The sequence below is a fragment of the Acinetobacter sp. TYF_19 genome (assembly GCF_043105125.1).
Classification (GTDB): domain Bacteria; phylum Pseudomonadota; class Gammaproteobacteria; order Pseudomonadales; family Moraxellaceae; genus Acinetobacter; species Acinetobacter johnsonii.
The window spans coordinates 57,672-115,342 of the sequence record NZ_JBICLH010000041.1 but is presented as its reverse complement, the minus strand read 5'-3'; the positions used below and the strand labels follow the sequence as shown (position 1 = coordinate 115,342).

Genomic DNA, 57,671 nt, shown 5'->3' with positions numbered 1-57,671 from the left:
GTATAGGCTTCGACGGCATGGGTCATGGCATCCATTGCGGTCATCGCAGTTAAGTGCGGTGGCAGGGTTTGGGTCATGCGTGGATCGAGAATCGCAGCATGCGGCATTAGATAGTACGATGCGAATGGCAGTTTGACATTTTTCTCTGGATCAGACACCACGGCAACCATGGTAACTTCAGACCCTGTACCTGATGTGGTTGGAATCACAAAAAAGGGTTTGAGTGGTTTAGGTAGGTTGTGTGCCCCAGAGTATTTGAGTAAGTCATCACCACCTTCAGATACCAAAATATTGGTGGCTTTCGAGGTGTCAATCACCGATCCGCCACCGACAGCAATAATCGCATCGCACTGATGTTCACGATATAAATTGGCCGCTTTACGTACTGTCTCTAAGCTTGAATCGGGTGGAACATCATCAAAAATTGCACCAATTACCGCATCGGTAGACTCAAATGCTGCTTCAATGGGTGCAAGTAAATTGTTGGCACGAACACCTTTGTCGGTAATGATTAAAGGTCGGGTTGCCCCTAATGTTGCCAGTTCAAATGGAATGTGTTCTAAAGCAGCATGACCAGCGATCACTTTTACAGGACAGAAAAATTCGTAATAAGGCTTCGCCATGTTATGCACTCCGTTTTAAATATGATTGGGCTACTTTGAGATAAATATTTGCAGCGCCTGTGAGTTTTTCTTTTAAACCCAATTCAGTTGGGTATTCTTTGACGGCAAGTTCAGCGACCATTTTCGGTAAAATCAACGATTCCATTTTATTTAGACAGCGAACGAGGCGAATTGCATAGGAAATATCGCCATCTGCAATCATGCGGTCATGCGCAAATGCTTGTGCTGTACTTTCTTGAAAGGAAAACACCAAAAAGGCATGACTTAGATGTTTAAAAGTGATGGTTAAATCTGCCTTTAAACTTCCTGGAGTAAGTAGTTCGAGTTGATGGTTTTCGGTCACTTTGGCTAAAAAAGCCGGGCCGTTTGGAAAGACATTCATCGATAAGGTGAAATTGGCTGGAAATCTGGCAACTTCTTGTTGAATTTCACTATCGACTTGGCTGGCCATGACCAATCCTCGGCCAATCACATCCATCATAAGTTTGACATAGGTCAATTGCAGAGCGGGTTTCACTGAATTTACGTTAATCACTCGCTGTTGTCCTTTCTAAAAATAATTATTAGTTTAGAGTAAATACTCTAATTTATTTTTCCATGAAAAGCAAAGCCTTTATATATGCTGTACTTGAACTTCTTTAAAGTAACCGTTGTGCTGTAAAGTTTCAATAATGTCAGCACATAAGTTTTCAAAACGAGGGTAGTTTGATTTGAGGTCTGAGATACGCACCATTTCTAAGCCCGCATAGCCGCATGGATTAATGGTGTGAAACCCAAATAAGTCACAGTCAATATTTAAGGATAAACCATGATAACTGCGGCCTTTACGAATTTTAAAACCCAATGAGCCAATCTTGCGTCCATCGACATATACGCCAGGTGCATCAGGTTTGGCATAGGCTTCAATCTCATATTTTTTGAGTAACTCAATCATTAGGTTTTCAGCATAAGATACCAAGGTACGGACGTTCCAACCAAGTCGGTTGAGGTCAAACATAAAATAGGCAACCAACTGCCCGGGACCATGCCAAGTGACTTGGCCTCCGCGATCCGTTTGTACCACAGGAATGTTACTGCTCATGAGGATATGTTCAGGTTTTCCAGCTTGACCTTGAGTGAGAACATCATGATGTTGCAAAATCCAAAGTTCATCGGGTGTGTCTGCATCCCGTTGTTCAGTCAATGTTTTCATTTCAACAAAGCGGTCAGCATAAGAAGTTAAATTATCAAACTGACGAATAATCAGTTGTGGTTTGAGAACGGCATCTGACACGGCACTTGCATCCTTATAAAACAAAAAGTATGTCTGAAATTATAAAGAAAAGATCTAGAGCGTAGGGGGATTTCTTCAGTGAATAAGCTGAATTCAATAGATCAAAAATTTAGGCACAAAAAAACACGCTCGTAAGCGTGTCTCATTGATACATCATTTGCATTACAGCGCCGTTTTAATTAACGGACAAGCCGCAAGGTCTGCATACAGTTGATGAACTTGTTCTAATTCTTCAAAACGCAATTGGGCAGTTAAAGAATGGTATTTACCTGTGCGTGATGGTTGGACTTGGATCGATTCACCATCAAAATCAGGGAAATGTTTGACTAAAATTTCAACCACTGCAACATGTAACTCAGTGCTGGCAAAGCCTATGAGTTTGATTGGGTAGTCCATCGGGAATACCCAAAGATGTTCTTGTAATTCACGTGATGGTGTACGGTCTAACATAGTCATGAGCGTCAGTCCCCCTTATTTCAAACGCCTGCGAAACTGCAGGCGTTAGGTGTTGCTCTTAAATACATAATGGAGACTCGTGATTAAATTTCAAGTCTCCAATGTATCGGTATGAATTAGTCGTTTTCTAGGAATGAACGTAAATGTTCAGAACGAGAAGGGTGACGTAATTTACGCAGTGCTTTCGCTTCAATCTGACGAATACGTTCGCGCGTCACGTCAAACTGTTTACCTACTTCTTCCAAAGTATGGTCCGTTGGCATGTCGATACCAAAACGCATTTTCAAAACTTTCGCTTCACGTTCAGTCAAGTTTTCAAGCACTTCACGTGTTGCTTCTTTTAAGCCTTCAGACGTTGCAGCATCGACAGGAGAAGTGATGTTGCTGTCTTCAATGAAGTCACCCAAATGCGAATCTTCATCATCGCCAATCGGTGTTTCCATCGAAATTGGTTCTTTGGCGATTTTCAGCACTTTACGTACTTTAACTTCATCCATTTCCAAACGTTCACCGAGTTCTTCAGGTGTTGGTTCACGGCCCATTTCTTGCAGAAGTTGGCGTGATACACGGTTGATCTTATTAATGGTTTCGATCATGTGTACTGGAATACGAATAGTACGCGCTTGGTCGGCAATCGAACGAGTAATGGCCTGACGAATCCACCACGTTGCATAAGTCGAGAACTTATAACCACGACGGTATTCAAACTTATCTACAGCTTTCATCAAACCAATGTTACCTTCTTGGATCAAGTCCAAGAATTGTAAGCCACGGTTGGTGTATTTTTTCGCAATCGAAATGACCAAACGTAAGTTTGCTTCAACCATTTCTTTTTTCGCGCGGCGTGCTTTCGCCTCACCTACAGCCATACGTTTTGAAATCTCTTTGATGCCTTTAACATCAAGGCCCAAATCTTTTTCAATGTCTGCAATTTTTTGTTGGAACGCTAAAACGTCAGGGCGTACTTTTTCAAGATAACCTTTTTGGTCTGGCGACGCTTTAGCAATTTGTTCATCTAACCAAGCAAAGTTTGACTCTTGACCTGGGAAAGAGGTACGGAATTGAGTCCGATCCATACGACCACGACGTACTGCATAGCGCATTACTTCACGTTCAGAGGTACGGATTTGTTCATGAGTACCGCGGATCATTTCCGAAATGATGTCAAATAAACGTGGTGTAAATTTGAACATCATAAACACAGTTGCAAGTGACTCTAAAGCGTCTTCTGCTTCTTTGCTTGAACGACCATGTTTCTCGATGATGGTTTGGGTGTTTTTCCAAGCCGCAGTCAGTTCGTCAAAACGCGCTTTGGCAATTTCAGGATCTGGGCCAGATTCACCTTCAGAATCATCATCACTTTCAGACTCTTCTTCTTCCTCGTCATCATCCAATTTCACATCTTTGGTAGACTTGGTTGAAGAGTCTTCTTCATCAATTTCAGACTCTTCTTCAAGGACTTCTGGAATCGCTTCATCAGTTTCAGGGTCTAAATAACCTGAAAGGATGTCCGCAAGGCGACGTTCGCCTGCTTCATAATCTTTGTATTCTTGTAATACCACTTCAACCGCATTTGGCCAGTAAGCAATCGAGTGAAGAACGTCACGAATCCCTTCTTCAATACGTTTTGCAATACTGATTTCGCCTTCGCGCGTCAACAGTTCAACAGTACCCATTTCACGCATATACATGCGGACAGGGTCAGTGGTACGACCAGGCTCATTTTCTACAGAGGCAAGAACAGCAGCGGCTTCTTCTTCAGCAACTTCATCGGCAGCTTCATTACCACCCTCAAACATTGCATCATCAGATTCAGGTGCACGTTCGTGTACAGGAATACCGACGTCTTGAAGCATTTGAATGATGTCTTCAATCTGTTCGCTTTCAGTGATCGAGTCTGGGAGATGATCGTTAACCTCAGCGTAAGTTAGGTAACCTTGCTCTTTGCCTCGGCTAATCAGAGCCGCTACTTGTGAAGTAGGGGAAGTCATATCGCTCATCTTTGCTTACTCTTCGTTGAATCTGTGGCAGTGGAAAACTGTGCATCTGGGCACAATTCGCTTCATAAACTTATTTGTAAATAACTGCGTATTCCATCAGGGATAGTCAGCCAAAAGCTGCCCGATAAAATATTAAAAATATAAATTCAGTGATTTAGATGGGGGTGAATTTGTTGTTTTCAAGTTCATCCCTAGCGTGCTCAAGTTTAAAACCCAAATTTGAAATCTGAACAATTTGGATTTTATGTGACCATTTAAAGTCGTAAACTACAAAGACGCAGGGTGGATTATATCATGCCATAAAAATTGGTTAGAAATAAAGACTAAAAATCAAATTAATTGCTCTAAATGCAAATAAAACTTGACAAGGTTCTGTAACCCATATAAATAGCGGCTAAGACCCTTCACATTTTTTCACTATGAGGTAGTTTTAGTGTCTTCTACAGATTTTGAACTAGATGATAACTACGCTGATGATGATGTTAATTTTGATGAGTCATCAAGTAAAATTAGTGCGAAAGAATCATTAGAAAAACGTCGCCTGATTGATGACCTTCTTGCACAGCGCCGTTTGGAACGTGAGCTTAAAGATTTTGATTACGACATCGACGATGACGACGATTTTGACGACGAAGAAGACTAAAATCAGATGTAGCATCGTGTCTGAAAATGCTATGCTAATGCCCTAATCAGTTTCTGAATTTGGATTTGAAATGAGTGCTTTAGATTTAGACTTATTGAGTGAATATCTAGATGGTGACCAAAATGAGTATGGTCTAGATTTTGCAGCGACTCATGGTTTCTTGTGTGCAATTGCAGTTGGTCCTACTTTTGCAAAATGGTTGGATGAACTTTTTGATAATAATCAAAAGAAAGTGCCTGCCGAGATCATCGCGCAAGTGAAAGCTTGGCTTGAGTCTATTCGTCAAAACCTTGCCAATGAAGAAGGGATTGAATTTCCTTTTGAAATTGAAGAGGCAGATGTTGAGTCAAGTTTAGGGGATTGGAGCGTTGGTTTTGTCGATGCAATGTTCCTCAATGAAGATGCATGGTTTACGCCTGAGTTTGAAGAGCAACTGGTCGATCTTACTTTACCAATTATGGTATTTAGTGGGATTGATGAAGAAGATCCGCAAATGGAAACTTTCCGTCGTAACGGTCAGTTAATGGATGAGCTTGCAGAAGAAATTCCAGAGAACTTAAACGAACTTTATCTCATGTATCATACGCCAGCATAATTGTTCTTGCGTTGTGGCATCAGCGATGCAGGCATTAGCAAGCAAATAAAAAAACGTCCATAGAGGACGTTTTTTTATGCCCAAATTTTAGTGTTTAAACGCAGGTACCACTCATGCTTAATTTGTGAGAAATAAGCAAAGTCCTAAAGTTGCGAGTATGGTACCGATGACACGGTTAATACTCACTTGTTTGCGTAAAATTTTATTTCGGATCACTGGGGTTGAACAGAATAGTGAAATGAGCAAAAACCATAGCAGATGACTAACCGAGATAAACATGCCATAACCGATTAAATGCGTTAGACCATGATTGCCTCGCAGTAACTGTGCAAAGATGCTCATCACAAATAGTGTAGTTTTGGGATTCAAACTGTTGCCCAGAAAACCTTGTATAAATGCTTGCCGTGGGCGCAGCAAGGTATGAGTGGCATGGTCACTAATTTGCTGTTGGGTAAATGTTTTGTACCCGATATACATCAGGTACAGTGCGCCAATATATTGAATGATATGCAATAGTTTTGGAATGTAGTGCTTTAAGAAGCTGAGCCCCAGTACACTATAGCTAATGTGGATCCATACAGCACAAGCAATACCATATGCGGTATAGATTCCTTGTTTACGCCCATATAGATATCTATTTCGGCTGACCAAAGCGAAGTCAGCATCGGGACTGATGACTGCAAGTAGGGTGATAACTGCAATTGCTATAATTTCATTCACTCATTGATCCTTTTTCGGATTGAATTAAAGGATTTATATATTTTTCATATATTTGCTATAGCGAAAATGGATTTTAATTATTGCTATTGATGAGTTTTTGGAATGATTGAGCGCTTATCGCTGAATTCTCTTAAGTTTTTTTATTATGTCGCCCATTATGACAGTGTCACCATCGCTGCTGAAAAACTTTTTTGACTCAAGGGGCGGTCAGTAAGGAGTTAAAAAATTTGGAAGAGGCACTGGGGCGTTGTTTATATATTCGTGACGGCAAAAAGTTACAGCTGACGGGTGATGGCCTAAAACTGTTTGATTGTTGTGAGCAGGTGTTTCCTTAGATTGACCAGTGCCTCGTGCAGATAACAAGAGAAAAGAAGAATGAGAAGAAGAGCTTAATCTTATCCTGTGAACCGACCATGCCATGAAATGGCTGATTCCGCGCTTGGTTCAATTTAAGCTGCGTTATCTTGAGATTGATATCAGTTTGTTAACAGGTGGTGAAGAAGCGGATTTTAAAGTACAAAACATCGACTTGGCCCTAAGGCGCAATGATTTTGACTGGAGCAAGGCCATTTATATCGAAAAAATGGCGGATGAGTATATGGTTTGTGTGTCGCGTCATAATCATTTAGCCCCGATGTCTCAGCTGTATATTTCCAGTTCGAGACCTAAAATTTGGACACAATTTAAGGATGCATATAAAACGCAGTTTAAGCACTTTCAAAAAGTAGCATTGGAACATTTTTATTTGTGTATAGAGGCATCTTTAGCAGGGTTGGGGGCAACAGTGGTGTCAGCCTATATGGTTGAAAAAGAGCTCGATTTTCAAATGTTAGATATGCTTACCCCGATTGTGCAAGACGGCTCCGGTTATTATCTACTTTCCGCATCTCCTTTTGAGGATGATCAGCATAAAGTCATTTTTAAAGGTTGGTTGATTGAAGAAATGAGAGCCAGCCAAACAAAGTTAATGGCACTTTCCGCTCAAAAGCACTAATGACGTGCGGCATTTGATTGTTATCTATCAAGCATAAAAAAAACACCTCAAACGAGGTGCTTTTTTTATGGCAACTTTTTAAAACAATAGTCTGCGTACCAACCATAGGCAATATGAAAAATAGCACCATGAATCGCGACCATACACAGCATAACGACAGCGGTGAGTTCAATGCCGGCATTATCGACGGATTTCATAATCGCTTCAGCATTGGGATTCATCAGTACTAAAAACAGCACAAAGAAACTACCGACGATAATTGCGACTGCACTTGAACCCCAAACCAGTTGAATTTTTTCATGATTATTTGGAACACGCTGTTCCTTCTTCACAAAGTGTCCGACACTAATCAGTGCACAAGCCACTAAGGTCGGAATTAAGACTAAACCGCTAAGGTTTAAACCAAAGACCAGTACGGTGATTAACAGCACCAAAGCAATGCTATATACCGCCGCAAAATGCAGTAAATAGTGTTTCATGTATTTCCCCAAAATAAATAAATTAGCCGCGTGTTTTACCTAAATTTCTGCGATATAAAAACCAAAGGATAATCACAGCGACAATGGCAATAATGACATAACCGACTTTGCTAAAAATTTGATGCATCAGTGCTTGGTTTTCACCAAAGTAATAGCCGACTGTTGCTAAAAATGTTGTCCAGATAATTGTACCGAGTCCACTATAAAACATGAACTTCCAAAAGGGCATACGGCTCATCCCCGCAGGGATGCTAATCAGTGAACGCACTGCAGGAATCATACGACCAAAAAATACAATACGGTGACCATACTGCTCAAACCAATCTAAGGATTTTTTCACATCGGCGGATTTGATAAATAGATATTTACCATAGCGGTCGACCCATCTGAAAATATGCTCTTGTTTAAATTGATAGCCGATCCAATACAGCACTGCTGCGGCAAAGAGTGAACCAATACATCCTGCAATAATGACCCCAACTAAAACCAACTCGCCTTGTGAGGCGGCATAACCTGCAGAAGGCATGATAATTTCAGAAGGAATAGGCGGAAAAACATTATCAAGAAACATCAGTAAGGCTATTCCCCAATAACCCAGTTGTTCCATGACAGAGATGATCCATGCAGTGAGGTTCATATAGACCATAAAAATAAATGCGATAAGTTATCTTAAGGACTTATCGCATGTGGGTAAAGAATTGAAATGTATTGTTTTCTATTCATCGAAACGGGTATGGGTCAGGGTGTGAATATAGACTTTACGTAAGCTATAGGCCAACGCAATCGGGATTAAACTAAGCAGCGTATAATTTAAGAGATTTGAACTTAAATGGTAACCAATGCCGAGGGCAATACTTGAACCAATCAACATGCCCAAAACTACGATAAATAAATGCGTGCGTTGTTCAAGCTTGGCTTTGATTTGGTTGAAGCTGGTATTGTGATATTGTTCGATACGGCTTGCTGCGGCATTGCGAATCAGTGTGCGATGGCGTGGCATGATTATTTTATGCATGGCAATCATCCTATTTTCGTCGTTTAGGCATGTCATTTTTATTGTTATGTGGAGACCTTCAGGGCACCGCTTTAGCTTATTATTTATACAGTATGACTCAGATTGAGTTCAATGTTGTGACAAAATTGTTAAATATTTTTAAAAAATGCGAACTGCATAAAAGAATAAGCCCTCAAATGAGGGCTTATTCTTGACTTAAATCATCTGAATGATTTTAAAGGCGTTTACGTTTAGCCGCAGCAATTTGTGACTGGCGCATACGGAAGCCTTCTTTTTGTTTTTCTGTGGTGTTGTCGATACAGTATTTGCATGACACACCATGTTCATAGCTAGGTTCTTCTGCTTCAGCAGGAAGAAGTGGCCAACCACAAGCATGACACTTAATGTTAAGGCCTTCTTCAACACCATGAGTGACAGCAGTACGACCATCAAAAACGAAACATTCGCCTTCCCACATGCTTTGTTCAGCAGGGGTTTCTTCTAAGTATTTTAAGATGCCGCCTTTTAAGTGATAAACCTCGTTGAAACCTTCTTGAAGAAGAAGGGAGGTCGATTTTTCACAGCGGATACCACCTGTACAGAACATCGCAATTTTTTTATCTTTGTGCTGTTCAAGGTTTTGTTTAACGTATTCTGGAAATTCTCGGAAACTTTCTGTTTTCGGGTCAATAGCACCCTTAAATGTTCCAGCTTTGTATTCATAGTCATTACGTGTATCAATCAAAATGACGTCATCACGAGCAATCAGGTCATTCCATTCTTTCGGATCAAGGTAGTGACCGACTAAATCACGTGGTTTTACTTCAACGCCTAAAGTCACGATTTCTTTTTTAAGTTTAATCTTCATTTTACGAAATGGTTTGTCTGCACTATCAGACTCTTTGTATTCCATTTCGTTAAAACCTTCATTCAGAAGGAATTGATGAATTATATCGATCGCGTCACGGTCGCCTGCAACTGTACCATTAATGCCTTCGCCCGCTACAATCAGAGTACCACATAGGTTGATGGTTTTTACCAAGTCTAAAAGACGTTGTTGAAGATCAGCAGGATCTTGAACTTCTTTGAATTGATAAAGTGCGGCAACAACCCAACCAGTCGTCGCTTGCTGTTCTACAGGTGCAAGCTGTTCTACAGTAGCGTTCATGGAGTACTCCAATGTATTTTGATAGATAATTTTAAGGCGCACATTTTACATGGAATTGAATCAAGATGCGAGATAAGTAAACATTTTAAATGGCTTCTCAAGTGGTAGGTGAGCGTGTATATTCAGTTGCCAAAGACAAAATCCGTTTTGTTTTGGTGCGTTTATTAACAGGAGTATGTTTTGAGTACAGATCGTCGAATTGCCTCTTTGACCCCATGTGCAGGGCGTTGTTCAACGGTATTTGGTGATTCTGTGTGTCGTGGTTGTCGTCGTTTTAATCATGAAGTGATTCAGTGGAATACCTACACTTCGGAGCAGCATCGTTCAGTTTGGCAACGCTTAGATGCGCAACTCGATCAAATTTTAGTGCCAATGTTGCCTTTTGCTGATGTGCAGCAGGTCGAAGCTTTTGTTTTATCTAAACGCGTTCGTTTGCGTCCCGATGCATCAAAAGGGCGAAAGCTTTATCATGCGTTAAAAGTATGTGAAAAAAATAAGAACTTTACCGAAGAAAGTGGTTTAGGCATTCAAGCGCAGCAAGTGAAATCGATTTGGCAAGAGTTTGAGCGCCGTGTTCTTGCACTTGCTACAGCCAGTTATGATTTGGCTTTTTTGCGTGCTGACGCAATTCGGCAACATCTCATCCATATGGAAGAGGACGAATAAGTCCTCTTGGTTTGATATAGAAAAAGAATACTCCGCATACCTAAGTTATTTGCGAGAGTGACTGGGGGAAAGGGTTTTTCCGATGGTGAATGTATTTGAGCTGGTGTTGTACTGTACGGCTGTGGTGGTTATGATTGCAACACCTGGCCCAGTGATGTTGTTGGTTGCCAGTGCAGGTCTAAAAGGTGGGTATAAACAAGCCTTAAAAACCATTTTTGGGACGAATTTAGCCTCTTTGGTTCTTATTATATTGTCTGTACTCATCTTAAAAGGCTTTTTAAACATTGCAGAGCATTGGTTAAATGCGATCAAGATTTTAGGCTGTGTATATATTGCCTATCTTGGTTTTCAAATTTTAAAAGAAGCCATTGCACAAGAAACAGAAACATCGCCTGTGCAACTAAAGCCGGTGCAGGGGGGCTTTAAGCAAGGTTTCTTAGTGGGTATTTCGAATCCGAAGGATATTATTTTCTTTGCCTCATTTTTTCCACAGTTCATTGGGGTAACCAGTGATGTCGATATCAGCCTTGTACTATTGACCATTCTCTGGATTATTCTAGACTTCAGCACGTTGTCTTTGGTTTATTTGGGTTTTAATAAACTTTCGCAGTCCGCTTTGTATAATAAGTTGTTAGGCGTTTGTGGTGCGATATTGGTCAGCATTGCGCTCTATGGTATTTATACTGTGTTTGTTTGATGCTGATGGTATTGCATAAAAAAAGCCTCCAACATAGAGGCTTTTTGATGGGGAGCCTAAAAATTAGACTCCGTGTTTAATGCGATATTGCACCAATTCTTCAATGGTGATCACAGTCAATTGATGCGTTTGCGCATATGCCAACACTTGAATACCAGAGGCCATAGTTCCATCGGCATTGGTCAGTTCACACAAGACACCTGCTGGTTTTAAGCCTGCTAAACGTGCTAAATCGATGGTCCCTTCGGTATGACCGCGACGGGTGAGCACACCGCCCTGGCGTGCACGAAGCGGGAATACATGACCAGGGCGGTTTAAGTCGCTGGCAACAGCCCCATCTTTAATTGCTGCTTTGACTGTGGTGGTGCGATCTTGCGCAGACACACCTGTGGTTACGCCAGTTGAAGCTTCAATGGTCACAGTGAATGCTGTTTTAAACTGACTTGAGTTATCTGACACCATAGGCACAAGGTCTAAGTGATCGGCCAATTCATCGGTCAGACATAAACAGACAATGCCAGAACCATCACGAATCATGCGTGCCATCGTTTCGACGGTGAGAGTTTCGGCAGCCACAATGAGGTCGGCTTCGTTTTCACGGTCAAAGTCATCCATCACCAAAACAGGTTTGCCTTGGCGGATATCTTCTAAAGCTTGCTGGATACGTTGCTCAGCTGGAGAAAGGGCTGAAAAGAAAATTTCGGGTTGAATCAAACTAGACATTGAAACGCTCGCGTAAAATTGAAGTACGGTTGAACATTTCAGGACTTTGAAAAATTGGCGTAGCAATAAATCCTCACAGGTTTGTACCTGAGATTCTATTGGTCACGTCGTCTTCTTTCATCCGGACTATACCGTCGGCTTTGGAATTGAACCAAATCTGCGAGCCAAATAGATGATTTCTGCTTGGCTGGCTCGTGGGCTGATTCAGTCTGAGTCATTCAACTGAACTTACCACCGGTGGGGAATTACACCCCGCCCTGAAGCGATGTAACTCTATTATAGTGCTAAATATTTAGAAAAACAGGGGAAGTTTTAGAATGATCAGTTTTATACATAGAACAATTTTTGCTATAGCTTTGCTAAAGACCAACACTCTCTGCGCATGATTTCATTTAGTATAAGTTTAATGTTCAAAAATGAATACTTTAGAAGAATCATAAAACATGAATAAGAAGTTTTTCTATAGGTTGAATGGTTTGAAATGATCAAGATAAAAATAAGAGAGGGCGGAGTGATTAAAATTCGTGAGTCTGAATATCCTTGGAATGGTGAATCCTTCATAAAGCATCTTCAAGTTTTTGGTTTTACACTCATTGCGGTCAGTATGTTGTATTTGGTTGCCGCCAATTGGTTTATGTTGCCACACAATATTCAGCTGGCTATTCCCCAGTTGTTATTATTCCTCAGTGCGGTTTGCAGTTTGTGGCTGACAAAACATGATTTTCTAGTGCAGTGTTTACATAGTATCTGTGGTTTGATGATTGGTTTAAGTCTGGCTGTGATTGGTCAAATTTATCAAACGGGTGCTGACAGCTATTTATTATTTCTACTTTGGTCTGTGCTGCTTTTACCGTGGTTATATCGTCCGAATATCGGTGTATTTTTCCTTTTATGTATTATCAGCCAATTGGCGCTGTTTCTGTTTTTTATACAAACCTTTTGGGGAGATCAATATCCAGATCTCTTTTTAATCAGTATTCATGTATTTGCACTGATTCAATTCTATTTCTGCAATAAATATTATTCGAAACTTCGTTATTTATTCTTACTATGGTTTGCCATTCTCTCTGTTTGGCATATGGCGATGTATCTCTATGCGGATAAAAGCATTCTTTATTTCACAGTGTCTTTTCTCTTGTTGGGCATTTCACTGGCTTACTATTATCAAAATAAAGATCAGCTATGTAGCGCACTTTCAGCCGTTGGCTTAGGCATTAGCTTTACCTTGATCATTGTGAAGGCGGTGACGGAGTGGTTTGGTCAGAATGAAATTTTTGAATTATTTTTTATCGCACTGATTATTTTTGCGTGGTTTGCTTTCATCACTTACATGTTGATTAAATTTATTCCACATAGTCGGTTCAATGCTATTCCCCTTGCTGTGGGAGCTTGGATTGCGGGCATCGTCTTTGCTACGTTGATGCTGACCTTTTGGGGGAATTTCTCTTTGATTATGGGTGTTGTCTTTGTGGCTTTGGCGGCTTATCTGTTAAAAGCCAAACAAAGTTTGTTTTTAAGACAATTTGCTTACTGTCTCTGGGTTGCAGGACAAATTGCGGTGATTTTTTACACCGTTGATTTGGTGAATCAAATTATACCTATTCTATTTTTACAATTAGTGATGCTTGCACTCGCCTATTTTATGCGTACACATTGGTTCTTTGTTTTTGTTCAAATTTTGGGTTTATATGCAGCAGGTGTGGCGTGTATTTGGGATATTAATGCACATCTCAGTTGGCGTAATATTGTTGAAAATTTTGTTTATCTAGCACTTTGGAATTATGTTTTTTATCTGGGAATTTTGGCTATAAAATTCATACAGCCAACTGAATATCAACGCAGTTTATTACTTTCTGCACTTGGGATTATTCTATTTTCCATGGGCTTTTATACTTTATTTGGAAAATATGAATTAGCGAAAATTGAGCACATTCCTATATTGGCTTTTGGCTTACCGATTTTATGGTTTGTACTTTTTGTCTTTTTACATATTCAAAAGCAGTTTCATTTATTTGCGCATTTTATTTTGACTGCTTTTGCAGTAGGGCTGTTTTTTTATGGTTATTTCGATATTTTTATTTGTTTGGCCATCATTTCATGGGCATTAAAAACACAAGATAAAGTGATCTATGGATTTGCGCTGGCAACTTTCGCTGTAATTTTAGGTTTTTTATATTATTCCCTTGATGTGACCTTTCTGATTAAAAGTTTAAGCATGTTCTTGTCAGGTCTGATGTTGCTCTTGCTGACATTGAGCTTGATGCTATTTAAGCAAAAAGAGGAGTTCGGTATATGAAGAAAATGATTCCTCTTGCTTTGGCATTACTCTGCATCGCGGTATTTTTAGGCTTAATTTTTAAAAATGAATGGCACTTAAACCATAGTCAAACCATGTATGTCCGTTTGCAACCTGTAGACCCGCGTTCGATTATTCAGGGGGATTATATGGCGCTGAATTATCAACTTTATTTTGCGCCTCAGCATTTGAGTCCAGAAAGTACTAACCAAGCCAACATCAATCAAGAAGACCAGATTTTTTCAGGTCATTATTTTGATGAAGTGATTAAGAACAAATCTTCGGTGCTCACTTATGTTGAACTCGATTCACAGAGGCGCGTGATACATAGCTATTTTGAGTTGCCGAAAAATGTTCGTACAGCTCGACTGATTTTACAAAACCCGAATAATCGTTATAACGGCCTTTATCCTGCATCGAGAAGTTTTTTGTTTGCAGAAGGTTTAGCGGATTGTTATCAGCAGGCAGAATATGCTGAGTTTAAAGTCGATGAGCAGGGCAATGCGATACTCACGGCATTGAAAGGTGATCAGCTACAAGATTTAGGCTGTGAGAGCAAACGAGATTGGTTGAGCGGGTTTCGTGCTACTCAGAATTGATCCAATTGCATTATTCTGCTCATAAAAAAATCCGCACGCAGCGGATTTTTTTAATCTATTGGGCTTAAGCCACTTGTACTGGAATACAGTTTGCCATGTGACTTACAGTATTGTCTGGATTTGCATAAACTAAACGTGGTTTATGTGCATTTGCTTCAGCTTCTGTAAAATCACCAAAGGTAGCAATAATCATTAAATCGCCTACATCGGCCTGATGTGCTGCACCACCATTGACTGAAATGATGCCAGAACCTTCTTCACCACGAATTGCATAGGTACTGAAACGCTTACCATTAGTCACGTTCCACATATGAATTTCTTCATATTCGCGGATACCGGCTAAATCCAATAAAAGACCATCGATTGCACATGAACCTTCATAATGGAGTTCAGCTTGAGTAACAACACAACGGTGGATTTTTGCTTTTAATAAACGAGATAGCATGGCTAGCGTCTCCTGAGTGGACCTAAGATCGTTATCTTATGGTTGAATCAATCTGAACTTGCTGGATAAGCAATCAGGCAAGCGCATTTTGCCTTTAAAATGACAGTATGGCAAGCAGCATGGTTCAACATTTTTTTGACTTATCAGTTTGGTTTGTAAGCATTGATTTGATTCATGGCAGGCTGAATCTCACCATTCACCAGCATTTTAGTGCGAGCCAGTGCGTGATGGATTGCGTCATCCATTAAATTTTGTTCATTGCTTGGTGCTTTGCTTAAGACATGTCCTGAAACACGTTCTTTTGAACCGGGGTGACCAATACCAATGCGTAAGCGATGGAAGTTTGGACCGATATGAGGAACTATGTCACGTAAACCATTATGACCGCCATGACCACCACCTGTTTTTAGGCGAATGACACCAGGGTTCATATCCAGTTCATCGTGAGCAATCAGTATTGCTTCTGGAGCAATATTGTAGAATTTTGCGAAGGGAACAACACTTTTACCAACAAGGTTCATAAAGGTTGTGGGTAATAACAGACGGACGTCTTGACCTTCGATATTACCACGCCCACTCATTCCATTGAATTTTGGGTCTTTTTTTAGCGTAATGCCATATTGTTCTGCAAGGCGTTCAACAAACCAAAAGCCTGCATTATGGCGGGTTTGGGCATACTCAGAACCTGGGTTGCCCAAACCAACAATCAGTGAAATATTTGACACTAATTACACCAATAACACTTATGCGCGAACGAAGTCAGCGTGCATAGGTGTGTTTTTAGCTGGGTGACGTTGTAACGCTTTGATTTTAACGCTTTCAACTTTGTCGCCAACTTTGATTTCAACAACTTCTTCGAAGAAAGCATTGCTTTCTAAAGCTTTAACAAGCTCACGAAGTTCTAAAGTAACAGCTACAGGTTCAGCAGCACCACCGTAGATGATTGCTGGAACTTGAGCAGCATGACGAAGGCGGCGGCTCGCACCTTTCCCTTGGTTAGCTGCTTCACGCGCTTGAGCGTTTAATACGAAGTTTGCCATGATAGACATCCTTAATTTAAGTTTTAAATAAACTAGATCTGCGACCGACCTAGTGAGACAAAGCCCTGCACAGAGCAGGGCTTTTAAAATTCAGCGCTATATTATAGATAAGAATCAAACATTGCGCTAATAGATTCTTCGTTGTTAATACGACGAATTGTTTCAGCAACCATACTCGCAACTGAAACTTGGCGAATCTTACCAAGAGCTTGAGCTTCTTCAGAAAGAGGAATGGTGTCTGTAACAACCAATTCATCAATCACAGAATTTTTCAAGTTTTCGATAGCCTTACCTGATAAAACAGGGTGAGTTGCATAAGCAACCACTTTGCGCGCACCAAATGTTTTCAATGCATCAGCAGCTTTACATAACGTACCAGCAGTATCCACCATGTCATCTACGATGACGCAGTCACGGCCTTTAACATCACCAATCAAGTGCATGACTTGTGATTCGTTTGCCTTTTGACGACGTTTGTCGATGATAGCAAGGTCAATATCGCCCATTTGTTTAGCAACAGCACGGGCACGAACGACACCGCCAACGTCAGGAGAAACCACCATGAGGTTATCATGTGATTGTTGACGAAGGTCAGCTAAAAGCGCTGGTGTACCGTAGATGTTGTCTACAGGGATATCGAAGAAACCTTGGATTTGGTCAGCGTGAAGGTCGATCATTACCACACGGTCAATTCCTACAGTTGTCAGCATATCTGCGACAACTTTTGCAGTAATTGGAACACGTGATGAACGAGGACGACGGTCTTGACGCGCATAACCGAAATAAGGAATCACTGCGGTAATACGACCAGCACTTGCACGACGCAAAGCATCAGCCATAACGAGGATTTCCATCAGGTTATCATTCGTTGGGGCACAAGTAGGTTGTACGATAAATACGTCTTTACCACGAACATTTTCAGTAATTTCGACAGCAATTTCACCGTCAGAAAATTGACCAATAGATGCAGCACCTAAAGGGATGTGCAAGTGGCTTACGACTTTTTGGGCGAATTGTGGATGTGCAGATCCACTAAAAACGACAAGATTGGGCATGAAGCACCCTTGGCGGTTGGCAATTTAGGAATTAGATGGCAGGGGTAGCTGGATTCGAACCAACGGATGCCGATATCAAAAACCGGTGCCTTACCACTTGGCGATACCCCTAATGCGGCAGAACTTTAATATTTTTGCGTCATTCTGTCAAGGTAAATTAACAGTAGAGCAGCAAAGTGTTGTTCTGTCTTTTTTGGAAAATGGCAGGGGTAGCTGGATTCGAACCAACGGATGCCGATATCAAAAACCGGTGCCTTACCACTTGGCGATACCCCTAAATTTGATTACTGTAAAATGGCAGGGGTAGCTGGATTCGAACCAACGGATGCCGATATCAAAAACCGGTGCCTTACCACTTGGCGATACCCCTAGTACAGTCATCTACAGGTGAAATAAAATGGCAGGGGTAGCTGGATTCGAACCAACGGATGCCGATATCAAAAACCGGTGCCTTACCACTTGGCGATACCCCTATCAGGTAACGTGGAAATGTCTTATTGGTGATTCATTCAAGCTGTTGACCAAGTAAGCTTTACATGGTGCATTTGCAAGAACATCATCAATGTTCATATCACTTGTTACTTCAGCAAAAACACAAGCACCTGTACCTGTAAGTTTTGCAACACCGAACTGGTCGAGATATTGCATCGCTTCATCTACTTCTGGATATAAACTTCTTGCCAAAGGCTCAAAATTATTTCCAAAATCAGATGGCTTTAACTGATAGGCGCAAAATTTAGAGCTCTTCGTGTTTCTTGTCAATGTTTTTTGTGAAAAAAGCAATTGAGTGCTGATAAAACAATCAGGTTTTAGCACAATGTATTGTTTTTGATCTAAGTCTATGAATGTTAAGTGCTCACCTATACCTTCAGCCCATGCATTGCGACCATGGACAAAGATGGGAACGTCTGCGCCTAACTGAACACCCAAGTCTGCTAATTGCTCAGTATTTAGCCCGCATTGCCACAGTTGATTGACTACGATTAATGTCGTCGCGGCATCCGATGAACCGCCACCTAAGCCTGCACCCATCGGAATATTTTTTTCAAGACGAATGGATAAACCGGTGGCTGTTTGTGCATACGGCTTAAGTATCTGTGTCGCTTTATAAATCAAATTTTGACTCAAATCGACACTGTTTAAGCCTTCAATATGAATCTCTTGATCCGTACGAGGCTCAAATTCCAACCAATCACACAGATCGATCAACTGGAAAATACTTTGCAGTTCATGGTAGCCGTTTTCACGACGACCCGTAATGTGTAAAAACAAATTCAGTTTTGATGGGGCAGGGACACGGATCATAAAGAAACAAACTAGCGGTTTTGAATGACCATTGTAATACGGTTTTCTGCACCATTTTCAAGTGCTTGTTTTAAAATCAACCGATTTGGCATATGGGCTTGCTCGTTATAGCTCAGCTCAACGCTCCAACCATCTTCAATGATCTGTACTGCTCGTTTGGCACTGTCACGTTGGATTTGTGCTTGAACTGTTGCGGGTTTGGCTTGAACCCAATTGACTAAATGGGTGATGGGTGCTTGCCACCCTGTTGCTGTTTTTAAAAGTTCTTCAGGAGTTTCAGCTTGGATGAGGCCAGTTTTAGCACTATTCAGGCTAACTTCACCTGGACGACCACTAATTTGCGTTTTACCAACGCCTAAAATTCCACTGAGTTCAATATCAAATTCTTGTTGCTGTTGTACCCATGTAAAAAAAGCACTGCCTGTTTGTTCAGGCGTACGTACCCCAATTTTACCCTGTAAGCTAAAGTGTTGATCAGATTCGGTTTGTATGGTGTTTGGGTCAAGCTGTGGTTTGGTAAATTGTTGACAGCCTGTAAGTGCCAAGCTACTTGCAGCAAGTAAGCTTAAGCTCAGATTTGAGAAAATACGCATAAAACTATGAGCTCTTTTTCAGTTGTTGGGGTAACAATAAAGTATTAAGTTGATCCAATTGAGGATCATTTGGGTGTTTTTGTTTGAGTTGTTGTAACACAGTGGAGAATTTTTGCAGATCACCGAGCATATAAACTGAACGCGCATAACGCACGCCAATATTGACACTACCACTGATGAGGTAGGCTTTTTCTAAGACTTTGGCTGACGTGCTAAAGTCATTTTGTAAGTAACAAATAAAGCCTAAGGTATCTAAGATGGAGGCCTGTTCAGGGGCATATTCTAAAGCATGTTCAACAAATCTACGTGCATCATCTAAGCGTCTGTTTTGCAAGGCTAAAGTGTATGCATAAGCATTGAGATAGGTTGGGCTATTGGGCTCGATACTTAACAGTTGATTCAGCAACTTTTCAAGTTTGTCCTTATCCGTATGTGGATCCAACATTAGCACTTCAGAATAGATCAGTTCAGGATCATCTGGTAAGTTTTTAATCGCCTCATCTAACAGTCGCATGGCTGCGGCTTTGTTATTCATGCGCTTTAAAATATCGGCTTGTGCCTGATACAAAAAACTTGCATGTTGTGGGTAGTTCACGCGTTCTTGGGTTAGGAAGCGTAAAGCATCATTGGGTTTGTTTTGCAGGGTATAGATACTGATGAGGCTACGACGTGATACGGTATACAGACTACCATCGACTAGACGGTAGTAGGCCTTGGCTGTTTCAAAATGCTGTTTTCGTTCAGCATTCACTGCTAGATAGTAATAGGCTTCATTTTGATATTCAGCCGAATTACGTAGTTCAACCAGATATTTTTCAGCTTTTTCGTACTTCTTTAAATCAATACTGGTTAACCCCGCAATAAACAAGGCTTCTTCTTGGTTAGGCCATTTTTTAATCAGGCTCTCAAGCTTGGTTAAGGCCTCATTCGACGCATTAATTTTAATCAGATATTTGGCTTCTGCTAAACGGATATCGACATTGTCGCGGTGTTTACGACTCGATTTCGCATACCAATTACGGGTTTCTTCCTCTTGACCGAGTGCGCTGAGTAAGTTGGCTTTCATCAGGATGTAGCCTGTGACTTTTCCGCGCTTTTTTAGGGCTTTATTAATGGTGGTCAGGGCTTGTTCAAGCTGGCCATTTTGAGCCTCTAAACCTGCAATCAGAGCTAAAATAGAGGGATTGTTCCGCTCCTTACTCGAACGTAACGCTTGAATGAGAATTTCTTGATCTTCAGGTTCTTCAGGGGCAATTCCGGCAAGGATTTGCTCTAAATCGGCATTTGCATCAATATTGAGAATTTTATCGAGCGTTTCAGCCGCAAGTTCATATTCATGTGCTTTGAGTGCAATGTGCGACAAATAAAATAAGGCTGGAACATCGGTGGGCTCTTGCACCACCCAATGCGTTGCAATGTCGAGTGCGGCATGCAAATCATTTTGCTCAAGGGCAATATTTAAAGCGCGCTGTTTAATGGTGGTGGAATTACTTTTAATCGCCAGCACAGTATAGTTGTGCAGGGCCGTCGCGCTGTCTTGGTAAGCCAGTGCAAATTCGGCAATCATACTTTGTTGAATTGCATCATAATTAGATAGCGAAAAATCTCCAGCTGCTCTAAGATGAGCACTAGATGCCATGCTACCGACGAGTAAGAATGTGGTAGAATATTGCTTAATTCTCGCGCCGCTCAGTCGGCAATGTGTTTGACGCAATTTTTCTTGATCCAAGTAATGCTTTTTATGACACCGTTATTGCACAATAGCATAAATTTAGCGAAATGATGATCTGATATGTCTTTCTTTGCATTGGGTGTCAACCATCAAACCGCCTCCGTAGAATTGCGTGAGCAAATTGCCTTTAACCCTGAAAAGTTAACGCAACTGCTTGAGCAACAAGGCCAAAACCAAGACTTAAATGAAATGGTGGTGGTGTCTACGTGTAACAGAACAGAAGTGTATGCCATGTCTGAAAACTCAGATATGGTATTGAACTGGCTCGCCCAAGCAAATGGCATAGATGTTAAACAATTGTTGAATCATGTATACCGTTATGAAAATGCGCAGGCTGTCACTCACTTGATGCGTGTTGCAAGCGGTTTAGATTCACTCATGCTCGGTGAACCGCAAATTTTGGGACAGGTTAAATCTGCACTATCTTTGGCGAAGACGGCTCATACTGTTTCTCCTCATTTAAACCGAATTTTTGAATATGCCTTCTATGCGGCGAAACGCGTACGCTCTGAAACGGCTGTGGGTAGTCATGCCGTATCGATGGGCTACGCGGTGGCTCAGTTGGCATTACAAGTGTTTAGTAAGCCTGAAAAGTTGACGGTCATGGTGGTCGCTGCGGGCGAAATGAATAGCTTAGTGGCGAAGCATTTGGCTGAAATGGGAGTCGCAAAAATCCTCATTTGTAACCGTACCCGTGAACGGGCTGAAACTTTGGCTCAAGAAATAGCCCATCGTGTAGATGTTGAAATCATTGAGTTTGATCAGTTGGCCAATAACTTAGCACGTGCAGATGTCATTTCCAGTTGTACGGGAAGTTTACATCAAGTGATTCATTATCCAGATGTCAAAGCGGCCTTAAAAAAGCGTCGTTATCAACAAATGTTGATGGTGGATTTGGCTGTTCCGCGTGATATAGACCCGAAAGTGGAAAGCTTAGATGGCGTCTATTTATATGGCGTGGATGACTTGCAGTCGGTGATTGATGAAAACCTTGCTCAGCGTCGTCAGGCGGCGGTTGAAGCAGAGGTGATGGTTAACCAACTAGCAACGGAGTTAGTGACCCAGCAGAAGGTCAATCTCGCAGGTGAAACCATCCATGCTTACCGTCAGCAAGGTGAACAGTTAAGACAAGAAGAATTAGAACTGGCATTGGCACGAATTGAGAAAGGGGAAAAGGCAGAACGGGTGATGCAAGAGTTTGCGCATCGTTTGACGCAGAAGTTGCTACATCCGACCTCGATTATGCTGCGTGAAGCAGCCAAATCTGAAGATCCGAGTCATTTTGAACAAATGCAAACGTGTTTAAATGAGACTTTTGCTAAACGTCGTAAAACTAAAAAGTAAATCTAAATATAAAAATGTAATAGGTTTAAGTAATCAGTCTTAAGCCTATTTTTTTGGTCAATTCATTCAGTTTTTGACGTAGATTGCGCGATTCGAGCAGGCTTAAAGGCGCTTTTAGTTTTTGGCGCAAATATTTTTCTTCAAGCGAGAGAGCATATTCACTGGCCAGTTTGTCGGCCATTTCAGGTGTTTTGGTCAGAACTTCAATATTGGTGCGCTGCATAATATCGGCAATCGCGTTGGCATAACGGCTACATGCACCCAAAACATAATAGGTTGCCAGTTCTTGGTCATCAGGTAAATCATCAAAGATACCATCTAAGACTTGTAGCACATGCGCTAAAAGTTCATCTTCAGGTAAATAGGCGCGTAGAGTTTCAAAGTGAATATACAAAAACGGATGATGGATCAGAACGGCGAGCGCGAAGTCTTCGTCTTTGGTGCGAATATTAAAAGACAAAGAGGCATCGTTGCTGACTTGAGGTGTCCAGCGACGACCAAAACCGAGTTTTTCTTTGAAGGATTGATTTAGCAAATAACGGAAAGAGCCTGTTTTTGGCAATAAGTCCGTAAGTTGACGTAACTCACTCATGACCTGACTTTTACCTTCAGGGCTGCTGATGTCATGGTTCTGCGTCAGATGTGCAAATACAAAGTCTGACAACAGTGGGGCCTGTTGGAGCAGTTTATTAAAGTTTTCAATACCTTCGCGACGAATCAGTGAGTCAGGGTCATGATCATTTGGCAGCACAAAGAACTTCAGCTCACGACCATCATTGAGTAACGGTAACGCAATCTCTAAAGTACGGCGAGCCGCTTTTTGTCCAGCCACGTCACCATCAAAGGCAATGGTAATACGGTTGTTTTGTTTAAACAGAATATTTAAGTGTTCGGTGTTACTGGCCGTTCCTAGGGTCGCCACAGCACCTGCAATCCCATACTGCTGTAGTGCAATCACATCCATATAGCCTTCGACCATCAGCCAGTCTTGGGCTTTTTGTTTACGGCCTTCATATAAACCATAAAGCAATTGGTTTTTATGAAATACCTCAGAGTCTGGTGAGTTGATGTATTTGGGCTTAATTTCGTCATTTAGAGCACGACCACCGAAGCCCACGACACGACCTTTGGCATCACGAATCGGAAATATGACGCGATCCCGTAACAAGTCAAAGTCACGACCATTGTCACTGGTACGAATCAGTCCGAGTAGCTTTAAGCCTTCGATATCTTGCGGAAAGGCTTTTTCTAAGTGTTGCCAGTCCTCAGGTGCATAGCCTAAACGCCAATATGCAATGGTATCTCGGCTGAGTCCACGCTGTTTAAAGTACTGCTGAGCAGCACGACTATGCGGTAGTTGTTGCTCATAATATTGCGCAATATTTTCTAACAGGTCGTATAAGTTACCTTCCTGAACGGGGGCAGTGTTGAAGCCCTCGAAGGTATCAAAATCAGCATAACCTTCTTGGTAGTCCATGGACTGAAATTCAGCAAAAGGATCATGCTCAATCTGAAACTCAGGTTGTGCTAGAGTTGGCTCAGTTTTCTTGGCTTCTGCGACATCGACCTGTGGTTTTTGGACAGGTTTAGCTTCACGCTTATACACCAGTTTTTTCGAGTCGCGGTTGTCTTTTGGAAGTTCGATGCCTGTTTGACTCGACAAATCCTTCATCACATCAATAAAGCTACGACTGTCGATGTCCATTAAAAAACGAATGGCATTACCATTGGCCTGACAACCAAAACAGTGGAAATACTGTTTGTCACGATACACGTGAAAAGATGGTGATTTTTCTTGATGGAACGGACAACAGCCTGAATAGGTGCGACCTGACTTTTTAAGTTTCACACGTTGACCAATCAGGTCGACAATGTCGGTCCGATCTAAAATTTGGTCAATGGTGTGTTGAGGAATAGCCATGTCGAATCGTCAGTCGCTGATGTTTTGAACCGTGAAAAGAAGCAGAGATGGAGGTTTTAAAATGCAAAAACCATCGAATCTAGATTGTTTTGTATACCTTTTAGGCGTTTTGATCAAGCGGAAATCGCACAAAACAAAAGGGCAAGTATGATAACTTGCCCTTTCTAAAATAGCGAATATTTCAGAAGAATTATTCGGTTTCAGTAGTGATGTTTTGCTGTGTTTCAGGACGATCCAGTAAACCGAAGCTGACACGATTGGTAAAGCTGCGCTCTGTTGTTTGTTTCGGCTGTTCGATTTTTTCTTCAGAACTGTTTTGTTCTTCACGACCAAACACACCTAAAGTCGCACGGTTGACCCAACTTGCTTCTTTACGTGCAGCACGTAAGTTCACTTCACCATTCGATTTCACTAAATTTGGATAATTTAGTTTCAATACATCGGTATATTGTTGCGCAGTTTGCTTGTCGCCCAATTGGTCATACGAATAAGCAACAGTTGCTAAAGCTTCAGGCACTTGAGGGCTTTGTGGATAATGTTCAATCACCCATTGCGCACGCTCTAGTGCTGCGACCCATGCTTTACGTTTGATATTAAAACGTGCCGCATTCATTTCGCTTTCAGCCAACTCATTGCTGATAAACTTCATGCGCTGTGCGGCATCAACCGCATAAGTGCTTGAAGGGTAACGACGAATAAAGTCTACGAAGTTTTGATACGCCACTTTAAGATAGCTGACATCGCGATGTGCTTGCTTGAGCGAAGTATAACGAATCAAACCATCATAGTTTTGTTCCATATTGGCTACGCCACGGACATAGTAGGCATAGTCCACGTTTGGATGCTGAGGGTTCAAACGAATGAAACGATCAGCCAGTGCAATCGCACCTTCATAATCTTTCTGCTGAAACTTCACATAGAGCAGCTCTAGTTGAGCTTGTTGCGCATATTCACCTGTAGGGTAATAGGTATCTAATGCTTCTAAGTGTTTTGCAGCGTCGGTATATTGACCACTTTGCAGTGCTTTTTCTGCTTTTTGAATATAAACCTGTTCACTCGATTGTGGACCGGTATCTACCACTTCTTTCTTGGGATTGCTGCTACAGCCTACCATTGCAGATGCAATGCCAATCGTTAGAGCAAGCATTGTCATTTTATAATGTGGTAGCGACATAAAAATTCCTCTGTTAATACGGGCAATGAGCTACAATTGCGCTATTAAATCACTTTTATTTGAATGATCAAATGGCTCAAGCACAATCTTCCGATCCAAATTTCCCTGAAACCGATTTCAATTTACTTGAAGATTCTGAGGATGCAGATAACCATACTTCAAGCTCTACTGCAACACGTTTATCGTTGCAATTTCAATTGGATGAAACTTATCTCGGACAACGTATAGACCAAGTTGCAGCAACGATTTGGAGCGACTTTTCGCGTGAAAAACTCAAACAGTGGCTAAAAGAAGGCCATTTGTTGGTAAATGGTAACAGTGTCAAACCGAAATATAAATGTGAAGGATTTGAACTGTTAACCCTTGAAGTTGAGTTAGAAGCCCAAACTCGTAGTCTGCCTGAAGACATTCCGCTGGATATTGTCTATGAAGATGATGACATTATTGTCGTTAATAAACCTGTTGGTATGGTCGTGCACCCAGGTGCGGGCAATTCATCGGGTACGTTGGTAAATGCATTATTGCATCACTATCCAAAATCGGCAGAACTGACCCGCGCGGGTTTGGTGCATCGTATTGATAAAGATACTTCTGGTTTATTGGTCGTTGCGAAAAATTTAGAAGCGCAATTTTCACTCAGTAAGCAATTGGCGAAAAAAACGGTTTATCGTGTTTATGACCTAATTGTGTATGGCAATGTGATTGCTGGTGGCACGGTGGATGAACCGATTAAACGTCACCCTGTCGATCGCGTCAAAATGGCGGTATTGCCGGGCGGTAAAGATGCTGTAACACACTACAACGTGAAAGAACGCTTCCAACATTTCACCCGCATCCAAGCTCGTCTTGAAACTGGACGTACGCATCAGATTCGTGTGCATTTTAGTTATATTGGTTTTGGTTTAGTTGGTGATCCTGTGTATATGCCACGTGTACGCGTGCCAGCAGGTGCAACAGAACTTTTAGATGAGACTTTACGTGGTTTCAGACGCCAAGCTTTACATGCTGCAGAGCTCGGTTTGAAACACCCACGTACAGGTGAAGAAATGTTGTTTAAAGCGCCGTGGCCAGCAGACTTGGCGACCTTGGTTGATGTACTTCGTACGGAAAACAAAGCCTATTAAGTTATAGATGAATCATCATAAGGACAGTATATGCAATTTGTTCAAGGACTTCCGGCAGGTGTTTTTGTGGGGCAAACCCGTGTACATCATGATCGTGCTTTAGAAACCACTCAAACTGAATTACAAGGCTTTAATTTGGCTTTGCATGTACAGGATGATGCTGCACGTGTGCAACAGCATCGCATGATCTTGCTCGAAGAGTTTGCAGGCTATGGGGTCGATAAAATCACGTGGATGACGCAAACCCATAGCACCATTTGCCATGTAGTGAATGAGCAAATTGACTTTGATGCTCAAGAAGGAGATGGTTTGGTAACACAGCGCCCGAAGCATGCCCTGATGATGATGACAGCCGATTGTTTGCCAGTGGTTTTAGGCAATGCAGATGGAACTGAAGTGGCCAATTTGCATGCAGGTTGGCGTGGGTTGGCGCATGGCATTATTGAAAATACCATTGCCAGCATGAACACTCAGCCGACATGGGCTTGGTTGGGTGCAGCTATTAGTCAACCTTGTTTTGAAATTGGGGCGGAAGTAAAAGAAGCCTTTTGTTCAAAGTATGCTGAGCTTGAGTCCGCTTTTCAAACGGGTAAGGAAGCTGGAAAGTATTATGCTGACTTATATGCGATCGCAAAATTTATTCTAAAACAGCATGGTGTTGAAGTGGTTTCTGGCGGTGATCAGTGTTCCTTTAGCCAGTCGAATGAGTACTTTTCTTATCGACGTCATGCCAAAACTGGGCGTATGGCGACCTTTGTGTTTATGCAATAGTTTGGCTTTTGATGAAGTGCTTGGCTGTTTTAATCCTTGTACTTACTCCCCACTCAGCGAGTGGAAGTGTTAAACTTAACTCAATTCTTTGGTCTTAAAAGTTTCCATGTCTGTACCTGATCTTGTTTCTGCTACACCTGTTCATGTGTGTGTGGTTTATCATAGCGCCTATGGTCATACGGCGAAAGTCGCTCAGTATATTGCACAAGGTGCAGAGCAGGCGGGTGCTGACGTGCATTTAATTTCTGTTGCTGCAGTGCAGTGGGACTTGTTAGATCAGGCCGATATTATTGTGATGGGTTGCCCAACGTATATGGGCAGTCTTACAGCAGCGCTTAAGCAGTTTATGGAAGATTCCTCTAAGCGTTGGTTAGCACGGGCTTGGCAAGGAAAACTGGCTGCAGGCTTTACCAATGGTGGTGGCTTAAGTGGCGATAAACTGGCGGTATTACAGCAGATTAATTTATTTGCTATGCAGCATGGTATGTTGTGGGCTGGTTTACCGTTTATGCCGACGGGACGTAGCCAACACGATATTAATCGGATGTCGAGCTTTTTAGGTTTGATGACTCAGTCAGACAACGCTAGTATTGAAATAACCCCACCCGAAGGTGACTTGGAAACTGCTCGAAAGTTTGGAAAATATTTGGTTGAGCTAAAAGCTGACTATTAACAGTTCTAATAATAAAAAACCTCCACATGGGAGGTTTTTATTATTTATGCATAATACGGGCTTTATCACGTTGCCAGTCACGGTCTTTTTCCGTGGCACGTTTGTCATGCAGCTGTTTGCCTTTCACTAAAGCGATTTCTAATTTAGCACGTGGTCCTTTCCAATAAGCAACAAGCGGAACACACGAATAACCTTTTTGATTCACTGCGCCGAGTAACTTATCGAGTTCACGACGGTTCAACAATAATTTACGGGTACGGGTCGCTTCAGGAACAATGTGCGTAGATGCACTGAGTAAAGGCTGAATCTGAGCACCGAACAGGAAAGCCTCACCATTTTTAAAGGTGATATAACTCTCAGACAGCGTCATACGACCTGCACGTAACGATTTTACTTCCCAGCCTTGCAGTGACAGGCCAGCTTCAAATTTTTCTTCAATAAAATAGTCGTGACGTGCACGTTTATTCTGTGCAATCGTCCCGCTGGTATTTTTTTTAACTACAGTTGCTTTCGCCATAATCAATTACTTCCAACAATGTACCTATTGTGCCTTAAAGCAGGGTTAAGGTGAAGTTTTTTCAAATTTATGGAGTTTCTTCACCTATAAAACAAGTTTTTGCTAAAATGTGGCTCTACAAAATCAACAGAGTAAAAATGGATGTCTAAAACTCGCGTCATTTACCCGGGGACTTTTGATCCAATTACCAATGGTCATATTGATTTGGTTACACGTGCATCACGTATGTTTGATGAAGTGGTGGTAGCCATTGCCATTGGTCATCATAAAAACCCTCTCTTTAGTTTAGAAGAGCGTGTGAGCTTGGCCAAAGCATCATTAAGCCATCTTGATAATGTTGAGTTTGTAGGTTTTGATGGTTTGTTGGTGAATTTCTTCCGTGAACAAAAAGCAACGGCTGTACTGCGAGGATTGCGTGCAGTGTCTGACTTTGAATACGAGTTCCAGTTAGCCAATATGAACCGTCAACTTGATTCACACTTTGAGGCGGTATTTTTAACACCGTCAGAGCAGTATTCATTTATTTCATCGACGTTGATTCGTGAAATAGCACGTTTAAAAGGTGATGTGACCAAGTTTGTACCGCAAGCTGTAGTCGCTGCTTTTGAACGTAAACATCAACAAGGTTGGTAATGTGTCTTTATATATAACCGATGAATGCATCAATTGTGATGTTTGTGAACCTGTGTGCCCCAATGAAGCCATTTTCATGGGGGAATTGATTTATGAAATCAATCCAGACTTATGCACAGAGTGTATCGGACATTATGATAAACCCCAGTGTCAATTGTTCTGTCCAGTGGACTGTATTCCGTTGGATCCTAATCATGCGGAAACTGAGGATGAGCTCATGGATAAATATAAAAAGCTGATTGCTCAAAAAAGCGCAAGCAATTAAGTCTAAGATTTGATACTATGCGCCTCGAAGTGAGCCAGACGATCGCTGCTGTGGAGATCTCCGTGATTGAAGCAGGGGAGGAAAGTCCGGGCTTCAAAGGGCAAGGTGCCAGGTAACGCCTGGGCGGCGTGAGCCGACGGAAAGTGCAGCAGAGAGTAGACCGCCTTCATTATGGTTTCGAGCAATCGAAATCGAAGGTAAGGGTGAAAGGGTGCGGTAAGAGCGCACCGCATGGCTGGTAACAGTTCATGGCATGGTAAACCCCACCGGAAGCAAGACCAAATAGGGATCCTTTAGGCATGGCCCATGCTGGATCCGGGTAGGTCGCTTGAGCGTATGAGTGATTGTACGCCTAGAGGAATGATCGTTCTCGACAGAACCCGGCTTATCGGCTCACTTCAACAAATTTTGATCAATTAAGCGCGCAAGGTACTTGACGTACTAGTGAGAAAACCACATAATGCGCGCACAGTTTACGGCTATGTAGCTCAGTTGGTTAGAGCACCGCACTCATAATGCGGGGGTCACAAGTTCAAGTCTCGTCATAGCCACCATTTTTATAGATCATGCTCTCAGCATGATCTTTTTTTTTGTGGGAAAGAAAGGTCTGAAAGTGTTTTTATTTACTTGCCATTTCTGAAATGGCCTTGTGGTTCACTGCGCCGTTGTTTCGATATTTAAAGCAAAGCTGTGACTGCGGACATTTATGATCTTTTTAGAACTTCCCCTCGCAGTGAAGGTTTTCAGGCGTTAAATTAATCTGCATCTGTAAGTCTTGAATGTGTTGCCAATTGGCTTGATGTTCGGGCAATGTAAAGATTTGATGATCAACTAAATTGAGTTTTTTTAAAGAGATGTGCTGACTTGCACAGTAGCGTCCTTCGGCTCTTTCTAAAGCTAAGTTTTGCTGTGCAGTTGGGCTTAAGCGATCTGCGGTCAGGATCTTTTGTTGTCCTTTGGCATAGTTGACCAATATCTCTCGATCTTTTAGGCTAAATAATAGGTTGGAGTTGATATAGGTCGCTACATCACGCCGTACACCGTTATAGTCGGTGATCATGGGGGAAATCAGCTGACAACTGCTCAATGCTGTAATGCTTAGGATGAAGAAAAAACAGACTCTCTTTTTCATTATCTTTCTCGTAAATATGCCTAACTTAAATATAGATTGCAGTATAAAAATAAGTTTAAAAAGAGTAGTTTGCTGAAAAATTGATAGTTCAAAGTGTATTTGTTTATGGAATAACCATTTGTGTGTAAAAAGGGTTGACGCTTGTCTTTGAACTTTGCATAATGCGCGCACAGTTTACGGCTATGTAGCTCAGTTGGTTAGAGCACCGCACTCATAATGCGGGGGTCACAAGTTCAAGTCTCGTCATAGCCACCATTTTAAAAGACCAAGCTCTCAGCTTGGTCTCTTTTTTTGTGCGTAAAAAATAGATTTGAATATGTCGATATAAAAAAGCCCAAACACATGTTTGGGCTTTTTTATTGGAGAAAGTGCTTATACGCCAGCTTTCCAGCCATTCATGATTGGGTAGCGACGTTCACGGCTAAATGCACGTGAGCTGATACGCGGACCAATTGCACCTTGGCGACGTTTGTATTCATTGAAATCGACCAAACGAATCACTTTTGCAACCACTTCAGCATCAAAGCCTTTGGCAATGATGTCATCTTGGCTCATATCTTCTTCGATATAGGCATACAATATGGCATCCAGTACATCATATGGTGGTAAAGAGTCTTGGTCTTTTTGATCTGGACGTAGCTCTGCTGAAGGTGGGCGAGTAATCACACGCTCAGGAATCACAGGCTTGTCTGAAATGCTGTTACGGTATTTCGCAAGTTCAAACACAATGGTTTTATACACATCTTTCAGTACCGCAAAACCACCCACCATGTCACCATAGAGCGTGCAGTAGCCCACCGCCAATTCTGATTTATTGCCTGTAGACAGGACTAAATTACCAAATTTGTTGGATAAACCCATCAGCAGTGTACCACGGGCACGCGCTTGTAAGTTTTCTTCAGTTGCATCCGCAGGGCTGTTACCAAAGAACGGATAAAGTGTTTGCATAAAGCTGTTCACAATTGGGTTGATTTCAGCAATCCCAAAAGTCACCCCCATACTCTTCGCTTGTTCAGCAGCATCTTCTACACTGATTTGAGCGGTATAGGTATATGGCATCATTACGGCCTGGACTTTGTCGGCGCCAATCGCATCAGCTGCAATGGCAAGAGTTAGAGCTGAGTCGATCCCGCCTGATAAACCCAAAATCACTCCAGGGAAACCTGAGCGTTGTACATAGTCACGGGTCGCCATCACTAAGCTTTGATAAATCTCTGCCATAGTGTCTAACGCAGGCGGTAGGGCATTGGCCTTAAAGGCTTGTTGTTCTGCTTCGTATTCAGCGAAATACAGAGACTCTTTAAAGCTTTCTGCTTGAAGTACAATCGAACCATTTTTGGCAATCACGAAGCTTGTACCATCAAAGATCAGGTCGTCTTGACCGCCGACTTGGTTGGCATAAACCAAGTTGAGGTTCATTTGTTTCGCCAATGCAGACATGGTTTCAACGCGATGCTGCGGCTTACCGACTTCATATGGTGAAGCATTTAAGACCAAAGCCGTTTCTACATTGAGCTGTGCTAGTTGTTGTACTGTTGAAAGTGACCAAACATCTTCACAAATCAACACACCAAACTTATGACCCAGATATTCAAAAACAAGGTGTTGATGCCCTTCGGTGAAGTAACGCTTTTCATCAAACACGCTATAGTTTGGCAAGTTTTGTTTGTTATACACACCCAAAACTTGTCCATCTTTCATGACCGCAGCGGCGTTGTAGCGTTGACCATCTTCGGTTTGATTGACAAAACCAAAGACCATTACAATATCTTTTACTGTTTTAAGTTGTTCAAAAACTTGTTGCGTGCGTTTGGTTAGGCTTGGACGTAGAAGTAAATCTTCTGCTGGGTAACCAATGCTCGAAAGTTCTGGAAAAATAATTAAATCAGCATTTTGTTTTTTTGCTTCATTGGCCTGCTCCAACATTTTTTGGGCATTTGCTTCAAGGTTGCCAATGTGCGGAGAGAACTGTGCAAGTGCAATTTTAAAACTTTTCATTTCCAACTAAATCCTATACCTATAGGGATATACACGACGATTGAGTTTGTTATAGCTATAAGTTCTACGTGGTGTAAGTGACGATAAACAAATAGAAGTATTAATCAATAATAAGTGCGAATACTATATACGAAATGCGATTTTTTTTAAGGGATATTCTAAAAAAAATCAGTAAATGTCCTTAAAAAGAACAAATTATTCTAATGTCTTTATGGAGTGTGATTGTGTGGTTTCAACCGCTTTTACAAAAAATACAGCAAAAGTTTGAACTTAAAAATCGGCCCTTGACTGAAGCGGAGAAAAAGCTCGCCAGCAGTATTTTTGGGAACAGTCTGAACATGGATTCGGTTCGAATTATCGCGCATCGGGCAGTGCTGCCTCATTATGCGATTAGCCCGAATGGATATGTCTATTTTAATATCAAAGACTGGTGCGAAAATTTTGCCGATCAATCCATTTATCAACAAGCTTGGTTGATTCATGAGCTAACACATGTTTGGCAAATTCAGCAGGGACTCGCTGTAGTGCGTAAGGCGCTTTTTAACCGTCAATACCGTTATGCATTAAAACAAGGCAAGCAGTTTTTAAGCTATGGTATCGAACAACAGGCGCAAATGGTGCAAGACTACTTTCTCAAAAAACACTATGGCGAAGAGTGCTCAGCCTATGAGCAGTGTATTCCCTTTGTGGCACACAAAGCCTCGTTCTGACCCTGATAGATAAATCTGTGGAGTAATTGTTAGACAACAGATTTTAAAGTCATAAATTGCAAATTATTTGAAGAAAAATGCCAGTGGCATAGGGGAAACGGACTCTTATTTTGAATGCAAAGAGATGGTGAAAATCGTGAGATTGAGCCTGAAAAATGAGCTAAAATAAGAAGGAATGTCCTATGCGTATCGCTCTTCCGTTGAAAGGCAAAGCCAGCCAAATTTTTGCAGGACCCGTATTCGATGCTGAAAAACAGTCTGCGATTATTCCGATTCGGCATATGAAATTTGACTTTGAAGCTGAGAAAATTGATCCCAAATTTTACTTAAATGCGGAGCTGGCGAGTGCTTACTTTGCATCACTCTCGATCTTTCTGACCTATGGTGAAGACTTGGTGATTGATACCGCCCGTTATCACCGTGATTTCCTCAAAGACCCTGTATTAAAACAACGTGTGACGTCTTTAATTGGACAGGAGGCACTGCATTCAAAGCTACATGAAGAATTGAACGATACCTTTAAACAGGTTGATTTACCCGTTGGCATTTTTCGTTATTTAGCCGAAATCGTTTTTGACTACGGTTTTAACCGTTTACCTCAACCGATGAAATTGTCTTTGATGGCAGGCATTGAACATTTTACCGCAGTGCTGTCTGAATACATGATGAACCATGAAGAATTTTCTTCGATTCTCAAGATGAAAAGCAACGGGCGATTTGGATGTGGCACATGCTAGAGGAATCTGAGCATAAAGACATTGCGTATGATGTGTTTCAATCACTTTCCAATAACTATGCCTTACGTATTGCAGGCTTTTTTCCAGCCCTTATCACCATTTTGCTGCTAATTTCCGTGGCGTCAGTTTTTGTCCCGTTTTATCGCAAACCGTCTAATTTGGTGAGCCTTAGTTATTGGAAGGATGTGCCGCGCAGTTTCGGCCTCTTGTTTGGGCTGAAACGAGGTGTTTATGGCAGCAGTTGGATGCATATTTTTGATTATTTACGTCCAAGTTTTCACCCGAATGACTATGACACTTCTGCATTTTTAGATTATTACAAAGAACGTTTACTACATCCTGAAACAGGAGTGTTAGCCCCCTATTTCACCAAAGAATTTACTCCAGTACTTAAATCATAAAAGGAGGTTATGACATGGGACTGTTGAGTAAAAAAAATAAACCAAGTGAAAAGGCCTACGCAGTTGTAACGGGTGCAGGTAGTGGAATTGGTCGTAGCTTTGCACTGGAACTGGCAAAGCGCGGTGGTGATGTCATCTGTGCAGATATTGATTTAAGCTCGGCACAGGAGACGGTAGATTTGATTCAGTCGATGACATCTTCGTCAGCCTATGCGGTGCATTGTGATGTTGGATTAAAAGAATCTGTACACACTTTGGCGGAGCAAGCGGAACAGCTTTTGGGACATCCTGTTACTTTGCTCATCAATAATGCGGGAGTTGGGTTAGGTGGTAAGTTTGATGAGGTGTCGCTGGAGGATTGGCAGTGGTGTATGCACGTCAACCTGTGGGGGGTAATTCATGGTTGCCATTACTTTGTACCTAAATTTAAACAGCAAGGTTTTGGTGCCATTATCAATGTGGCATCAGCTGCGAGCTATACTGCAGCCCCTGAGATGACAGCGTATAACGTGACCAAGTGTAGTGTTTTGGCACTATCAGAAACACTAGCTTCAGAACTTCATGCTTATAACATTGCAGTCAATGTGCTGTGCCCGACCTTGGTACCGACCAATATTATGAAGAATGGGCGCTTGCCGAGCCGCTATTCTGGACTAGCTGACAAACTGCTGATGAACCATGCGTTTACCACCAGTGATGCTGTGGTTAAGAAAACATTAAATCGCTTAGATGCAGGCAAGCTTTATACCATTCCACAACCTGATGCCAAATTGTTTTGGTGGATGAAACGCGCATCGCCAAGCTTATACGTCAAGCTTTTAGGTTTGGGGTATCCACTGTTTAATCAAATCACAAAATAAGAATAGAGAAAAATGAATATGGAAACGCAATTAGAGATAGAACAAGCAGATGTGCAAGCGCCGTCTGATCAAATGCAAGATCAAACTGCCACGCCAAAAAGTACGGAAGCTGAACCTAAGCAGCCCCGTAAAAAGGCTGTGCTTAGTCCTAAAGCCGCACATACTTACGATACCATTGTTGTAGGTGCTGGGATTTCGGGGATTGCTGCGGCTTATAAAATGAAACAAGTCGGCTATCAGGACTATCTGGTTTTAGAAAAAGCGGATAGGGTCGGCGGTACGTGGCGTGATAATAATTACCCTGGTTGTGGCTGTGATGTACCTTCGGCGTTGTATTCCTTTTCCTTTGCACCTAGTCATCAATGGAGCCATTTATTTGCGAAACAACCTGAAATTTTAAGTTACTTAGAACGGGTGGTTAAGCAGTTTGAATTGCAAGACAAAATCCGCTTTCAGCATGAGTTGCTCAGTGCCAAGTGGAATGATGAGGCGAATATTTGGCAACTCGAAACTTCTCAAGGTACATATCAAGCACGAACCGTGATCTTCAGCACAGGGCCGATTACAGAACCGTCTTTACCTAAGATTAAAGGGATAGAGGGATTTAAAGGAGAAATGTTCCATTCAGCCCGTTGGAAACATGATTATGACTTAACGGGAAAGCGGGTTGCAGTCATTGGAACTGGCGCATCTGCCATTCAGTTTATTCCACAAATTCAGCCGTTGGCGAAAGAGTTGATCGTATTTCAGCGTACTGCGCCGTGGGTTTTGCCCAAAGCGGATATGCAGCTCAATGCTACAGTAAAGTCGCTGGTGGCCAAATTCCCGATGATTCAGCAAGGCTGGAGGAATAGTGTTTCCAGTATTTTAAATGGGATCAACTTTGGGCTTCGTCATCCGTCATTGCTTGAGCCAGTTAATTTTTTAAGCCGTCAATTATTAAAATTACAAATACATGATGACTCCTTGCGTAAAGCCGTAACACCTAATTTTTCGATCGGCTGTAAGCGACTTTTATTTGCCAACAATTATTATCCTGCACTGCAACAAGACAATGTCACGTTGTTGCCACAAGGTTTGGTCGAGATTGATGGGCAGAGTGTCATTACGGCAAATGGGGAACGATTTGAGGTTGATGTCATTGTTTGGGGAACTGGTTTTGAAGTGGCACATCCTCCTATTGGCCAACGCGTATGGAATGCCCAAGGTGAACGATTGGCCGACCATTGGAAGGGCAGTTCTCCAGAAGCATACTTGGGTACAAGTTTGGAAAATGTGCCGAATGCATTTTTGGTACTGGGGCCAAATATCTTGGTTTATGACTCATTTATTGGCATTGCTGAAGCGCAGATTCAGTACATTGTAGATGGTCTACTAAAAATGAAGCAGCAAGGCTTTAAACGTATGATGGTCAAGCGAGATGTTCTACGTTATCACAATGCCAAGGTGCAAACCCATTTGAAAACCACAGTATTTAACCGAGGTGGCTGTTCAAGCTATTATTTAGATCAAAATGGGCGTAACTTCGCGGCTTGGCCGTGGTCCTTGGCCGAGTTAAAGCAACGTTTATCTGCGCTTGAGCTAAAATACTACGATGTTGTTGAAGCTTAAAGTAGCCACATTAAGTATTAAAAACAGCCTGAGTCTGTTCAGGTCTTTTAATACTTAAACTGTGTCACTTGTGAATTATTGATTTAAAATTCATCATATAAAAAAACCACCCATGCGGGTGGTTTTTTGTCTCTCAACGCAGACCGAATTAACGGTTTATGTCGCGTTGAACTTCGCCAGTGTAAAGCTGACGAGGGCGACCGATCTTGTACGGACCGCTGTGCATTTCTAACCAGTGGCTGATCCAACCAACAGTACGTGCAAGCGCGAAGATCACTGTAAACATTTCCGTCGGGATACCAATCGCTTTAAGGATGATACCTGAGTAGAAGTCTACGTTCGGGTATAAGTTACGTTTGATGAAGTATTCATCAGAAAGCGCGATACGTTCAAGTTCCATAGCAAGAGCAAGCTGTGGATCGTTGATGCCAAGCGCACCAAGAACTTCGTCGCAAGTTTCTTTCATTACTTTCGCACGTGGATCGAAGTTTTTGTACACACGGTGACCGAAGCCCATGAGTTTAACTTCTTTAGTTTTCACTTTTTCCATGAACTCAGCAACGTTCTCTACAGTGCCGATTTCATCAAGCATCTTAAGAACAGCTTCGTTCGCGCCGCCGTGAGCAGGGCCCCAAAGTGCAGAAATACCCGCAGCGATACATGCATATGGGTTTGCGCCAGTAGAACCAGCTAAACGTACTGTAGACGTAGAAGCATTTTGTTCGTGGTCAGCGTGAAGCGTGAAGATGCGGTCCATTGCTTTAGCAAGGATAGGATCTACTTTGTAATCACGGTCTGCTGGAGTAGCAAACATCATGTACAAGAAGTTTTCAGCGTAGCTTAAGTCGTTACGTGGGTAAACGAATGGTTGACCTACAGTGTACTTGTAGCTCCACGCAGCCAAAGTAGGTACTTTAGCAATTAAGCGGATCGCTGTAATTTCACGGTGATCAACATTTTCGATGTCTAAGTTGTTGTGATAGAACGCAGAAAGCGCACCAACTACACCAACCATGATCGCCATAGGGTGAGCATCGCGACGGAAACCATTGAAGAAGCGGCTAACTTGATCGTGAACCATAGTGTGGTTACGAACTTTAGCATCAAATACTTCTTTTTGTTCAGCTGTTGGAAGCTCGCCATTGAGAAGTAAGTAGCAAGTTTCTAAGTAGTCAGCTTTAGTTGCTAACTGGTCGATTGGGTAGCCACGGTGTAAAAGCACACCTTTGTTACCGTCGATGAAAGTGATTTTAGACTCGCATGCAGCAGTAGCCATAAAACCAGGATCAAAAGTGAAGTGACCTGCGGCCAATACATCCTTAACGTCGATTACATCTGGGCCCAATGTGCCGCTGTAAATTGGTAATTCAATTTCTTTGCCATCAAGCTGTAAAACGGCTTTTTTGCCAGTTGCTTCAGACATTCAATAGATCTCCTGTCCTGGTGAATGATTTATCTGACTCGAAATACTCATCTTTTAATGCACGAATCAGACGGATTAAAAATTTGCTCTAAGAGTAGAGAGTGCTGAAATTTTGTCAATTATACTTATGGATAAAATGATGACTTCCGAAGTTATAGTTAAGATTTAATCCATTAAAATTTGCATAAAATCACAGCACCGACACACTATAATAAGTTAATTCAAGGAGCAAGTGCATAAATAAAAAATGTTGCTGGCGCAATTGTAAGCAGTTTTATATTGAAAAAAGCGCTTGAAAAGAAACAGAATTCAAGTCGTCATATATTTACATTTATTATGATTCTCGTAACTTACGCATCATTTTAAAAAGAAAATGCTGCTTTCGTAGTCATTGTTAAAAACAATAAGTGACTCAAAAAAAATGATTTAATTGTATAAAAAATAGCTTATTTGGTATTTCGAAAACGATATATAAGTCACTTTTTTTATTTATACGGATGTGAAAAAATTGTTTTAATTAAAATTTATTACGAGATATTTCAATCTTGTAGGGGATTAATCTGTTGCACCAACATCATGCATATTTATGCCACTATATTAAAATAAAATAATGAACATTTTATATATAAATAAAAAATGATTAAAATAAAGCAGTGAAATTAGCCAGTTTTAAAAACAAGACTTTTTTGTGCATCTTTAGTCTAAAGTCGAATTTTACCGTTTTTGTATAAATTTTAGCGCTTGAATTTGGTGTTTATTTTATAAAAACCAACCATATAGCTGAGATTTAAAGCTAAAGTGTTGTAGCGCAAGGTATTTATCTATGTGTTAATGATTCTTATTTAAAGAATTTTTATGCAAAAAGGCAAAGGGCATTGTTTGTATTTTGATAGTTCACGTCTTATAATTCAGTGTCGTTTTAAGTTCAAACGCTATTTAATTTAGAGTTTTAAAGTAGCTGCTGAACAATGCCAGCTTTCCTTCGAATTAATTCCAACAAACTCCGGATGGAGTTTTTACTTACAGGATGCCCGCTGTGAAAAGCAACAGACCTGTCAATTTGTCCATGGGTCAAGTTTTAGAAGTAAACTTAAAATCCCCTGTGGCTATTGCATCAATCTTACACCGTCTATCAGGTGTCATCGTATTTTTACTCGTACCGGTACTTCTATGGATCTTAGACAAGTCATTGTCTTCGCCTGAAGGATTTGCTCAAGTTCAGGCTATTTTTAATAGCTTCATTGTGCGTTTTGTCGTATGGGTATTTGTAGCCGGCTTAATTTTCCACTTTATTGCGGGCGTTAAGCACTTACTTGCTGACCTAGGTTTTGCTGAAGAGCTACAAAGTGGTCGCATCGCAGCTACTATTTCATTGATCTTGTCTGCAATTGGTATCGTTGCGGCATTTGTATGGATTGTTATCTAATGAAAAGTGCTACTGGTTTAACTGGTTCAGGTTCTCGCGATTGGTTTATCCAACGTGTAAGTGCTGTCGTATTAGCGGTTTATACAGTTGTTGTTCTAGGTTGGATCCTATGCAATGGCGGTTTTAGCCATGAACAGTGGTACGGCTTTATGATGACAGCTCCAATGAAGATCTTATCTTTATTAGCCGTCTTATCTCTTGTTGCACATGCTTGGATTGGTATGTGGCAAGTATTCACGGATTATGTGACTACTCGCCAAATGGGTCCTTCAGCTTCAGGTTTACGCCTTGTACTGACTTCAGCAGTAATTATTGCTGTATTTGCATATGCGATCTGGGCAATCCAGATTTTTTGGGCGAATTGATAGGAAGAGATCATGGGCGCTATAACCCCTAAAGAAGATTACACAAATATTCCACACGAAACTTTCGATGCTGTCATCGTTGGTGGTGGTGGTTCTGGTATGCGCGCGTCTTACCAACTTGCTCAAGCTGGTTTGAAAGTTGCTGTTTTAACTAAAGTATTCCCAACTCGTTCGCACACTGTTGCAGCGCAGGGTGGTATTGGTGCATCTCTTGGTAACATGCAAGAAGACAACTGGCACTACCACTTTTACGACACTGTGAAGGGTTCTGACTGGTTAGGTGACCAAGACGCAATCGAGTTTATGACGCGTGAAGCACCACAAGTTGTTTATGAGTTAGAACACTTGGGTATGCCATTTGACCGTAACGCAGACGGTACGATTTACCAACGTCCATTTGGTGGTCACTCTGCAAACTACGGTGAAAAAGCAGTGCCACGTGCCTGTGCTGCTGCTGACCGTACAGGTCACGCACTTCTTCACACGCTTTATCAAAGCAACGTGAAAATGGGCACTCAATTCTTTGTTGAATGGATCGCGCTTGACCTGATTCGTAACGAAGCAGGTGATGTTCTTGGTGTAACAGCAATCGACCAAGAAACAGGTAAAATTGCAGTATTCCAAGCCAAAGCAACATTATTTGCTACAGGTGGTGCGGGTCGTGTTTACCGTGCATCTACCAATGCTTATATCAATACGGGTGATGGCCTTGGTATGGCGGCTCGTGCAGGTATTCCATTGCAAGATATGGAATTCTGGCAGTTCCACCCAACGGGTGTGGCTGGTGCAGGCGTATTGTTAACTGAAGGTTGTCGTGGTGAGGGTGCAATCCTTCGTAACGATGCGGGTGAGCCGTTCATGGAACGCTATGCACCAACTTTAAAAGACTTGGCGCCACGTGACTTCGTATCACGTTCTATGGACCAAGAAATTAAAGAAGGTCGTGGTTGTGGTCCGAAGAAAGACTATATCTTGCTTGATATGACGCACTTGGGTGCTGAAACGATCATGAAGCGTCTTCCATCTGTATTTGAGATTGGTAAGAAATTCGCGAACGTGGATATCACGAAAGAGCCAATTCCAGTTGTACCAACAATTCACTACCAAATGGGTGGTATTCCAACGAATATCCATGGTCAGGTGGTTGTGCCTGAAGGTTCTGAAACTGAAGCATTTACAGCACATTATGATAAAGATAGCGATATCTATTCAACTAATGCGGGCGATCGTAACTTTACGAAACCTGTTAAAGGCTTCTATGCAATTGGTGAATGTTCTTGCGTGTCTGTACATGGTGCAAACCGTTTAGGCACCAACTCATTACTTGACTTGGTTGTATTTGGTAAAGCTGCGGGTGAGCACATCATTGACTACGTGACTAAACATCACGGTGATGAATACCAACCGCTTCCTACGACTGTACTTGAGCAAACTGTTGCACGTATCCGTAAGTTAGATGACTCAACAACTGGTGAAAATGCCCAAGAAGTTGCAGATGCAATCCGTGACATCGTTCAAGATCATGCTGGTGTATTCCGTACAACTGCACTGCTTGAAGAAGGTGTGAAGCAGATTCTTGCCATTGAACCGCGTGTACGCAATATTCACTTGAAAGACAAATCTAAAGTATTTAACACTGCGCGTGTAGAAGCTTTAGAAGTTGAAAACTTGTATGAAGTGGCTAAAGCAACATTGATTTCAGCAGCAGCTCGTAAAGAGTGCCGTGGTGCCCATACGGTTGTAGACTTTGAAGAGTCTCCAGATCATCCAGCTTACCCATATGGTCGTCGTGATGATGAGTGGATGAAGCACACATTATGGTTCTCTAGCGATAACCGTCTTGAGTACAAGCCAGTACGTTACAAACCATTGTCTGTTGCTGCAATTCCACCTAAACCACGTACATTCTAATTGGGAGAAGTAAGATGAGTAGAGGTACTCGTACATTTAATATCTACCGCTACGATCCTGATAAGGATGCAGCGCCGTACATGCAAACTTTCAAGTTAGAGTTGACTGATAAGCACCGTATGTTGCTTGATGCACTTCTTGCATTGAAAGTACAGGACGAATCATTAACATTCCGTCGTTCATGCCGTGAAGGTATTTGTGGTTCAGATGGTGTGAATATCAATGGTAAAAATGGTTTAGCATGTCTTTGGAACCTAAACGACTTACCAGAAGTGATCACAGTTCGTCCTTTACCTGGTTTGCCTGTAGTTAAAGATTTAGTTGTGGATATGAATCAGTTCTACGATCAGTACAACAAAATTCACCCATTCTTGATCAACAACCAACCTGCGCCACCAAAAGAGCGTTTACAGTCTCCTGAAGAGCGTGAACACTTAGATGGTTTATATGAATGTATTCTTTGTGCATGTTGTTCAACTTCATGCCCATCATTCTGGTGGAACCCAGACAAGTTCTTGGGTCCTTCAGCATTGTTGAATGCATACCGTTTTATCATCGACTCTCGTGATACAGCAACTCAAGAGCGTTTGGCTCGTCTTGACGACCCATTCTCGCTATTCCGTTGTAAAGGCATCATGAACTGTGTATCAGTGTGTCCTAAAGGTTTAAACCCAACTAAAGCAATCGGTCACATCCGTAACATGCTTTTAGATGCTGCGGGTTAATCTGTAGGCTGATCTTCAGTTAGAAAAAGCACACCTTTAGGGTGTGCTTTTTTATTTTATAGCATGTCCCGTCCTGAAATAAGTTTACACCTTTAAGAGGCTTATTTTATGGAACATGAACGAGAACAAAGAGTTAAACGTACACAAGGTGATTATAGCTTTGCCTTTAAAATGATGGTTGTACATGAAGTAGAAAAAGGGCAAATTACTTATAAACAAGCTCAGGCAAAATATGGTATTCAAGGAAGATCAACTGTGCTGGTATGGTTACGCAAGCACGGACAACAGGACTGGACTTCGAATATGCCGCCTTCTTCTAAACGCCAATTAACATCCCAACAACGAATCCGCCAATTAGAAAAACAGTTAGCCGCAGAAAAGCTCAAAACTGAATTTATACAGGATGTGATTTATCACATTGATAAAGAGTGTGGGACTGATCTTGGAAAAAAGTATACCGAGCACGTTTCAAAGATTGGCAAAGCCAAAGAGGACTAAGCGTTTCACGTTATTGTCAGTTGTTGGGAATCACCCGACAAGCTTATTATCAAGCAGAAAAACGTGCTCAAATGACTGCACAAGTAACCGAACAAATACTCGAGTTGATTATGGAGTATCGCTGTCTCATGCCAAGTATCGGAACACGTAAGTTGTATTGGCTTATTAAAGGCAAATTGTTGCAGCGTGGTTTAAAGTGTGGACGGGATCAGTTATTTAAAATATTGAAAGAGCATAATTTATTGATTCGCCCCAAGCGTCGCTATACAAAAACTACGGATAGCAAGCATTGGATGAAGAAGCATCCAAATTTATTAAAGGATTATTCAGCAGTGCAAGCCAACGAAGTCTTTGTTAGTGATATTACTTATGTTGAGAGTGCTGAAGGCGTACATTATTTATCATTGGTGACAGATGCTTATACCCGTCAGATTAAAGGTTATAAGTTATCGAATGATATGCGTGCGGAGAATGTTATGCAGGCTCTACATATGGCGATGCAGCATGTGACGGATCGAGCGACTAGGATGATTCATCATTCAGACAGAGGCTCTCAGTATTGCTCTGAGCTATATCAATCGGCATTGCGCCATTATGGGATATGTCCTTCCATGACAGATGGATACCTTGCGAAACAGTGTTTCTCATATCAAAATGCATTAGCAGAGCGGATTAATGGAATATTAAAGCAGGAGTTTTTAACTACACGATGTCAAACCATGAAGGAGTTAGATCACTTAATTACGGAATCTATCATGATTTATAATTACTATAGACCACATTTAAGTTTAAATATGAACACCCCGAATCAGATGTATGAACAAACGGCTTTGTTGCATAAATATGTAAGCATCTGATTTAAATAAATTTAATTTTGGATCAAAAAATAATCAAAACTTTTAAAATCATATAGTTATGAAATCTTTGTGCAACAAAGCCTGAACAAACTAAAACCGAGCTAATTGCTTAACTCGGTTTGAAGTGGAATACTGTCAATCTATTTCAGGACAAGACAGCTAGATTTTTGCTGTAAAAAATAAAGTTGAGTGAAAGCGTGGGGTTGGCACTATTTTTGTTTGTGATAAGTGGCTTTTGTGGAAATTGCACCAGATTGGTGAAAAGCGCGGCGATTTAAAACAAATGTCATAAATAAGTGCAAGTATGAGTCTGCAAAAAAAGTTATGAAGATGTTAATATGGATGTTGTTGATGGGGAGGGCATATTGAAAGATGATGCTCTCTTTTCGTATGTGTTTTTTGGAGTAGACTTTGGTCTACGTTGAAACTCGGTTTTATTTAAAGCACCATATATTAGATGAAATTTTGATATGTGTATTTCGCCAATTTATGAAAGGTATGTGTCAAAAAAATCAATTGAAATATGGGGAGTATGTTAAAATTTTTGCACATTTATATTTAAAAAATGCGCGCTAAATATGTACATTAATTCAACATTTAAGCTGCATTAGAGCGAGTATAAATGAAGAGTTAGTCGCTTTAGAAAAAATAATGCAATGCCTTATTTTTTCTAAGTCGATTTGCAAAAAATTGCTCGGTTTTGGCCGGGTATGAATGAGTGATGATGCCGCTGAGGGCGTTATGATTCATTGTCACATTGGGTAATTCTAATGTAGTGATAACGCCTCATGGCATCCGCCTTATGGGGACTAATGTCATGTTACCAATTTGACATTACTAATCATGGGTTCGCTTAAAAAGCATCCTGAAATGTTTTTGCAATAGGAAATGGGTCCACAAATGCAAGAAGTTGCTGACGCATTGCGTCTTGACACTGAACTTTCCGCTGATAGTGCAGCGTATATTGAAGAACTTTATGAGCAGTACTTGGCTGCACCAGACTCAGTAGAAGCTGACTGGCGTGCATACTTCGATAAATACCCGAAAGGTGATCAACCACACAGCAATGTACGTGAGCAATTCTTATTACTAGGTCGTAATTCAAGTCGTGTTCAAGCAGTGGTACAAAGTTCTGTTAGTACAGAACATGAACGTCGTCAAATTGGCGTACTACAACTGATTGCAGCGTACCGTAACCGCGGTCACCAAAAAGCGAAGCTTGATCCTTTAGGTTTGGCAAAACGTGAAATCGTGCCAGATCTTGACCTTGCTGCACATGGCTTAACCCAATCTGATTTTGACACTGTATTCAATACAGGTAATCTTTTGATTGGTAAAGACGAAGCAACTTTAGGTGAAATGGTTCAAGCCATGGAAGCAACGTACTGTGCTTCAATTGGTGCAGAATACATGCACATTGTTGATACCAAAGAAAAACGTTGGATTCAACAACGCCTTGAAGGTGCGCGTGGTCAATTCAATTTCACTGCAGAACAGAAAAAACACGTATTAGAGCGTTTAACTGCGGCTGAAGGCCTAGAAAAGTTCCTAGGCAATAAATACGTTGGTGCAAAACGTTTCGGCGTGGAAGGTGGTGAATCTTTCATTCCAATGGTTGATGCTTTGATTCAACGTGCAGGTTCTGTAGGTTGTAAAGAAGTGGTCATTGGTATGCCGCACCGTGGTCGTTTAAACCTTCTTGTAAACATCATGGGTAAAAACCCAGCAGACCTATTTGGTGAGTTCGAAGGTAAGAGCTTACATAAAAAAGGTTCTGGTGACGTTAAATACCACCAAGGTTTCTCTTCAAACGTAATGACTCCAGGTGGCGAAGTTCACTTGGCATTGGCGTTTAACCCATCACACTTAGAAATCGTCGGCCCTGTGGTTGAAGGTTCAGTACGTGCACGTCAAGTGCGTCGTAAAGACATTGGTGGTGATGATGTATTGCCAGTAATTGTTCACGGTGATGCTGCATTTGCAGGTCAAGGTGTTAACCAAGAAACCTTCCAAATGTCACAAACACGTGGCTATACAGTGGGTGGTACGGTTCACATTGTGGTGAATAACCAAGTTGGTTTCACAACATCTGATCCACGTGATGCGCGTTCTACAGAATACTGTACGGACATCGCGAAAATGATCCAAGCGCCGATTTTCCATGTGAACGGTGATGATCCTGAATCAGTATTGTTTGTTGCGCAATTGGCACATGATTTCCGTCATACTTTCCGTAAAGACGTTGTCATTGACATGTTCTGTTACCGCCGCCGTGGTCACAACGAAGCGGACGAGCCAGCTGCAACTCAGCCAATGATGTATCAAGTCATCAACAAGAAAACGACAACGCGTGCGCTGTATGCAGACCAATTGGTTCAAGAAAGCGTCTTAGACCGTGCTAAAGCAGATCAAATGGTTGAAGACTACCGTGCTGATTTAGAAGCAGGTAAGCACGTTGCCAATGCATTGGTACTTGAACCAAATACAAAAATGTTTGTAGATTGGGCACCGTACTTAGGACATGACTATACAGACGTATGGGATACAACATGTTCTGAAGATCGCTTAAAAGAACTTGGTCGCAAAATGCGTGAGCTTCCTGAGGGCTTCGTAATGCAGCGTCAGGTTGCAAAAGTGATTGATGATCGCCTGAAAATGCAAACTGGTGAAATGCCATTGAACTGGGGTGCTGCTGAAACTTTAGCTTATGCATCACTTTTGGATGAAGGTTTCCTTGTTCGTTTAACAGGTGAAGACGTTGGTCGTGGTACATTCTCACACCGTCATGCGAAGTTGCATAACCAAGTGGATGGTTCAACGTACATCCCACTTTGCCACATTAAAGAAAATCAACCACGTACAGCAATTTATGACTCATTATTGTCAGAAATGGCGGTGTTAGGTTTTGAGTATGGTTATGCAACCACGCTTCCTAAGAGCTTGGTGATTTGGGAAGCGCAATTTGGTGACTTCGCAAACTGTGCACAGGTTGTAATCGATCAGTTCATCGCATCAGGTGAAACCAAGTGGGAGCGTGTATGTGGTTTAACGCTACTTCTTCCTCATGGTTTTGAGGGTCAAGGGCCAGAGCACTCATCTGCACGTTTAGAGCGTTTCTTACAGCTATGTGCTGAAGACAACATGCAAGTGATGACACCAACTACACCTGCACAGATTTTCCATGCTTTACGTCGTCAAGCGATTCGCCCAATTCGTAAGCCAATGATCATCATGTCACCGAAGTCTTTACTTCGTCACAAGCTTGCAACGTCTACTTTAAGTGAACTTGCAAATGGTACATTCCAAACTGTGATTGATGAAATCGACAACATCAACAAAGCAGACGTAACACGTTTAGTACTTTGTGGTGGTAAGGTTTACTACGACTTGCTTGAGAAACGTCGTGAGCAAGAGTTGAATAACACTGCAATCGTTCGTATTGAACAATTGTATCCATACCCTGAACAACGTATTGCTGAAGTTCTTGCTCAATATCCAAATGTGAAAGACATCGTTTGGACGCAAGAAGAGCCGAAGAACCAAGGTGCTTGGTTATTTATTGCTCCTCGTCTATATGATGATGTAATGAAGTCGGCTAAACCAGTACGTATCAGTTATGCAGGTCGTGAAGCTTCTGCTGCACCGGCTTGTGGTTCACCATATTTGCATGCAAAACAACAAGCTCAGCTCGTAAATGACGCTTTAGCGATCGTAGCTGAATAACAGGAGATTCTTAGTAATGGCAACCGAAATTAAAGCACCGGTATTCCCTGAGTCAGTTGCGGATGGAACAATCGCAACTTGGCACAAACAACCAGGTGAAGCAGTATCACGTGATGAAGTGATCTGTGATATTGAAACAGATAAAGTTGTTTTAGAAGTTGTTGCTCCTGCTGACGGTACAATTGCATCGATCATTAAAGGTGAGGGTGACACTGTTCTTTCAAATGAAGTGATTGCACAGTTTGAAGAAGGTGCTGTATCTGGCGCTGCGCAAACTGAAGCAGTTCAATCTGAATCGAAAGTAGAGCAAGCGGTTGTTCAAACTGAAGCAGGTGCTGCACCAGTCGTTGAACGTGCTCAAGTTGCTGATCAAGCGCCTGCTGTACGTAAGGCATTGACTGAGTCTGGCATTCCAGCTGCTGATGTTGCGGGTACAGGCCGTGGTGGTCGTATAACGAAAGAAGATGTGGCAAATCATCAAACTAAACCAGCAGCTCCAGCTGCAGCACCATTAAGTGTTGCTGTGGGTGAGCGTGTTGAAAAGCGTGTTCCTATGACACGTCTTCGTAAGCGTGTTGCTGAGCGTCTACTTGCTGCAACGCAAGAAACTGCAATGTTGACAACGTTTAACGAAGTGAACATGAAGCCAATCATGGAAATGCGTGCACAATACAAAGACGCATTTGAGAAGCGTCACGGTGCGCGTCTTGGCTTTATGTCTTTCTTTGTTAAAGCGGCAACTGAAGCACTTAAACGCTACCCAGCAGTTAACGCTTCAATTGACGGTGATGACATTGTTTACCACGGTTACTATGACATTGGTGTAGCAGTATCTTCTGAGCGTGGTCTAGTTGTACCTGTGCTTCGTGATACAGACCGCATGAACTATGCTGAAGTTGAAAATGGTATCCGTGACTTTGCTTACAAAGCACGTGATGGCAAATTGGGCATCGAAGACATGACTGGCGGTACGTTCACAATCACCAACGGTGGTACTTTCGGTTCATTGTTGTCGACTCCGATCTTGAATACACCACAAACTGCGATTTTGGGTATGCATAAAATCCAAGAGCGTCCAATGGCTGTAAACGGTCAAGTAGAAATCTTACCGATGATGTATTTAGCGCTTTCTTATGACCACCGTCTAATCGATGGTAAAGAAGCAGTTGGTTTCCTTGTAACAATCAAAGAATTGTTAGAAGAACCAGCTAAATTGATCCTTGACCTTTAATTCTAAAGAATAAAACATGGGCTTAGAGCGATCCTCTAAGCCCATTTTTGGAGATAAAAATGTCTCAACAATTTGATCTTGTTGTAATTGGCGGTGGCCCAGGTGGTTACGAAGCAGCAATTCGTGCAGCGCAGCTTGGTTTTAAGGTTGCTTGTATTGAAAAACGTATTCACAAAGGCAAACCATCATTAGGTGGGACGTGCTTAAACGTGGGTTGTATTCCGTCTAAAGCATTGCTTGACTCTTCACATCGTTATGAAGATACAGTGCATCACTTAGCTGATCACGGTATTACCACAGGTGATGTGAACTTTGATTTGTCTAAACTCCTTGCACGTAAAGACAAAATTGTTGACCAACTTACTATGGGTATCGACGGCCTTCTTAAAGGGAATGGTATCGAATGGTTAAAAGGTACTGGTAAATTACTTGCTGGTAAAAAAGTTGAGTTTGTTTCTCATGAAGGTGAAACTCAAATTTTAGAGCCAAAATATGTGATTCTTGCATCTGGTTCTGTGCCTGTAAATATTCCTGTAGCTCCTGTTGATCAAGACATTATTGTTGATTCAACTGGTGCTTTAGAATTCCAAGAAGTTCCTAAGCGTTTAGGTGTTATTGGTGCTGGCGTAATTGGTTTAGAACTTGGTTCAGTATGGCGTCGTTTAGGTGCTGAAGTTGTTGTATTTGAAGCAATGGATGCATTCTTACCAATGGCTGATAAAGCATTGGCTAAAGATTACCAAAAATTATTGACTAAACAAGGTTTAGACATTCGCGTAGGCGCTAAAGTTGCAGGTACTGAAGTTAACGGTCGTGAAGTAACCGTTAAGTACACGCAAGGTGGCGAAGAAAAAACTCAAACTTTCGATAAATTAATTGTTTGTGTTGGTCGTCGTGCTTATGCAGAAGGTTTATTGGCTGATGATTCAGGTATTAAACTCACTGAACGTGGTTTAGTTGAAGTGAACGATTGGTGTGCAACTTCTGTTGAAGGTGTATATGCAATTGGTGACTTAGTACGTGGTCCAATGCTTGCACATAAAGCAATGGAAGAAGGCGTAATGGCTGTTGAACGTATTCACGGTCATGCAGCTCAAGTCAACTATGACACGATCATTTCTGTGATTTACACACACCCAGAAGCGGCGTGGGTCGGTTTAACAGAACAGCAAGCGATCGAGAAAGGCCACGAAGTGAAAACGGGTCAATTTGGTTTCGCTGCAAACGGCCGTGCAATGGCTGCGGGTGAAAATGCTGGTTTCGTGAAGTTTGTTGCTGATGCAAAAACTGACCGTTTACTGGGTATGCACGTGATTGGGCCTGCTGCGTCTGATATCGTACACCAAGGTATGATTGCACTTGAGTTTGTATCTTCGGTTGAAGATCTACAGTTGATGACTTTCGGTCACCCAACATTCTCTGAAGTGGTTCATGAAGCTGCACTTGCAGTGGATGGTCGAGCGATTCACGCAATCCAGCGTAAACGCAAATAAGACAACGAAAAGAGCGACTACGGTCGCTCTTTTTTGTTTCAGGTGTTGTCTTCTCATGAAGAATCATCTAAAAATAAAGACAAGAAGTTTTAAAAATCCAAAATGGTTACTGTGATAGTAAACAGTTTCGGTGCAACAAAAAGTAAATAAGCAGTAATAAAAAGGTTAGTCGATGAATTTACATGAATATCAAGCTAAAGCGCTATTAAAAAAATATGGTATGCCTGTTCAAGAGGGCGTACTTGCCACCACTCCAGACGAAGCAGTAAAAGCCTTTGAACAAATAGGCGGAAAATTTGCTGTCATGAAAGCCCAAGTGCATGCAGGTGGTCGTGGTAAGGCGGGTGGCGTAAAAGTTGTAAAGTCAGCAACGGAAGCTGCTGAATATGCAAAAAGCATCATCGGGACCAACCTTGTTACCTATCAAACCGATAGCCATGGCCAACCTGTAAATAGCGTACTTGTCGCGGAAGATGTGTATCCTGTAGAGCGTGAACTGTATTTAGGTGCAGTGGTTGACCGCTCAAGCCGTCGTGTGACCTTTATGGCTTCGACCGAAGGTGGCGTCGAAATTGAAAAGGTTGCTGAAGAAACCCCTGAAAAAATTATTAAAGTTGAAGTCGATCCTTTGGTTGGCTTATTGCCATTTCAAGCGCGTGAAGTTGCATTTAAGTTGAACCTTAAAGATGGTCAAGTGAATCAATTTGTGAAAGTGATGTCTGCTGCGTATCAGGCGTTCATTGAGAATGACTTTGCTTTATTTGAGATTAACCCGCTATCTGTGCGTGAAAATGGTGACATCCTATGTGTCGATGCCAAAGTGGGGATCGATTCAAACGCGCTGTATCGTTTACCAGAAATTGCTGCGCTGCGCGATAAGTCACAGGAAAATGAACGAGAGTTAAAAGCGTCTGAATTTGACCTCAACTATGTCGCGCTTGAAGGCAACATTGGCTGTATGGTCAATGGCGCGGGCCTTGCAATGGCAACCATGGATATTATTAAACTCTATGGCGGCCAACCTGCGAACTTCCTTGATGTCGGTGGTGGTGCAACCAAAGACCGTGTGATTGAAGCGTTTAAAATTATTCTGGCAGATACCTCTGTACAAGGGGTATTGATTAATATCTTCGGTGGAATTGTACGTTGTGACATGATTGCTGAAGCAATTATTGCAGCGGTTCAAGAAGTAAATGTGACCGTACCTGTGGTTGTTCGTTTAGAAGGGAACAATGCTGAATTGGGTGCCAAATTACTTGATGAATCAGGTTTAAAACTTATTTCTGCAAATGGCTTATCGGATGCCGCAGAAAAAATTGTTGCTGCAGTAAAAGCGTAAGGAGTATCAATATGAGCGTATTAATTAATAAAGACACCAAAGTATTGGTACAAGGTTTTACAGGCAAAAATGGTACATTCCACTCAGCACAAGCGCTAGATTATGGAACCAAAGTCGTTGGTGGGGTTACACCGGGTAAAGGCGGCACAACTCATCTAGATTTACCTGTATTTAACACCATGAAAGATGCAGTTGCAGGTACAGGTGCAGATGCGACTGTGATTTATGTGCCGGCTCCGTTTGTATTAGATTCAATTATTGAAGCAGTGGACTCAGGTGTTGGACTGATTGTGGTCATCACAGAAGGTGTGCCAACTTTAGACATGCTCAAAGCTAAGCGTTATCTTGAAACCAATGGTAATGGTACGCGTCTGATTGGTCCAAACTGTCCGGGTATTATTACTCCGGGTGAATGTAAGATTGGGATTATGCCGGGTCATATTCACCAACCGGGTAAAATTGGTATTATCTCGCGTTCAGGTACGTTGACTTATGAGGCGGTTGCTCAAACGACAAAACTGGGCTTAGGACAATCAACCTGTATTGGTATTGGTGGTGATCCAATTCCGGGCATGAACCAAATTGATTGTTTGAAACTGTTCCAAGAAGATCCGCAAACTGAAGCGATTATCATGATTGGTGAGATTGGTGGTACGGCTGAAGAAGAAGCAGCAGAATATATTCAATCGCATGTGACTAAACCGGTTGTGGGTTATATTGCTGGTGTAACAGCGCCGAAAGGCAAGCGTATGGGGCATGCGGGAGCAATTATTTCTGGTGGTAAAGGGACTGCGGAAGAAAAGTTTGCAGCATTTGAAAAGGCGGGGATGGCGTACACGCGTAGCCCAGCAGAACTCGGTTCAACGATGTTCCAACTTTTAAAGGACAAAGGTTTAGTTTAAGCTTTTATATTTTAAAGGAAAAAGCCGTATGTCTTAATTGCACATGCGGCTTTTTTGTGGGGAGTATTTTGGTTTGCTCTAAGACAAAAAATAATATGAGGGTTTAGAGTAACTTAATCCCAGTTGAAAATTATATTCAGCCGCATTGGAAAAGCCATACTGAGCAAAAGATAAAATGGTGAAATTAGAGCAAGATTTGCTATGTACCTACCAATCTGAGAACTGAGAAATATTTAGTGTACACTGTTTCTATAGGTGACTATGCTATATTCATAATTAAAATAATTCTTTTGAAGACATAGTATTGTAGATGTTGAAGCCGATTCATTTATTGTTTTTCCGCTGCTTATTCTTATTCGGGTTGGCGATGAATAGCGCTTATGCTGAAAATGAAGACGTCTATTTGGCGGAGTCTTTGAGTGATGATATCTTCCACCATTATCAGCAGTTAGCGGCACAACATGATGAAGAGGAAAACGATTACACATTGATCAATAATGATTTTTATGAGAATGAATATATTCGTATATTTAACTACTCGGCCTACAACTCGGATGGTTTGAGCCATAAATTAGGGACAGGGGAGTTTCCCAGTTCAGACTTGGATGTACTCAGTATTTCATTCGGGTATGGTATTGAAATTAAAGTCAACAAAAGAAATAAAGTGGGATATGAGTACCTTTCAAATTTTCCTTATGATCGTGGGCAATTGATTCGTTTCTTTTGGGTACGTTTGCACTAAATAGCTTAATTCTATTTATTCATAAAAACTTTTTTTTCATTACTGTTTAGAATGTTTTCACTCAATTGTAAGGTCTAGGATGTTTACATTACTTCTTTGAATTCACTGGTGGCGAGTGAATCGACTTAAGAACGAAGATAACTTAAATTTTTATAATAGATGATGGGCTTACGGTGCTGAGTCAATTCTTAGGTTTATCGTTTTAAAAGCTTAAATGTGTATTTTGTAGAAAGTTGAATATTAAAGCAGATGATAAGAAACGCGACAGATCGTCGCGTTTTTTGATTGTAAGTCTAACTACTATTGAGCTTTGCTTTGCGGTTTTAAGCTTTGGGTTAAACCATTGATGTCGCCGCCTTGAATTCCCAGTTCATTCATTAAGCTATCAATTAATGGCGCTTGGGTACGATAGCGTAGCGCACTATTCACCACTTGATCAGACAAAGCAACTTGTGAAGATTCCGCACCATCACCTCCAGTTGTGGCTGAGCCGACATTACCTAAACCGTTAACCTGTAGAATTTTGATGTCGTCAATGTTTTCCATCGGCTTAACACTTTCACGAATGATTTCAGGTAAATATTTTAATAATGCTAGGCGAATTTGCATTTCAACTTGCTCAGGAGATAAGACGTTGTTGGCCTCATTCACTGCACGTGTACCATCGGCGTCGACTTGGTATTGTTTTTCCATTGCCTGAGCCAACAGTATTTTGGCATCTGCTTCACCTTTGGCTTTTAAGCGAGCTTGTTCAGCTTGAGCTTCCGCAGCAATACGAACGGCTTCGGCATCATCGGCAGCAGCTTGTTTACCTGCTTCAGCTGCCACCGTAATCGCAATTGCATCTTTTTCTGCAGCTTGCTTCGCTGCAACCAATTCAACAGCTTTTTGACGCTCAGCACGCTGGGTTTCACGTACGGTAATCACTTCTTCTTCAGCTTTAACCGCTTCAGCGCGGGCACGGTCAGCAGAAGCTTTGGCTTCAGACTCTTCACGCGACTTTTCAGCAATCGCAATGGCACGTGATTGTTCTGCCAGTTCGATGGTTTTCTTTTGCTCAACCTGCGCTTGTTCAATAATTTGTGATTTTTGAATATTTTGGCTTTCTACATCACGTGCTGCACCAATACGCTTTAACTCGACTTCACGCTCAGCTGCAATACGTGCTTCTTCTGCTTCACGTTTTTTCTCAGCTTCTTGTGAGGCAATTTCAGCCAATTGTTCTGCACGTCGAATTGCAATTTCACGCTCTTGCTGTAGTTTGGCGTATTCTTCTTCGCGGATGATTTGTAGACGTGCTTGTTCTGCTTCTAAGTTTTTGGTCTTAATGGCAAGGTCAGCGTCTTGCTCGATATGATTACGTTTACGACGACGGTCTTCAATCGTTTCAGTCAGCTTGGTTAAACCTTCGGCATCGAATGCATTTTGAGGGTTAAAGTATTTAAAACCTGTTTGGTCTAAACCTGTTAATGACACAGTTTCAAGCTCTAGACCATTTTTATGTAAGTCTTCGGACACCACTTGTTGTACTTTTTGCACAAAATCTACGCGTTTTTCATGTAACTCTTCCATCGCCATTTCAGCAGCGACTGCACGCAAGGAATCGACAAATTTGCCTTCCACAAGGTTCTTCAACTCATTTGGAGACATGGTTTTTTGTCCCAAAGTCTGCGCGGCCACTGCAATTGATTCTGCTAGTGGCTTCACACGGACATAGAACTCAGCCATGACATCGACGCGCATACGGTCACGGGTAATGAGCGCTTGATCATCAGCACGGCGAACCTCTAAACGTAGCGTGTTCATGTTGACAGGGATAATTTCATGTAATACAGGCAGTACAATTGCACCTCCACCTAAAATAACTTTTTCGCCGCCAAAACCTGTACGTACGAAAGAGATTTCTTTGCTTGAACGACGGTACAGACGGGCAATAATAATGCCGATAATAACCAGAGCTGCAAAGATAATCCCTGCAAGAATAAGAATGTTATAGAAATTGTTGCTGAGCATAAGGGTCCCGATTTTATTTAAAGTTATAAGTACAAAATGAAAGAATTAAAGTGAAATGGCTTTAAAGCCAATCTTGGTTTTTTGAGTCAAAATGACTTCTTGACCTTGAGAAAAATGAAGGTCTGTTTCAGGTTCAACCAGTACATAATGCGTTTGCCCGAACTGATCTTGAACTCGTGCTTGAGCAGGTGAGTTAACTTTAGCCTCTCCTAAAATAATCAGTGCTGTTCGTCCAATCAGCTCTTCACTGTAAATTGCTGTGGTTTCATCTTGTGGCAAAATTTTAGCAATCAGCATGGCGCTGTAACGAATCATAGGCATCGAAAGTACGAGGCAAAGAGGTGCCATGATCCATGCACTCCAATAGCTCCCGGTCCAAGTTTGAAGAATGGACTGTAGAATAAAGCCACTTAAGCTATACAGGGTGAGGAAGATAATCAGCCAAACCAAGAGAGGAACACGGCCAATAAACAACCAATCCAGCAGGGCATTGAGCCAACCTTGATCGGCATCTAGTGCAATGTCGACGTCTTTAGTACTGCCTAAGTCATCAGGTAGGAATTGGTCAAGTAGGCCTTGTGAGCCGCCGCCTAATACCAATAAAATCAATTCGAGCAGTCCCAACAAAAACATGAGACTGAGGCAAATACTAAAAATTAAATTGGATGGGTGAGTAAATAATTCCCACATTCTAAAGGTTCTCTATTTTTATGCTGTTATCAGTTAAGTGTAAATTTTTAAAAAGAATTGTATTGAAATTGGGCTTTAGCATAGCATTCAAAAAACAGAATGTCTAAGTTTGTTGGCACGTAAAGAGAGAGCAGTTAAATTGTAATTTGATAAATTTTAGGCAAAAAAATACGCAATGATTGGGGTATTCATTGCGTAGAACTACGAATCTGTTGTTACACAGTTTCGGTAAAAAGGAGAAACGTTATATCTCAGGGTTAATCTAAGCTATGAACTCATCATAAGGGTTGAGCATTCTTATTTCATGAGTATTCACGTTAATTACTGTAAATTTAGGTTAACAAACGACACTAAATGTCAGTTTTTGAGATGCATGTGGCTTATTCGTGTTTATTTCGCGATTAAAAAAGCCTTTCTCAGTGAGAAAGGCTTTAAAGAAGCGCATTAGTTTAAGACCGGATTAGAAATGAAACACCCCTAAACCTGATTTAACTTCATCTAGAGTCTGTTGAGTGATATCACGACATTTGTCTGTACCGGTCTTTAAAATATCCATGATGTAATCAGGATCTTTCGCAAGTTCCATTCGACGTTCACGAATTGGCGTAATCAGCTCTTTCAATACGCCTTCAAGACGCTTTTTCACCGTACCATCGCCCAAACCGCCACGGCGGTAATGTGCTTTCAGTTCTTCAACTTCTTCTTTGTTTGGATCAAACGCATCTAAATATGTAAATACGATATTACCTTCAACCTGACCTGGGTCTTCAACACGCAAGTGGTTCGGGTCGGTGTACATCGCATTAACAGCTTTTTTAATGTCTTTATCTGTTGCATCCAACACAATGGTATTGCCTAAAGATTTCGACATTTTGGCTTTACCATCAAAGCCGGGTAAACGGCTCATATTGGAAAGCAGAGCTTTACATTCAGGCAGTAATTCCTGACCAATCTGACGGTTTATGCGGCGTACGATTTCATTGGTCTGTTCGATCATTGGAATCTGGTCTTCACCCACAGGTACAACCGTTGCTTTAAATGCGGTGATATCTGCGGCTTGTGCAACGGGGTAGCATAAGAAACCAGCTGGAATATCACGTTCAAAACCACGCATCTGAATTTCAGACTTGATGGTTGGATTACGTTCTAAACGAGACACGGTCACAAAGTTGAGATACAACATGGTGAGTTCATTTAGCGCGGGTAAGCTCGACTGCACGCAAATGGTGGTTTTGGTTGGGTCGATTCCGACAGCTAAGTAATCTGTGGCAACTTCAAGAATATTGCGGCGAACTTTTTCGAAGTTATCTGCATTGTCAGTAAAGGCTTGTGCATCGGCCAATAATAAATGCTGATGGTGTGAATC

General features: G+C 41.6%; 53 protein-coding genes, 6 tRNA genes, 1 other RNA gene, 2 pseudogenes and 1 riboswitch (2 of these 63 cut by a window edge). Of the genes and pseudogenes, 31 read left to right on the top strand and 31 right to left on the bottom strand.

The genetic code is table 11. The annotated features are described in order from the left end of the window. From ACF8FD_RS04805 to rpoD, 5 genes are all read right to left on the bottom strand, one after another. Nucleotides 1–623 carry the 5' portion of an iron-containing alcohol dehydrogenase gene (locus tag ACF8FD_RS04805; protein ID WP_234304617.1) on the bottom strand. 562 nt of this gene lie to the left of the window's left edge, so the window shows 623 of its 1,185 coding nt (coding positions 1–623); its start codon is at nucleotides 621–623; the stop codon falls past the left edge of the window. Nucleotide 624: 1 nt separating this feature from the next. After that, nucleotides 625–1,104, bottom strand: a complete 480-nt coding sequence (locus ACF8FD_RS04800) for a hypothetical protein (RefSeq protein ID WP_392453258.1) — start codon at nucleotides 1,102–1,104, stop codon at nucleotides 625–627. A gap of 132 nt (nucleotides 1,105–1,236) precedes the next feature. Further along, complete coding sequence (gene lipB / locus ACF8FD_RS04795; protein ID WP_234304619.1) at nucleotides 1,237–1,896, bottom strand: lipoyl(octanoyl) transferase LipB; 660 nt, start codon at nucleotides 1,894–1,896, stop codon at nucleotides 1,237–1,239. Between the two features lie 162 nt (nucleotides 1,897–2,058). Further along, a complete protein-coding gene (locus tag ACF8FD_RS04790; protein ID WP_039890011.1) occupies nucleotides 2,059–2,346 on the bottom strand; it encodes a YbeD family protein in 288 nt (95 codons plus the stop codon). A 122-nt stretch (nucleotides 2,347–2,468) separates the two neighbouring features. Then, nucleotides 2,469–4,352: an RNA polymerase sigma factor RpoD gene (rpoD, locus tag ACF8FD_RS04785; protein WP_058870109.1), complete on the bottom strand. Its 1,884-nt coding sequence runs from the start codon at nucleotides 4,350–4,352 to the stop codon at nucleotides 2,469–2,471. 433 nt (nucleotides 4,353–4,785) lie between these two features. Between rpoD and ACF8FD_RS04780 the strand changes: the two genes are divergently transcribed. Both ACF8FD_RS04780 and ACF8FD_RS04775 read left to right on the top strand, forming a co-directional pair. Next, a complete protein-coding gene (locus ACF8FD_RS04780) occupies nucleotides 4,786–4,995 on the top strand; it encodes a PA3496 family putative envelope integrity protein (RefSeq protein ID WP_004982817.1) in 210 nt (69 codons plus the stop codon). Nucleotides 4,996–5,065: 70 nt separating this feature from the next. Continuing rightward, on the top strand, nucleotides 5,066–5,590 hold the full coding sequence (locus tag ACF8FD_RS04775) for a YecA family protein (RefSeq protein ID WP_004695482.1): 525 nt from the start codon (nucleotides 5,066–5,068) through the stop codon (nucleotides 5,588–5,590). A gap of 117 nt (nucleotides 5,591–5,707) precedes the next feature. Here ACF8FD_RS04775 and ACF8FD_RS04770 read toward each other — a convergent pair whose 3' ends face one another. Next, the gene (locus ACF8FD_RS04770; RefSeq protein ID WP_178928227.1) at nucleotides 5,708–6,310 is read right to left on the bottom strand and encodes a LysE family translocator; all 603 of its coding nucleotides are present in this window, start codon (nucleotides 6,308–6,310) and stop codon (nucleotides 5,708–5,710) included. A gap of 102 nt (nucleotides 6,311–6,412) precedes the next feature. Here ACF8FD_RS04770 and ACF8FD_RS04765 point away from each other — a divergent pair. Then, a pseudogene (locus tag ACF8FD_RS04765) lies at nucleotides 6,413–7,304 on the top strand (LysR family transcriptional regulator). 65 nt (nucleotides 7,305–7,369) lie between these two features. On the opposite strand, the gene ACF8FD_RS04760 reads toward ACF8FD_RS04765, so the two are convergent. The 4 genes from ACF8FD_RS04760 to ACF8FD_RS04745 form a co-directional block, all read right to left on the bottom strand. Beyond that, a complete protein-coding gene (locus ACF8FD_RS04760) occupies nucleotides 7,370–7,783 on the bottom strand; it encodes an ABZJ_00895 family protein (protein WP_058870107.1) in 414 nt (137 codons plus the stop codon). A 22-nt stretch (nucleotides 7,784–7,805) separates the two neighbouring features. Then, nucleotides 7,806–8,420, bottom strand: coding sequence for a DedA family protein (locus ACF8FD_RS04755; protein ID WP_058870192.1), 615 nt, complete (start codon nucleotides 8,418–8,420; stop codon nucleotides 7,806–7,808). A gap of 78 nt (nucleotides 8,421–8,498) precedes the next feature. Next, nucleotides 8,499–8,798 (bottom strand): hypothetical protein, encoded by a 300-nt coding sequence (locus tag ACF8FD_RS04750; protein ID WP_058870106.1) that lies wholly within the window; start codon nucleotides 8,796–8,798, stop codon nucleotides 8,499–8,501. Between the two features lie 214 nt (nucleotides 8,799–9,012). Then, a complete protein-coding gene (locus tag ACF8FD_RS04745) occupies nucleotides 9,013–9,945 on the bottom strand; it encodes a rhodanese-related sulfurtransferase (protein ID WP_058870105.1) in 933 nt (310 codons plus the stop codon). Between the two features lie 180 nt (nucleotides 9,946–10,125). On the opposite strand from ACF8FD_RS04745, the gene ACF8FD_RS04740 reads away from it, so the two are divergent. Next, complete coding sequence (locus tag ACF8FD_RS04740) at nucleotides 10,126–10,611, top strand: DUF1289 domain-containing protein (RefSeq protein ID WP_005400387.1); 486 nt, start codon at nucleotides 10,126–10,128, stop codon at nucleotides 10,609–10,611. An 82-nt stretch (nucleotides 10,612–10,693) separates the two neighbouring features. Next, on the top strand, nucleotides 10,694–11,308 hold the full coding sequence (locus ACF8FD_RS04735; protein WP_392453257.1) for a LysE family translocator: 615 nt from the start codon (nucleotides 10,694–10,696) through the stop codon (nucleotides 11,306–11,308). Between the two features lie 63 nt (nucleotides 11,309–11,371). Here the strand turns inward: ACF8FD_RS04735 and ribB are convergent, their stop codons facing one another. Beyond that, the gene (gene ribB, locus ACF8FD_RS04730; protein ID WP_234304620.1) at nucleotides 11,372–12,031 is read right to left on the bottom strand and encodes a 3,4-dihydroxy-2-butanone-4-phosphate synthase; all 660 of its coding nucleotides are present in this window, start codon (nucleotides 12,029–12,031) and stop codon (nucleotides 11,372–11,374) included. A gap of 105 nt (nucleotides 12,032–12,136) precedes the next feature. After that, nucleotides 12,137–12,299, bottom strand: a riboswitch (FMN riboswitch). A 243-nt stretch (nucleotides 12,300–12,542) separates the two neighbouring features. Here ribB and ACF8FD_RS04725 point away from each other — a divergent pair. Together ACF8FD_RS04725 and ACF8FD_RS04720 are read left to right on the top strand one after the other, a co-directional pair. Then, a complete protein-coding gene (locus ACF8FD_RS04725) occupies nucleotides 12,543–14,327 on the top strand; it encodes a DUF2157 domain-containing protein (protein WP_234304621.1) in 1,785 nt (594 codons plus the stop codon). Continuing rightward, entirely contained in the window at nucleotides 14,324–14,926 is a 603-nt protein-coding gene (locus ACF8FD_RS04720) for a GDYXXLXY domain-containing protein (RefSeq protein WP_234304622.1), read from the top strand. Before ACF8FD_RS04725 ends, ACF8FD_RS04720 begins: the two co-directional genes overlap by 4 nt. 64 nt (nucleotides 14,927–14,990) lie before the next feature. Here ACF8FD_RS04720 and panD read toward each other — a convergent pair whose 3' ends face one another. From panD to ACF8FD_RS04665, 11 genes are all read right to left on the bottom strand, one after another. After that, nucleotides 14,991–15,371 carry an aspartate 1-decarboxylase gene (panD, locus tag ACF8FD_RS04715; RefSeq protein WP_004695506.1) on the bottom strand — a complete coding sequence of 127 codons (381 nt, stop codon included), beginning with the start codon at nucleotides 15,369–15,371 and terminating at the stop codon, nucleotides 14,991–14,993. A 143-nt stretch (nucleotides 15,372–15,514) separates the two neighbouring features. Then, nucleotides 15,515–16,096, bottom strand: coding sequence for an aminoacyl-tRNA hydrolase (gene pth / locus ACF8FD_RS04710; protein ID WP_004695508.1), 582 nt, complete (start codon nucleotides 16,094–16,096; stop codon nucleotides 15,515–15,517). A gap of 18 nt (nucleotides 16,097–16,114) precedes the next feature. Then, nucleotides 16,115–16,411: a 50S ribosomal protein L25 gene (rplY, locus tag ACF8FD_RS04705; protein ID WP_058870099.1), complete on the bottom strand. Its 297-nt coding sequence runs from the start codon at nucleotides 16,409–16,411 to the stop codon at nucleotides 16,115–16,117. Nucleotides 16,412–16,512: 101 nt separating this feature from the next. Beyond that, entirely contained in the window at nucleotides 16,513–17,466 is a 954-nt protein-coding gene (locus ACF8FD_RS04700) for a ribose-phosphate pyrophosphokinase (RefSeq protein ID WP_004695513.1), read from the bottom strand. A gap of 36 nt (nucleotides 17,467–17,502) precedes the next feature. Then, a tRNA-Gln gene (locus tag ACF8FD_RS04695) sits at nucleotides 17,503–17,577 on the bottom strand. Between the two features lie 90 nt (nucleotides 17,578–17,667). Next, nucleotides 17,668–17,742 (bottom strand) — tRNA-Gln (locus ACF8FD_RS04690). Between the two features lie 19 nt (nucleotides 17,743–17,761). Next, nucleotides 17,762–17,836 (bottom strand) — tRNA-Gln (locus tag ACF8FD_RS04685). Nucleotides 17,837–17,864: 28 nt separating this feature from the next. After that, a tRNA-Gln gene (locus ACF8FD_RS04680) sits at nucleotides 17,865–17,939 on the bottom strand. Between the two features lies 1 nt (nucleotide 17,940). Continuing rightward, nucleotides 17,941–18,771, bottom strand: coding sequence for a 4-(cytidine 5'-diphospho)-2-C-methyl-D-erythritol kinase (gene ispE / locus ACF8FD_RS04675; protein ID WP_242759457.1), 831 nt, complete (start codon nucleotides 18,769–18,771; stop codon nucleotides 17,941–17,943). Nucleotides 18,772–18,782: 11 nt separating this feature from the next. Then, nucleotides 18,783–19,364 (bottom strand): lipoprotein insertase outer membrane protein LolB, encoded by a 582-nt coding sequence (lolB, locus tag ACF8FD_RS04670; RefSeq protein ID WP_178928225.1) that lies wholly within the window; start codon nucleotides 19,362–19,364, stop codon nucleotides 18,783–18,785. 4 nt (nucleotides 19,365–19,368) lie between these two features. After that, nucleotides 19,369–21,078, bottom strand: coding sequence for a hypothetical protein (locus tag ACF8FD_RS04665; protein ID WP_279678639.1), 1,710 nt, complete (start codon nucleotides 21,076–21,078; stop codon nucleotides 19,369–19,371). Between the two features lie 78 nt (nucleotides 21,079–21,156). Here ACF8FD_RS04665 and hemA point away from each other — a divergent pair, with 78 nt between their 5' ends. Then, nucleotides 21,157–22,440, top strand: a complete 1,284-nt coding sequence (hemA, locus tag ACF8FD_RS04660) for a glutamyl-tRNA reductase (RefSeq protein ID WP_178928223.1) — start codon at nucleotides 21,157–21,159, stop codon at nucleotides 22,438–22,440. A 25-nt stretch (nucleotides 22,441–22,465) separates the two neighbouring features. On the opposite strand, the gene ACF8FD_RS04655 is transcribed toward hemA, so the two are convergent. Next, the gene (locus ACF8FD_RS04655) at nucleotides 22,466–24,361 is read right to left on the bottom strand and encodes a DNA primase (RefSeq protein WP_279678638.1); all 1,896 of its coding nucleotides are present in this window, start codon (nucleotides 24,359–24,361) and stop codon (nucleotides 22,466–22,468) included. A gap of 190 nt (nucleotides 24,362–24,551) precedes the next feature. Further along, complete coding sequence (locus ACF8FD_RS04650) at nucleotides 24,552–25,535, bottom strand: outer membrane protein assembly factor BamD (protein ID WP_168158167.1); 984 nt, start codon at nucleotides 25,533–25,535, stop codon at nucleotides 24,552–24,554. Between the two features lie 71 nt (nucleotides 25,536–25,606). Here ACF8FD_RS04650 and rluD point away from each other — a divergent pair, with 71 nt between their 5' ends. From rluD to ACF8FD_RS04635, 3 genes are all read left to right on the top strand, one after another. Next, nucleotides 25,607–26,659: a 23S rRNA pseudouridine(1911/1915/1917) synthase RluD gene (gene rluD, locus ACF8FD_RS04645; RefSeq protein WP_078425306.1), complete on the top strand. Its 1,053-nt coding sequence runs from the start codon at nucleotides 25,607–25,609 to the stop codon at nucleotides 26,657–26,659. Nucleotides 26,660–26,689: 30 nt separating this feature from the next. Then, nucleotides 26,690–27,430, top strand: a complete 741-nt coding sequence (pgeF, locus tag ACF8FD_RS04640; protein WP_234304625.1) for a peptidoglycan editing factor PgeF — start codon at nucleotides 26,690–26,692, stop codon at nucleotides 27,428–27,430. A 106-nt stretch (nucleotides 27,431–27,536) separates the two neighbouring features. Then, entirely contained in the window at nucleotides 27,537–28,103 is a 567-nt protein-coding gene (locus tag ACF8FD_RS04635) for a flavodoxin family protein (RefSeq protein ID WP_004695530.1), read from the top strand. Between the two features lie 40 nt (nucleotides 28,104–28,143). Here ACF8FD_RS04635 and smpB read toward each other — a convergent pair whose 3' ends face one another. Then, complete coding sequence (gene smpB / locus ACF8FD_RS04630) at nucleotides 28,144–28,620, bottom strand: SsrA-binding protein SmpB (protein WP_004695532.1); 477 nt, start codon at nucleotides 28,618–28,620, stop codon at nucleotides 28,144–28,146. 141 nt (nucleotides 28,621–28,761) lie between these two features. Between smpB and coaD the strand changes: the two genes are divergently transcribed. The 4 genes from coaD to ACF8FD_RS04610 all read left to right on the top strand — a co-directional run bounded on the left by coaD (nucleotide 28,762) and on the right by ACF8FD_RS04610 (nucleotide 30,072). Beyond that, nucleotides 28,762–29,253 carry a pantetheine-phosphate adenylyltransferase gene (gene coaD, locus ACF8FD_RS04625; RefSeq protein ID WP_004695534.1) on the top strand — a complete coding sequence of 164 codons (492 nt, stop codon included), beginning with the start codon at nucleotides 28,762–28,764 and terminating at the stop codon, nucleotides 29,251–29,253. A gap of 1 nt (nucleotide 29,254) precedes the next feature. Next, nucleotides 29,255–29,518, top strand: coding sequence for a YfhL family 4Fe-4S dicluster ferredoxin (locus ACF8FD_RS04620; protein WP_004695536.1), 264 nt, complete (start codon nucleotides 29,255–29,257; stop codon nucleotides 29,516–29,518). A 26-nt stretch (nucleotides 29,519–29,544) separates the two neighbouring features. Next, nucleotides 29,545–29,922: RNase P RNA component class A (rnpB, locus tag ACF8FD_RS04615), an RNA gene on the top strand. A 73-nt stretch (nucleotides 29,923–29,995) separates the two neighbouring features. Beyond that, a tRNA-Met gene (locus tag ACF8FD_RS04610) sits at nucleotides 29,996–30,072 on the top strand. Between the two features lie 161 nt (nucleotides 30,073–30,233). On the opposite strand, the gene ACF8FD_RS04605 is transcribed toward ACF8FD_RS04610, so the two are convergent. After that, nucleotides 30,234–30,650, bottom strand: a complete 417-nt coding sequence (locus ACF8FD_RS04605) for a hypothetical protein (RefSeq protein ID WP_005400402.1) — start codon at nucleotides 30,648–30,650, stop codon at nucleotides 30,234–30,236. Between the two features lie 178 nt (nucleotides 30,651–30,828). Between ACF8FD_RS04605 and ACF8FD_RS04600 the strand changes: the two genes are divergently transcribed. Then, nucleotides 30,829–30,905 (top strand) — tRNA-Met (locus tag ACF8FD_RS04600). A 117-nt stretch (nucleotides 30,906–31,022) separates the two neighbouring features. Here ACF8FD_RS04600 and ACF8FD_RS04595 read toward each other — a convergent pair. After that, nucleotides 31,023–32,648 carry an NAD+ synthase gene (locus tag ACF8FD_RS04595; RefSeq protein WP_005400403.1) on the bottom strand — a complete coding sequence of 542 codons (1,626 nt, stop codon included), beginning with the start codon at nucleotides 32,646–32,648 and terminating at the stop codon, nucleotides 31,023–31,025. Nucleotides 32,649–32,851: 203 nt separating this feature from the next. Here ACF8FD_RS04595 and ACF8FD_RS04590 point away from each other — a divergent pair, with 203 nt between their 5' ends. The 4 genes and pseudogenes from ACF8FD_RS04590 (at nucleotide 32,852) to ACF8FD_RS04575 (ending at nucleotide 36,967) form a co-directional block, all read left to right on the top strand. After that, complete coding sequence (locus ACF8FD_RS04590; RefSeq protein WP_234304626.1) at nucleotides 32,852–33,358, top strand: type IV secretion protein Rhs; 507 nt, start codon at nucleotides 32,852–32,854, stop codon at nucleotides 33,356–33,358. Between the two features lie 182 nt (nucleotides 33,359–33,540). Beyond that, nucleotides 33,541–34,496: pseudogene (locus ACF8FD_RS04585) on the top strand (metal-dependent hydrolase). Between the two features lie 14 nt (nucleotides 34,497–34,510). Further along, the gene (locus tag ACF8FD_RS04580) at nucleotides 34,511–35,356 is read left to right on the top strand and encodes an SDR family oxidoreductase (RefSeq protein WP_234304627.1); all 846 of its coding nucleotides are present in this window, start codon (nucleotides 34,511–34,513) and stop codon (nucleotides 35,354–35,356) included. A gap of 72 nt (nucleotides 35,357–35,428) precedes the next feature. After that, complete coding sequence (locus ACF8FD_RS04575) at nucleotides 35,429–36,967, top strand: NAD(P)/FAD-dependent oxidoreductase (RefSeq protein ID WP_279678649.1); 1,539 nt, start codon at nucleotides 35,429–35,431, stop codon at nucleotides 36,965–36,967. Nucleotides 36,968–37,115: 148 nt separating this feature from the next. On the opposite strand, the gene gltA is transcribed toward ACF8FD_RS04575, so the two are convergent. Continuing rightward, nucleotides 37,116–38,390, bottom strand: a complete 1,275-nt coding sequence (gltA, locus tag ACF8FD_RS04570; RefSeq protein WP_151835865.1) for a citrate synthase — start codon at nucleotides 38,388–38,390, stop codon at nucleotides 37,116–37,118. A gap of 1,027 nt (nucleotides 38,391–39,417) precedes the next feature. On the opposite strand from gltA, the gene sdhC reads away from it, so the two are divergent. From sdhC to ACF8FD_RS04515, 11 genes are all read left to right on the top strand, one after another. Next, on the top strand, nucleotides 39,418–39,816 hold the full coding sequence (gene sdhC, locus ACF8FD_RS04565) for a succinate dehydrogenase, cytochrome b556 subunit (protein ID WP_086208085.1): 399 nt from the start codon (nucleotides 39,418–39,420) through the stop codon (nucleotides 39,814–39,816). Beyond that, nucleotides 39,816–40,181, top strand: a complete 366-nt coding sequence (sdhD, locus tag ACF8FD_RS04560) for a succinate dehydrogenase, hydrophobic membrane anchor protein (protein WP_086208084.1) — start codon at nucleotides 39,816–39,818, stop codon at nucleotides 40,179–40,181. Before sdhC ends, sdhD begins: the two co-directional genes overlap by 1 nt. Nucleotides 40,182–40,193: 12 nt before the next feature. Further along, nucleotides 40,194–42,092 (top strand): succinate dehydrogenase flavoprotein subunit, encoded by a 1,899-nt coding sequence (gene sdhA / locus ACF8FD_RS04555; RefSeq protein WP_279678636.1) that lies wholly within the window; start codon nucleotides 40,194–40,196, stop codon nucleotides 42,090–42,092. Nucleotides 42,093–42,106: 14 nt separating this feature from the next. Beyond that, on the top strand, nucleotides 42,107–42,817 hold the full coding sequence (locus tag ACF8FD_RS04550; RefSeq protein WP_004982744.1) for a succinate dehydrogenase iron-sulfur subunit: 711 nt from the start codon (nucleotides 42,107–42,109) through the stop codon (nucleotides 42,815–42,817). Nucleotides 42,818–42,925: 108 nt separating this feature from the next. Then, nucleotides 42,926–44,172 (top strand): IS3 family transposase gene (locus ACF8FD_RS04545; RefSeq protein ID WP_392453254.1). Its coding sequence is split into 2 segments (ribosomal slippage): nucleotides 42,926–43,262 and nucleotides 43,262–44,172, totalling 1,248 coding nucleotides; the frame shifts between segments, so codons are not numbered across the junction. Nucleotides 44,173–45,072: 900 nt separating this feature from the next. Further along, entirely contained in the window at nucleotides 45,073–47,895 is a 2,823-nt protein-coding gene (locus ACF8FD_RS04540) for a 2-oxoglutarate dehydrogenase E1 component (protein ID WP_234305079.1), read from the top strand. A gap of 16 nt (nucleotides 47,896–47,911) precedes the next feature. Then, complete coding sequence (odhB, locus tag ACF8FD_RS04535; RefSeq protein ID WP_058870084.1) at nucleotides 47,912–49,126, top strand: 2-oxoglutarate dehydrogenase complex dihydrolipoyllysine-residue succinyltransferase; 1,215 nt, start codon at nucleotides 47,912–47,914, stop codon at nucleotides 49,124–49,126. A 59-nt stretch (nucleotides 49,127–49,185) separates the two neighbouring features. Next, complete coding sequence (lpdA, locus tag ACF8FD_RS04530; protein ID WP_234304629.1) at nucleotides 49,186–50,619, top strand: dihydrolipoyl dehydrogenase; 1,434 nt, start codon at nucleotides 49,186–49,188, stop codon at nucleotides 50,617–50,619. 172 nt (nucleotides 50,620–50,791) lie between these two features. Continuing rightward, nucleotides 50,792–51,958 carry an ADP-forming succinate--CoA ligase subunit beta gene (gene sucC / locus ACF8FD_RS04525; protein ID WP_058870082.1) on the top strand — a complete coding sequence of 389 codons (1,167 nt, stop codon included), beginning with the start codon at nucleotides 50,792–50,794 and terminating at the stop codon, nucleotides 51,956–51,958. 11 nt (nucleotides 51,959–51,969) lie between these two features. Beyond that, a complete protein-coding gene (gene sucD, locus ACF8FD_RS04520) occupies nucleotides 51,970–52,860 on the top strand; it encodes a succinate--CoA ligase subunit alpha (protein ID WP_004982733.1) in 891 nt (296 codons plus the stop codon). Between the two features lie 310 nt (nucleotides 52,861–53,170). Beyond that, nucleotides 53,171–53,602, top strand: a complete 432-nt coding sequence (locus ACF8FD_RS04515; RefSeq protein WP_234304630.1) for a hypothetical protein — start codon at nucleotides 53,171–53,173, stop codon at nucleotides 53,600–53,602. A gap of 300 nt (nucleotides 53,603–53,902) precedes the next feature. On the opposite strand, the gene ACF8FD_RS04510 is transcribed toward ACF8FD_RS04515, so the two are convergent. From ACF8FD_RS04510 to trpS, 3 genes are all read right to left on the bottom strand, one after another. Next, nucleotides 53,903–55,615, bottom strand: coding sequence for a flotillin family protein (locus tag ACF8FD_RS04510; RefSeq protein WP_078388588.1), 1,713 nt, complete (start codon nucleotides 55,613–55,615; stop codon nucleotides 53,903–53,905). 45 nt (nucleotides 55,616–55,660) lie between these two features. Continuing rightward, nucleotides 55,661–56,305: a YqiJ family protein gene (locus ACF8FD_RS04505; RefSeq protein ID WP_004982725.1), complete on the bottom strand. Its 645-nt coding sequence runs from the start codon at nucleotides 56,303–56,305 to the stop codon at nucleotides 55,661–55,663. Between the two features lie 460 nt (nucleotides 56,306–56,765). Next, nucleotides 56,766–57,671: the 3' portion of a tryptophan--tRNA ligase gene (gene trpS / locus ACF8FD_RS04500; RefSeq protein ID WP_126037504.1), read on the bottom strand. It continues 108 nt past the right edge of the window; 906 of the gene's 1,014 nt are visible here — the last part of the coding sequence; its start codon lies off the right edge, out of view; the stop codon is at nucleotides 56,766–56,768.

What these genes read in the sequence shown, in the direction of transcription:
- ACF8FD_RS04515 (WP_234304630.1), top strand. Translation starts at nt 53,171, where the DNA reads ATGTTGAAGCCGATTCATTTATTGTTTTTCCGCTGCTTATTCTTATTC.
- ACF8FD_RS04635 (WP_004695530.1), top strand. Translation starts at nt 27,537, where the DNA reads ATGTCTGTACCTGATCTTGTTTCTGCTACACCTGTTCATGTGTGTGTG.
- ACF8FD_RS04790 (WP_039890011.1), bottom strand. Translation starts at nt 2,346, where the DNA reads ATGTTAGACCGTACACCATCACGTGAATTACAAGAACATCTTTGGGTA.
- smpB (WP_004695532.1), bottom strand. Translation starts at nt 28,620, where the DNA reads ATGGCGAAAGCAACTGTAGTTAAAAAAAATACCAGCGGGACGATTGCA.
- panD (WP_004695506.1), bottom strand. Translation starts at nt 15,371, where the DNA reads ATGCTATCTCGTTTATTAAAAGCAAAAATCCACCGTTGTGTTGTTACT.
- ACF8FD_RS04590 (WP_234304626.1), top strand. Translation starts at nt 32,852, where the DNA reads ATGTCTTTATGGAGTGTGATTGTGTGGTTTCAACCGCTTTTACAAAAA.
- ACF8FD_RS04605 (WP_005400402.1), bottom strand. Translation starts at nt 30,650, where the DNA reads ATGAAAAAGAGAGTCTGTTTTTTCTTCATCCTAAGCATTACAGCATTG.
- ACF8FD_RS04775 (WP_004695482.1), top strand. Translation starts at nt 5,066, where the DNA reads ATGAGTGCTTTAGATTTAGACTTATTGAGTGAATATCTAGATGGTGAC.
- ACF8FD_RS04655 (WP_279678638.1), bottom strand. Translation starts at nt 24,361, where the DNA reads ATGGCTATTCCTCAACACACCATTGACCAAATTTTAGATCGGACCGAC.
- ACF8FD_RS04735 (WP_392453257.1), top strand. Translation starts at nt 10,694, where the DNA reads ATGGTGAATGTATTTGAGCTGGTGTTGTACTGTACGGCTGTGGTGGTT.
- ACF8FD_RS04760 (WP_058870107.1), bottom strand. Translation starts at nt 7,783, where the DNA reads ATGAAACACTATTTACTGCATTTTGCGGCGGTATATAGCATTGCTTTG.
- sdhC (WP_086208085.1), top strand. Translation starts at nt 39,418, where the DNA reads ATGCCCGCTGTGAAAAGCAACAGACCTGTCAATTTGTCCATGGGTCAA.
- coaD (WP_004695534.1), top strand. Translation starts at nt 28,762, where the DNA reads ATGTCTAAAACTCGCGTCATTTACCCGGGGACTTTTGATCCAATTACC.
- rplY (WP_058870099.1), bottom strand. Translation starts at nt 16,411, where the DNA reads ATGGCAAACTTCGTATTAAACGCTCAAGCGCGTGAAGCAGCTAACCAA.
- lolB (WP_178928225.1), bottom strand. Translation starts at nt 19,364, where the DNA reads ATGCGTATTTTCTCAAATCTGAGCTTAAGCTTACTTGCTGCAAGTAGC.
- ribB (WP_234304620.1), bottom strand. Translation starts at nt 12,031, where the DNA reads ATGTCTAGTTTGATTCAACCCGAAATTTTCTTTTCAGCCCTTTCTCCA.
- rluD (WP_078425306.1), top strand. Translation starts at nt 25,607, where the DNA reads ATGGCTCAAGCACAATCTTCCGATCCAAATTTCCCTGAAACCGATTTC.
- ACF8FD_RS04540 (WP_234305079.1), top strand. Translation starts at nt 45,073, where the DNA reads ATGCAAGAAGTTGCTGACGCATTGCGTCTTGACACTGAACTTTCCGCT.
- rpoD (WP_058870109.1), bottom strand. Translation starts at nt 4,352, where the DNA reads ATGAGCGATATGACTTCCCCTACTTCACAAGTAGCGGCTCTGATTAGC.
- ACF8FD_RS04580 (WP_234304627.1), top strand. Translation starts at nt 34,511, where the DNA reads ATGGGACTGTTGAGTAAAAAAAATAAACCAAGTGAAAAGGCCTACGCA.
- ACF8FD_RS04510 (WP_078388588.1), bottom strand. Translation starts at nt 55,615, where the DNA reads ATGCTCAGCAACAATTTCTATAACATTCTTATTCTTGCAGGGATTATC.
- sdhD (WP_086208084.1), top strand. Translation starts at nt 39,816, where the DNA reads ATGAAAAGTGCTACTGGTTTAACTGGTTCAGGTTCTCGCGATTGGTTT.
- odhB (WP_058870084.1), top strand. Translation starts at nt 47,912, where the DNA reads ATGGCAACCGAAATTAAAGCACCGGTATTCCCTGAGTCAGTTGCGGAT.
- sucC (WP_058870082.1), top strand. Translation starts at nt 50,792, where the DNA reads ATGAATTTACATGAATATCAAGCTAAAGCGCTATTAAAAAAATATGGT.
- hemA (WP_178928223.1), top strand. Translation starts at nt 21,157, where the DNA reads ATGTCTTTCTTTGCATTGGGTGTCAACCATCAAACCGCCTCCGTAGAA.
- pgeF (WP_234304625.1), top strand. Translation starts at nt 26,690, where the DNA reads ATGCAATTTGTTCAAGGACTTCCGGCAGGTGTTTTTGTGGGGCAAACC.
- ACF8FD_RS04745 (WP_058870105.1), bottom strand. Translation starts at nt 9,945, where the DNA reads ATGAACGCTACTGTAGAACAGCTTGCACCTGTAGAACAGCAAGCGACG.
- ACF8FD_RS04720 (WP_234304622.1), top strand. Translation starts at nt 14,324, where the DNA reads ATGAAGAAAATGATTCCTCTTGCTTTGGCATTACTCTGCATCGCGGTA.
- ACF8FD_RS04700 (WP_004695513.1), bottom strand. Translation starts at nt 17,466, where the DNA reads ATGCCCAATCTTGTCGTTTTTAGTGGATCTGCACATCCACAATTCGCC.
- sdhA (WP_279678636.1), top strand. Translation starts at nt 40,194, where the DNA reads ATGGGCGCTATAACCCCTAAAGAAGATTACACAAATATTCCACACGAA.
- ACF8FD_RS04575 (WP_279678649.1), top strand. Translation starts at nt 35,429, where the DNA reads ATGCAAGATCAAACTGCCACGCCAAAAAGTACGGAAGCTGAACCTAAG.
- ACF8FD_RS04755 (WP_058870192.1), bottom strand. Translation starts at nt 8,420, where the DNA reads ATGAACCTCACTGCATGGATCATCTCTGTCATGGAACAACTGGGTTAT.
- lpdA (WP_234304629.1), top strand. Translation starts at nt 49,186, where the DNA reads ATGTCTCAACAATTTGATCTTGTTGTAATTGGCGGTGGCCCAGGTGGT.
- sucD (WP_004982733.1), top strand. Translation starts at nt 51,970, where the DNA reads ATGAGCGTATTAATTAATAAAGACACCAAAGTATTGGTACAAGGTTTT.
- ACF8FD_RS04505 (WP_004982725.1), bottom strand. Translation starts at nt 56,305, where the DNA reads ATGTGGGAATTATTTACTCACCCATCCAATTTAATTTTTAGTATTTGC.
- ACF8FD_RS04550 (WP_004982744.1), top strand. Translation starts at nt 42,107, where the DNA reads ATGAGTAGAGGTACTCGTACATTTAATATCTACCGCTACGATCCTGAT.
- ACF8FD_RS04650 (WP_168158167.1), bottom strand. Translation starts at nt 25,535, where the DNA reads ATGTCGCTACCACATTATAAAATGACAATGCTTGCTCTAACGATTGGC.
- ACF8FD_RS04800 (WP_392453258.1), bottom strand. Translation starts at nt 1,104, where the DNA reads ATGATGGATGTGATTGGCCGAGGATTGGTCATGGCCAGCCAAGTCGAT.
- ispE (WP_242759457.1), bottom strand. Translation starts at nt 18,771, where the DNA reads ATGATCCGTGTCCCTGCCCCATCAAAACTGAATTTGTTTTTACACATT.
- ACF8FD_RS04750 (WP_058870106.1), bottom strand. Translation starts at nt 8,798, where the DNA reads ATGCATAAAATAATCATGCCACGCCATCGCACACTGATTCGCAATGCC.
- gltA (WP_151835865.1), bottom strand. Translation starts at nt 38,390, where the DNA reads ATGTCTGAAGCAACTGGCAAAAAAGCCGTTTTACAGCTTGATGGCAAA.
- ACF8FD_RS04595 (WP_005400403.1), bottom strand. Translation starts at nt 32,648, where the DNA reads ATGAAAAGTTTTAAAATTGCACTTGCACAGTTCTCTCCGCACATTGGC.